At 67.0% G+C, this 57,671-nt stretch carries 55 protein-coding genes and 2 pseudogenes (1 of these 57 running past the window's edge); 14 read left to right on the top strand and 43 right to left on the bottom strand.

Annotation, left to right across the window (positions count from 1 at the left end):
- Positions 1-319, top strand: the 3' end of a protein-coding gene (locus BST27_RS03030; protein ID WP_069420401.1) for a TetR/AcrR family transcriptional regulator. The gene continues 329 nt to the left of window position 1, outside the view; only the last 319 of its 648 coding nucleotides appear in the window; the start codon falls outside the window, past its left edge; the stop codon is at positions 317-319.
- A 7-nt stretch (positions 320-326) separates the two neighbouring features.
- Here BST27_RS03030 and BST27_RS03025 read toward each other — a convergent pair whose 3' ends face one another.
- The 4 genes from BST27_RS03025 to dapB form a co-directional block, all read right to left on the bottom strand.
- Complete coding sequence (locus BST27_RS03025; RefSeq protein WP_139804986.1) at positions 327-1,493, bottom strand: adenylate/guanylate cyclase domain-containing protein; 1,167 nt, start codon at positions 1,491-1,493, stop codon at positions 327-329.
- Between the two features lie 165 nt (positions 1,494-1,658).
- A complete protein-coding gene (locus BST27_RS03020) occupies positions 1,659-2,114 on the bottom strand; it encodes a flavodoxin family protein (protein ID WP_069420367.1) in 456 nt (151 codons plus the stop codon).
- A complete protein-coding gene (locus BST27_RS03015) occupies positions 2,111-2,575 on the bottom strand; it encodes a hypothetical protein (protein ID WP_069420368.1) in 465 nt (154 codons plus the stop codon). Before BST27_RS03015 ends, BST27_RS03020 begins: the two co-directional genes overlap by 4 nt.
- The gene (gene dapB, locus BST27_RS03010; protein WP_069420369.1) at positions 2,572-3,309 is read right to left on the bottom strand and encodes a 4-hydroxy-tetrahydrodipicolinate reductase; all 738 of its coding nucleotides are present in this window, start codon (positions 3,307-3,309) and stop codon (positions 2,572-2,574) included. The genes BST27_RS03015 and dapB overlap by 4 nt, the downstream gene beginning before the upstream one ends.
- Positions 3,310-3,509: 200 nt before the next feature.
- On the opposite strand from dapB, the gene BST27_RS03005 reads away from it, so the two are divergent.
- Positions 3,510-3,959 (top strand): GNAT family N-acetyltransferase, encoded by a 450-nt coding sequence (locus tag BST27_RS03005; protein WP_079219727.1) that lies wholly within the window; start codon positions 3,510-3,512, stop codon positions 3,957-3,959.
- On the opposite strand, the gene BST27_RS03000 is transcribed toward BST27_RS03005, so the two are convergent.
- From BST27_RS03000 to aldR, 5 genes are read right to left on the bottom strand one after another with little or no spacing between them, the layout of a single operon-like run.
- Positions 3,946-5,022, bottom strand: coding sequence for a PDR/VanB family oxidoreductase (locus tag BST27_RS03000; protein ID WP_069420371.1), 1,077 nt, complete (start codon positions 5,020-5,022; stop codon positions 3,946-3,948). The two genes, BST27_RS03005 and BST27_RS03000, sit on opposite strands and share 14 nt — an antisense overlap.
- Positions 5,023-5,032: 10 nt before the next feature.
- Positions 5,033-6,025, bottom strand: a complete 993-nt coding sequence (locus BST27_RS02995) for an alpha/beta fold hydrolase (protein WP_069420372.1) — start codon at positions 6,023-6,025, stop codon at positions 5,033-5,035.
- A gap of 3 nt (positions 6,026-6,028) precedes the next feature.
- On the bottom strand, positions 6,029-6,991 hold the full coding sequence (locus BST27_RS02990; protein ID WP_232007336.1) for a metal-dependent hydrolase: 963 nt from the start codon (positions 6,989-6,991) through the stop codon (positions 6,029-6,031).
- Positions 6,992-7,047: 56 nt separating this feature from the next.
- Positions 7,048-7,521, bottom strand: coding sequence for an SRPBCC family protein (locus BST27_RS02985; RefSeq protein WP_069420373.1), 474 nt, complete (start codon positions 7,519-7,521; stop codon positions 7,048-7,050).
- Between the two features lie 20 nt (positions 7,522-7,541).
- A complete protein-coding gene (gene aldR, locus BST27_RS02980) occupies positions 7,542-8,057 on the bottom strand; it encodes an HTH-type transcriptional regulator AldR (RefSeq protein WP_069420374.1) in 516 nt (171 codons plus the stop codon).
- A gap of 67 nt (positions 8,058-8,124) precedes the next feature.
- Here aldR and ald point away from each other — a divergent pair, with 67 nt between their 5' ends.
- Positions 8,125-9,240, top strand: coding sequence for an alanine dehydrogenase (ald, locus tag BST27_RS02975; RefSeq protein WP_069420375.1), 1,116 nt, complete (start codon positions 8,125-8,127; stop codon positions 9,238-9,240).
- 23 nt (positions 9,241-9,263) lie between these two features.
- On the opposite strand, the gene BST27_RS02970 is transcribed toward ald, so the two are convergent.
- The 6 genes from BST27_RS02970 to BST27_RS02945 all read right to left on the bottom strand — a co-directional run bounded on the left by BST27_RS02970 (position 9,264) and on the right by BST27_RS02945 (position 16,057).
- A complete protein-coding gene (locus BST27_RS02970; protein WP_069420376.1) occupies positions 9,264-10,301 on the bottom strand; it encodes a nitronate monooxygenase in 1,038 nt (345 codons plus the stop codon).
- A 4-nt stretch (positions 10,302-10,305) separates the two neighbouring features.
- Positions 10,306-11,622 carry a M16 family metallopeptidase gene (locus BST27_RS02965; RefSeq protein ID WP_069420377.1) on the bottom strand — a complete coding sequence of 439 codons (1,317 nt, stop codon included), beginning with the start codon at positions 11,620-11,622 and terminating at the stop codon, positions 10,306-10,308.
- Positions 11,600-13,843, bottom strand: coding sequence for a polyribonucleotide nucleotidyltransferase (locus BST27_RS02960; protein ID WP_069420378.1), 2,244 nt, complete (start codon positions 13,841-13,843; stop codon positions 11,600-11,602). Before BST27_RS02960 ends, BST27_RS02965 begins: the two co-directional genes overlap by 23 nt.
- Before the next feature lie 285 nt (positions 13,844-14,128).
- The gene (gene lppU, locus BST27_RS02955; RefSeq protein ID WP_069420379.1) at positions 14,129-14,665 is read right to left on the bottom strand and encodes an LppU family putative lipoprotein; all 537 of its coding nucleotides are present in this window, start codon (positions 14,663-14,665) and stop codon (positions 14,129-14,131) included.
- Positions 14,666-14,675: 10 nt separating this feature from the next.
- On the bottom strand, positions 14,676-14,945 hold the full coding sequence (gene rpsO / locus BST27_RS02950; RefSeq protein WP_069420403.1) for a 30S ribosomal protein S15: 270 nt from the start codon (positions 14,943-14,945) through the stop codon (positions 14,676-14,678).
- A 137-nt stretch (positions 14,946-15,082) separates the two neighbouring features.
- Complete coding sequence (locus BST27_RS02945) at positions 15,083-16,057, bottom strand: bifunctional riboflavin kinase/FAD synthetase (RefSeq protein WP_069420380.1); 975 nt, start codon at positions 16,055-16,057, stop codon at positions 15,083-15,085.
- 118 nt (positions 16,058-16,175) lie between these two features.
- Between BST27_RS02945 and mntR the strand changes: the two genes are divergently transcribed.
- Positions 16,176-16,880, top strand: a complete 705-nt coding sequence (gene mntR / locus BST27_RS02940) for a manganese-binding transcriptional regulator MntR (RefSeq protein WP_069420381.1) — start codon at positions 16,176-16,178, stop codon at positions 16,878-16,880.
- Between the two features lie 26 nt (positions 16,881-16,906).
- Here mntR and BST27_RS32275 read toward each other — a convergent pair whose 3' ends face one another.
- The 6 genes from BST27_RS32275 to BST27_RS02910 all read right to left on the bottom strand — a co-directional run bounded on the left by BST27_RS32275 (position 16,907) and on the right by BST27_RS02910 (position 23,039).
- Positions 16,907-17,506: a PE-PGRS family protein gene (locus BST27_RS32275; RefSeq protein WP_170062262.1), complete on the bottom strand. Its 600-nt coding sequence runs from the start codon at positions 17,504-17,506 to the stop codon at positions 16,907-16,909.
- A gap of 501 nt (positions 17,507-18,007) precedes the next feature.
- The gene (locus BST27_RS02930; RefSeq protein WP_069420383.1) at positions 18,008-19,249 is read right to left on the bottom strand and encodes an acyl-CoA dehydrogenase family protein; all 1,242 of its coding nucleotides are present in this window, start codon (positions 19,247-19,249) and stop codon (positions 18,008-18,010) included.
- An 11-nt stretch (positions 19,250-19,260) separates the two neighbouring features.
- On the bottom strand, positions 19,261-20,463 hold the full coding sequence (locus BST27_RS02925; protein ID WP_139804984.1) for a lipid-transfer protein: 1,203 nt from the start codon (positions 20,461-20,463) through the stop codon (positions 19,261-19,263).
- A gap of 46 nt (positions 20,464-20,509) precedes the next feature.
- Positions 20,510-21,397: a tRNA pseudouridine(55) synthase TruB gene (truB, locus tag BST27_RS02920; RefSeq protein ID WP_069420384.1), complete on the bottom strand. Its 888-nt coding sequence runs from the start codon at positions 21,395-21,397 to the stop codon at positions 20,510-20,512.
- A complete protein-coding gene (gene pptT / locus BST27_RS02915) occupies positions 21,394-22,074 on the bottom strand; it encodes a 4'-phosphopantetheinyl transferase PptT (protein WP_069420385.1) in 681 nt (226 codons plus the stop codon). Before pptT ends, truB begins: the two co-directional genes overlap by 4 nt.
- Complete coding sequence (locus tag BST27_RS02910; protein ID WP_069420386.1) at positions 22,071-23,039, bottom strand: metallophosphoesterase family protein; 969 nt, start codon at positions 23,037-23,039, stop codon at positions 22,071-22,073. Before BST27_RS02910 ends, pptT begins: the two co-directional genes overlap by 4 nt.
- 125 nt (positions 23,040-23,164) lie before the next feature.
- Between BST27_RS02910 and BST27_RS02905 the strand changes: the two genes are divergently transcribed.
- Both BST27_RS02905 and BST27_RS02900 read left to right on the top strand, forming a co-directional pair.
- The gene (locus BST27_RS02905) at positions 23,165-23,749 is read left to right on the top strand and encodes a DUF3558 domain-containing protein (RefSeq protein ID WP_069420387.1); all 585 of its coding nucleotides are present in this window, start codon (positions 23,165-23,167) and stop codon (positions 23,747-23,749) included.
- A 61-nt stretch (positions 23,750-23,810) separates the two neighbouring features.
- Entirely contained in the window at positions 23,811-25,382 is a 1,572-nt protein-coding gene (locus tag BST27_RS02900; RefSeq protein ID WP_079220182.1) for a CocE/NonD family hydrolase, read from the top strand.
- 34 nt (positions 25,383-25,416) lie between these two features.
- Here BST27_RS02900 and BST27_RS02895 read toward each other — a convergent pair whose 3' ends face one another.
- Both BST27_RS02895 and BST27_RS02890 read right to left on the bottom strand, forming a co-directional pair.
- On the bottom strand, positions 25,417-25,962 hold the full coding sequence (locus BST27_RS02895; RefSeq protein WP_069420405.1) for a DUF1802 family protein: 546 nt from the start codon (positions 25,960-25,962) through the stop codon (positions 25,417-25,419).
- Between the two features lie 8 nt (positions 25,963-25,970).
- Positions 25,971-26,246, bottom strand: a complete 276-nt coding sequence (locus BST27_RS02890; protein WP_069420389.1) for a DUF2277 domain-containing protein — start codon at positions 26,244-26,246, stop codon at positions 25,971-25,973.
- A 68-nt stretch (positions 26,247-26,314) separates the two neighbouring features.
- On the opposite strand from BST27_RS02890, the gene BST27_RS02885 reads away from it, so the two are divergent.
- Positions 26,315-27,064 carry an enoyl-CoA hydratase gene (locus BST27_RS02885; protein ID WP_069420390.1) on the top strand — a complete coding sequence of 250 codons (750 nt, stop codon included), beginning with the start codon at positions 26,315-26,317 and terminating at the stop codon, positions 27,062-27,064.
- 123 nt (positions 27,065-27,187) lie between these two features.
- On the opposite strand, the gene BST27_RS02880 is transcribed toward BST27_RS02885, so the two are convergent.
- The 11 genes from BST27_RS02880 to rimP all read right to left on the bottom strand — a co-directional run bounded on the left by BST27_RS02880 (position 27,188) and on the right by rimP (position 39,202).
- A complete protein-coding gene (locus BST27_RS02880; RefSeq protein WP_069420391.1) occupies positions 27,188-28,276 on the bottom strand; it encodes an ABC transporter ATP-binding protein in 1,089 nt (362 codons plus the stop codon).
- Entirely contained in the window at positions 28,269-29,582 is a 1,314-nt protein-coding gene (locus BST27_RS02875; protein WP_069420392.1) for an ABC transporter substrate-binding protein, read from the bottom strand. Before BST27_RS02875 ends, BST27_RS02880 begins: the two co-directional genes overlap by 8 nt.
- A gap of 6 nt (positions 29,583-29,588) precedes the next feature.
- Positions 29,589-30,374 (bottom strand): carbohydrate ABC transporter permease, encoded by a 786-nt coding sequence (locus tag BST27_RS02870; RefSeq protein ID WP_079220185.1) that lies wholly within the window; start codon positions 30,372-30,374, stop codon positions 29,589-29,591.
- 56 nt (positions 30,375-30,430) lie between these two features.
- Positions 30,431-31,342, bottom strand: a complete 912-nt coding sequence (locus BST27_RS02865) for a carbohydrate ABC transporter permease (RefSeq protein WP_069420394.1) — start codon at positions 31,340-31,342, stop codon at positions 30,431-30,433.
- 36 nt (positions 31,343-31,378) lie between these two features.
- Positions 31,379-32,731 (bottom strand): MATE family efflux transporter, encoded by a 1,353-nt coding sequence (locus BST27_RS02860; protein ID WP_069420395.1) that lies wholly within the window; start codon positions 32,729-32,731, stop codon positions 31,379-31,381.
- Between the two features lie 6 nt (positions 32,732-32,737).
- Entirely contained in the window at positions 32,738-33,739 is a 1,002-nt protein-coding gene (locus BST27_RS02855; RefSeq protein WP_069420396.1) for a DHH family phosphoesterase, read from the bottom strand.
- Positions 33,714-34,211, bottom strand: a complete 498-nt coding sequence (rbfA, locus tag BST27_RS02850; RefSeq protein WP_069420397.1) for a 30S ribosome-binding factor RbfA — start codon at positions 34,209-34,211, stop codon at positions 33,714-33,716. Before rbfA ends, BST27_RS02855 begins: the two co-directional genes overlap by 26 nt.
- Before the next feature lie 81 nt (positions 34,212-34,292).
- On the bottom strand, positions 34,293-37,100 hold the full coding sequence (infB, locus tag BST27_RS02845) for a translation initiation factor IF-2 (protein ID WP_083148371.1): 2,808 nt from the start codon (positions 37,098-37,100) through the stop codon (positions 34,293-34,295).
- A 74-nt stretch (positions 37,101-37,174) separates the two neighbouring features.
- Positions 37,175-37,417 carry a YlxR family protein gene (locus tag BST27_RS02840; protein WP_308205984.1) on the bottom strand — a complete coding sequence of 81 codons (243 nt, stop codon included), beginning with the start codon at positions 37,415-37,417 and terminating at the stop codon, positions 37,175-37,177.
- Between the two features lie 211 nt (positions 37,418-37,628).
- On the bottom strand, positions 37,629-38,672 hold the full coding sequence (gene nusA / locus BST27_RS02835) for a transcription termination factor NusA (RefSeq protein WP_069417223.1): 1,044 nt from the start codon (positions 38,670-38,672) through the stop codon (positions 37,629-37,631).
- Positions 38,669-39,202: a ribosome maturation factor RimP gene (gene rimP / locus BST27_RS02830; protein WP_069417222.1), complete on the bottom strand. Its 534-nt coding sequence runs from the start codon at positions 39,200-39,202 to the stop codon at positions 38,669-38,671. The genes nusA and rimP overlap by 4 nt, the downstream gene beginning before the upstream one ends.
- 195 nt (positions 39,203-39,397) lie before the next feature.
- Between rimP and BST27_RS02825 the strand changes: the two genes are divergently transcribed.
- Both BST27_RS02825 and BST27_RS02820 read left to right on the top strand, forming a co-directional pair.
- A complete protein-coding gene (locus BST27_RS02825; protein WP_069417249.1) occupies positions 39,398-39,934 on the top strand; it encodes a hypothetical protein in 537 nt (178 codons plus the stop codon).
- Positions 39,931-40,431: a ferritin-like domain-containing protein gene (locus tag BST27_RS02820; protein ID WP_069417221.1), complete on the top strand. Its 501-nt coding sequence runs from the start codon at positions 39,931-39,933 to the stop codon at positions 40,429-40,431. The genes BST27_RS02825 and BST27_RS02820 overlap by 4 nt, the downstream gene beginning before the upstream one ends.
- A 62-nt stretch (positions 40,432-40,493) precedes the next feature.
- On the opposite strand, the gene BST27_RS02815 is transcribed toward BST27_RS02820, so the two are convergent.
- The 8 genes and pseudogenes from BST27_RS02815 to mqo all read right to left on the bottom strand — a co-directional run bounded on the left by BST27_RS02815 (position 40,494) and on the right by mqo (position 51,155).
- Positions 40,494-42,242, bottom strand: coding sequence for a proline--tRNA ligase (locus BST27_RS02815; protein WP_069417220.1), 1,749 nt, complete (start codon positions 42,240-42,242; stop codon positions 40,494-40,496).
- Between the two features lie 125 nt (positions 42,243-42,367).
- Positions 42,368-43,960, bottom strand: coding sequence for an MFS transporter (locus tag BST27_RS02810; protein WP_069417219.1), 1,593 nt, complete (start codon positions 43,958-43,960; stop codon positions 42,368-42,370).
- Positions 43,961-43,982: 22 nt separating this feature from the next.
- Positions 43,983-45,190 (bottom strand): annotated as a pseudogene (gene cobA, locus BST27_RS02805) (uroporphyrinogen-III C-methyltransferase).
- Complete coding sequence (locus BST27_RS02800) at positions 45,187-46,554, bottom strand: cobyrinic acid a,c-diamide synthase CobB (RefSeq protein ID WP_069417217.1); 1,368 nt, start codon at positions 46,552-46,554, stop codon at positions 45,187-45,189. Before BST27_RS02800 ends, cobA begins: the two are co-directional and overlap by 4 nt.
- A 100-nt stretch (positions 46,555-46,654) precedes the next feature.
- Positions 46,655-47,269, bottom strand: coding sequence for a cob(I)yrinic acid a,c-diamide adenosyltransferase (gene cobO / locus BST27_RS02795; protein WP_069417216.1), 615 nt, complete (start codon positions 47,267-47,269; stop codon positions 46,655-46,657).
- A gap of 17 nt (positions 47,270-47,286) precedes the next feature.
- The gene (locus tag BST27_RS02790) at positions 47,287-49,128 is read right to left on the bottom strand and encodes a magnesium chelatase subunit D family protein (protein ID WP_069417215.1); all 1,842 of its coding nucleotides are present in this window, start codon (positions 49,126-49,128) and stop codon (positions 47,287-47,289) included.
- On the bottom strand, positions 49,125-49,595 hold the full coding sequence (locus tag BST27_RS02785) for a GNAT family N-acetyltransferase (RefSeq protein WP_069417214.1): 471 nt from the start codon (positions 49,593-49,595) through the stop codon (positions 49,125-49,127). Before BST27_RS02785 ends, BST27_RS02790 begins: the two co-directional genes overlap by 4 nt.
- A 75-nt stretch (positions 49,596-49,670) precedes the next feature.
- Positions 49,671-51,155, bottom strand: a complete 1,485-nt coding sequence (mqo, locus tag BST27_RS02780; RefSeq protein WP_069417213.1) for a malate dehydrogenase (quinone) — start codon at positions 51,153-51,155, stop codon at positions 49,671-49,673.
- Positions 51,156-51,358: 203 nt separating this feature from the next.
- Between mqo and BST27_RS02775 the strand changes: the two genes are divergently transcribed.
- The 3 genes from BST27_RS02775 (at position 51,359) to mtr (ending at position 55,702) form a co-directional block, all read left to right on the top strand.
- Entirely contained in the window at positions 51,359-53,233 is a 1,875-nt protein-coding gene (locus tag BST27_RS02775) for a PE family protein (protein ID WP_083148369.1), read from the top strand.
- Between the two features lie 61 nt (positions 53,234-53,294).
- On the top strand, positions 53,295-54,314 hold the full coding sequence (locus BST27_RS02770; protein WP_069417248.1) for an alpha/beta hydrolase: 1,020 nt from the start codon (positions 53,295-53,297) through the stop codon (positions 54,312-54,314).
- An 11-nt stretch (positions 54,315-54,325) separates the two neighbouring features.
- Positions 54,326-55,702 carry a mycothione reductase gene (gene mtr / locus BST27_RS02765; protein WP_069417211.1) on the top strand — a complete coding sequence of 459 codons (1,377 nt, stop codon included), beginning with the start codon at positions 54,326-54,328 and terminating at the stop codon, positions 55,700-55,702.
- 9 nt (positions 55,703-55,711) lie between these two features.
- Here the strand turns inward: mtr and BST27_RS02760 are convergent, their stop codons facing one another.
- Positions 55,712-56,224 (bottom strand): Fur family transcriptional regulator, encoded by a 513-nt coding sequence (locus BST27_RS02760; protein ID WP_069417210.1) that lies wholly within the window; start codon positions 56,222-56,224, stop codon positions 55,712-55,714.
- 200 nt (positions 56,225-56,424) lie between these two features.
- On the opposite strand from BST27_RS02760, the gene nicT reads away from it, so the two are divergent.
- Positions 56,425-57,483: a Nickel transporter NicT gene (nicT, locus tag BST27_RS02755; RefSeq protein ID WP_276015361.1), complete on the top strand. Its 1,059-nt coding sequence runs from the start codon at positions 56,425-56,427 to the stop codon at positions 57,481-57,483.
- An 86-nt stretch (positions 57,484-57,569) separates the two neighbouring features.
- Positions 57,570-57,671 (top strand): annotated as a pseudogene (locus BST27_RS33455) (hydrogenase/urease maturation nickel metallochaperone HypA); the annotation flags it as partial.

The raw sequence follows: 57,671 nt of genomic DNA, 5'->3' as shown, positions 1-57,671 counted from the left end.
CGCAAGTTTCGTACGGGGACTACACGAGCGGGTGGCACCGCTGGTCCGAGTCATGCTGCAGGCCGGACTCGATGAAGTTCGGATGCGGCTGACCCGCGAGATGCACGCCAACTGTGCGTTGTTGGTGGCACGACTGGGGTCGGCAATGCGTACCGGCCTCACTGAAGCCCAAGCCGCCGACATCTTGGTCACCATCCAATCGCCGTACGTCTATTCGATGTTGATCGATGACGTGGGGTGGTCACCAGATCAGTACGAGCAATGGTTGGCCGACACACTGGCCCGCATGCTGTTGCGGCCGGAACTCTTGGCGGAATGATCAGGTCCTAGAGTTCGGCAACAGCGATCGAACCTGCATCACGGACTGCCTTTTCGTTGGTCGTGAGTTCCGCGATGGTTCGGTAAGTGAGCGTGTCCGGATCCACGGCCAGTGAATGCGCGTCTTGGACGCTGAGGCGCTCAATGGCGTCTTTGGAGGCAAGGACAACCCCGCCGTGGGCTGCATGCTCGATGCGTGCGGCTTCGTTCATCTCGTCTCCGAGTGCGGTGACTTCGAGCCGGCCACGCGTAGAGACCTGGCCGACCATGAGGGTGGCACCCCAATGCACGCCGACCTTGACGCGCATGCCGTCCCTCAATGCCGTTGCTCGGTCACGAATTTCGCGTGCCGCCTCAATCGCGCCGCGCGCCGCGATGCTGTCACCGCCGGCATCCTCAGCAAGAAACAATGCCGATGCGCCGTCCCCGGCGTGCTTGCCGAGAATTCCCGTGTGCGCGCCGACCACCGAATCGATCAGGTCGGTCAGCGCGCGGATGAGGTCGAAGTAGGCGCGTGACGACAGTCGTCGGGACAGTTCGCCAGATGCTTCGAGGTCGGCGAACAGGATCGCCGCTGCCCGACGGCATGGCTCGCGAAGGCGATCCATGCGCCGGTACATAGCGGTGTCGCCGCGATCCAGCCGCATGGCAAGGCTTTGCGGCAGGCTCGGGAGCGCCAGCATGAGAGTGCCGATGAAACGGCCATCGGCGTCGTGCAGCCTGATGTGTACGAGATTGGCCGGGCCGGGCCACGACTTGTCGAACGATGCCAGCTTCTCGAAATTCATGTCGATTCGATGCGCCAACGTCGGCGGCGCGGGCGTGAGCTCCCGGGCGCGCCGGGCGAGCCGGCCAAACACCTCGTCGAAGTCCGGGTCGGACGGCGGCACGTCGCGCACCATGTGCGGGCCGACCACCCGCCAATATCGACTGCCTGTTTCTCGGTCGGTTACCCAGTCCGGGTGGTGGTCCGCTCGGACGTTCAGTGACAACCCGTAGTGGTGGTGCATATCGGCCGGGTCCAGTCCCAGACCGAGCGCGTCCTCACTTGTGGTGTAGACAACGCGCCACTTGTGGTCGAGGATCTCGGCCGCGGCTCCCGCGTCCTCCAAAGCCTGTGCCAACCCCCGCAGCTCCGGCTGCTCGGGCAGCGGTAGCGGCGGCGTCTCGCCCACGAACCAACCGTACGACACAACGCCGCTGCTCGGGGATTCATGACGTGGCAATTTGGATCCACGCAGCGACTGAACAAAGCTGGTGGAGCCGTTCCGCCGGTAACCATGAACGCATCGTCCCCCCGTGGACGTCCGCCGCCGAATCGCTGGACAGCGACGTGTGGGTCACCCCATCAGCTGAGCGGCGACGGTCGCCCCGAGGTTCCAGCACGCTTCGACATCGGCCTTGCTGGGTTTGCCTGAGACCACGACGGTTTCGGCGGCCTGCACCCAGCCCAAGCCGGTCGTAATGGCGGCCAAGCCGCGCTCGGCCCCCTCGGTGCCCTCGTTGCCGTGCAGCCAGACGCCGAAGGGTCGGCCCCGAGTGGTGTCCAGCAGTTGGTAATAGGCGCAGTCAAAGGCGTGCTTGAGAGCCCCCGAGATGTAGCCCAGGTTCGCCGGGCTGCCCAGCAGGTAACCGTCGGCTTCCAGCATTTCGACCGGCGACACCGTGAGCGCGGGCCGGCGCACCACATCGACACCCTCGATCTCGGGATCCGTCGCCCCCGCCAGCACCGCCTCGAACAGCTCCTGACAATGCGGCGACGGCGTGTGGTGGACGATGAGCAACCGCTTGGTCACCGGCGGGCCTCCAACTGGACGGCGGTTTTCATGGCCTCCCGCGCCCGGCGCCGGTCGCCCGCGTAGTCGTATGCCCGCGCCAACCGGTACCAGCGGCGCCAATTGTCCGGGTCGCTTTCCAGTTCCGTGCGCACGCTGTCGAACAGCGCGTCCGCCGCGGCGCGCTCAAACCGTCCCGAACGCCGCCGCGGCAGCGCACTGACGTCGAGTTCCATCCCGTCTTCGGCGATCATGCGCGCCAGCTTCTGATGCGCGAATCCCGCGCGCAGGGTGGCGATCATGGCCCACAAACCGATGAACGGCATGATCAGCACCGCCAAGCCCAACCCGACGGCAGCGGCGCGATCTGAGCCGATCATCGCGATCGCCAGGCGGCCCAGCAGCACGAAATAGACCAGCAGCACAACGCAGAAGAAGGCGATGAACAGTTGGGTGCGCAGGGCGCTCGCGTTATTCGTCATTCCAAATCGAGCAGGGGCTCCAAGCCGACGGTGAGGCCGGGACGTTCTTTGACGTGACGCACGGCCAACAGCACACCGGGGACGAACGAGGTGCGGTCGAGGCTGTCGTGGCGAATGGTCAGCGTCTCCCCCTGGGTGCCGAACAAGACTTCCTGGTGCGCGACCAAGCCGGACAGCCGCACGGCGTGCACCGGGATGCCGTCGACGTCGGCGCCACGGGCTCCAGGCAGGCTGGTGCTGGTGGCGTCCGGGTTAGGCGGCAGGCCTTTTCGGGCCTCGGCGATCAGTTTCGCGGTACGCGTCGCCGTACCCGAAGGAGCGTCGGCCTTGTTCGGGTGATGCAGTTCGATGACTTCGGCCGAATCGAAGAAGCGTGCGGCCTGCTTGGCGAAGTGCATGGACAACACGGCGCCGATGGCGAAGTTCGGCGCAATCAGCACCGCGGTCTCGGGCTTCTGGGCCAGCCACGACTCCACCTGCCGCAGGCGCTCGGCGGTGAACCCGGTGGTGCCCACCACCGCGTGAATACCGTTCTCGATGAGGAACTCCAGATTGCCCATCACCACGTCGGGGTGGGTGAAGTCGATGACGACCTCGGTATTGCCGTCGGTGAGCAAGCTCAGCGGATCGCCCTCGTCCACCTCCGCGGACAGGGTCAGATCCTCGGCAGCCTCGACCGCCCGGACCATCGTCGACCCCACCTTGCCTTTGGCTCCCAGCACACCTACCCGCATGGGTGCAGCCTACTTCGCGGCCCGGAACGGACGGTCCGGCCGATACCCTTCTTCGGCCTTCCCGCCTCTTCGACACCGGCGCGCGCACCGGCCCCTAATCTGAATGACGTGAATGCGCGGCAGGCGGAGACGGTCACGTGAAGTCCAAAGACGTCACGATCCGTCAGGCCAAGCCGACCGAGTACGCCAAGGTCGCCGAGATGCACTACCCGTCGTGGCGGCTGTCCTGGACCGGCATCATCGCGCCGCATCACCTCGACCTGATCGGTCAGCCGCACCGCTGGGCCACCGAGTTCTATCCGCTGACCCTGCGACGCGACGGGTGGGCCATGTGGATCGCCGAGTACCGCGGCAGGTTGCTCGGCATGACCATGTTCGGCCCTGACCTCGCCGTTCCCCGCGACCTGCACATCGACGCGCTGTATGTCACCGAGCACAGCCAGCGGCACGGCATCGGCGGCCGCCTGCTCAACAAGGCGTTGCGCGTGAACCCTTCCGAGGACGTAATCCTGTGGTGCGCCGACAAGAACCAGAAGGCACGCAACTTCTACGAGAAGAAAGACTTCCAAGAGGACGGCCGCACCTTCGTGTGGCAGCCGCTGCCCGGGGTGGACGTTCCCCACGTGGGCTACCGACTCAAGCGTCGATAACCACCCGATCGCCCTTCGCCCGCGACACGCAGACGAGCATCTCGTCATCATCCTCAGCGGTACGTCCGCGGTGATCGACCTGTCCGGCAAGGACTCTGACCTTGCACGTGCCGCAGAAACCCTGCTGACAGGAGTGCGGCGTGGTCGGATCGCGGTCCAGCATGACGGCCAGCGCAGACCGGTTCGCCGGAACGGTGAGGACCTCCCCCGAACTCCCGAGTTCCAGCTCGAAGGGAATCCCGTCGACCACGGGCGGGGGACTGAACCGCTCGTAGTGCAGCGGCGCGTTGGCGTATTCGGTCCGCGCCGTGCGCACCGCCTCCAGCATCGCGGGCGGCCCGCAGACGTAGACGGCGGTCGTCGGTCCGGCGCCGGCCAGCAACTCGTCGATGGTGGCCAGGCGGCCGTGCTCGTCGTCGGCCCACACCGTTACCCGATCGGGGTCCACCGACAGCACCTCGTCCAGAAACGGCATGTACTCGCGGCTGCGGCCGACATATATTGCACGCCAAACGGATCCGCGTTGGGCGGCCACCCGGATCATGGGTAGCACCGGCGTCACCCCAATGCCGCCGATCACGAACAGCACATCGCGCTCGGCGCTGCCGAGGTAGAACGCGTTGCGCGGGCCTTCAAACACCAGGGTGTCACCGACGTCGAAAGCCTCGTGCATCTCTATCGAACCGCCGCCGCCGTCGGGAATGCGGCGGACGGCGATGCGGTAGTCGGTGCGCCGCCCGGGCGGACCGGACAGGGAGTATTGGCGCCGCCGACCCGAGGGCAACTGAACGTCGATGTGTCCGCCAGGCGTCCAGGACGGCAACAACCCGCCGTCCGGGTCTGCCAGCGTCAACGCAACCACGTCGGGGGCGACGAGTTCCCGCTTGATGACCGTGGCCCGGTGCGTCCGTCGCACCGGTGACACTCGCGACGGATTCCACCGCGAAGCCGAGGCCAATCCGCCCATCAGGACGCGCACGCCCCACAATGCGGTATAGAACCGGTCCCGTTCACGGCGGCCGTACAGGTCGGCGGGCCTGCTTTTCCAAATGCTTTCCGGCACAGCGAACTTCCTACCTGAACAGCAGAGCCAAGCGCGCCGGCAGACGACTCACCAGCGCAAGTCCGCCGCCCGCCGGACGGGAGTCGCCGCGGTCGATCGCTGCCCCGACTTCGCCACGGGCGACGGCCTCGATCCACTGGGCGGTGAGCTGGGCGACGACGTCGGGGTGCGAAGTCACCACCCAGTGCCCGCCCTGGATCGAAATCACCCTGCTGCGAAGCGAAATCGCGCTCTGCAGGCGCTGCAGCGGGGGCGAGATGAAGTAGTCCTGGCGCGGTGCGAGCACCTGGACGCTGACGTCAGTCTCCGGCAGTCGCGGCTCCGGTGACAACAGCGGCCCGGGCAGGTTTTCTCGGTAGAGGTTGAGCCCATTGACGAAGTCGCCGATGGAACGCGGCGGTGAAACCCGTCCGCCGCGCGAACTGGCACCGCCGATACGTTCAAGGGCCTCAACGACTTTCACCCCGATCCCGGAGCGGAAAGCCAACTCCGGCGCGACGGGAGACAGGAAGAAGGCGATATAGCTTGATCCCACAATCTGTTTGGCGACATTGGCCAGGGACCGCAGACCGCGTGCCGATCGCAGGAATCGGCCCGCGCCCTGCAGATGCGGTCCCGAAAGCGAAGTGAAGGAAGCGATCTTGCCGGCAAGCGACTCGTCGGTGACGGCTGCCCAGCCCTGCACGGACCCCCAGTCATGGGCGAGGAGATGGACTTGCCCGACGTGCAGACTCTCGATGACCGCGTCCACATCGGCGACCAACTGTGCCAGCCGGTACCCAGATCTGGTTGCTGGACAAGACGACTCGCCGGCGCCCCGGACGTCGTAGGCCACGAAGTTATAGCGGGCGGCAAGCTCGGCCGCCACCCCGTCCCAGATGTGGTGATTGTCGGGCCAACCGTGGATGGCCAGAATGGTGGGCCGCTGCGGATCGATGTCGGTGTATTGGTGGACGGCCAGCGCGACGCCGTCGGACGCCGTGATACGTGAAGTGCTGCTCATAGGTCAATGCGACGCCCGTGCTGCCGGCGAGACCGCCAGGTAGTCGACCGCCAACCCAACTCCGCCCAACTGCGACGGGTGAAAGCCCGGCTTGAAGTAGTGGAACATGACGCGCAACAGGCGCACCGGCCCGGGGACCAGCCCGCGACGCGCTGCGCTGAAGTAGTCGCGCCAGCGCGCTTTCGTTCCCGGCGGCAGGCACGGGTCCACCGAGTACATAAACCGCACCCCGCGAATCCACAGCAGCAACATCACCGGCCCCGCGGCCAGCTGGGTATGCACCTGTCGCAGGTACCCGGCCCGCAGATGCTTCATGGCGTCGAACGCGACGGCCTTGTGCTCGACTTCTTCGGCACCATGCCAGCGCAGCATGTCGAGCATCACCGGGTCGGTGCCGGCGGCATCCAGCGCCGGGGAATTCAGAATCCACTCCCCTAATACGGCGGTGTAGTGCTCGATGGCCGCAATCAACGACACCTGCTCCAGCAACCAGCCGTGCTGGCTTTTCCACGGGGTGAGCTTGCTGCGCCGCGGCTTGTCGCCCAGCAGTGTGCTGAAGAGCCACCGGACCTGGTCGGTGAACGGAGTCACGTCGATGCCCTGGGCTTCGAAGTGCGCGAGCACGCCGGAGTGGGCCTGCGAGTGCATGGCCTCCTGGCCGATGAACCCCTGCACGTCCAGCCGCAACTGGTCGTCCTTGATCAGGGGCAACGCCCTCTTGAAGACCTCGACGAAGAACTCCTCACCCGCCGGCAACAGCAGGTGCAAGACGTTGAGGACGTGGGTGGCCATCGGCTCGTTGGGCACATAGTGAAACGGCAGGCGCGCGAAGTCGAAGTGGACGTCGCGCGCCTCCAAAACGAGACGCTCGTGGTCTGACGCGGCCGCTTCCTCCGAATGCGGTCCCACTGCCCTGTCGTCAACGGTCGTCATCCAGGCCCCCTTGCCTCGGCACCACTGCCGCATGATGCGGTCAGTGTACCGAGGGACCCCCGGTATGCGATACCCGCGGTACTAGGTTTCTAGGCCCTTTCTTCGGCGCGCTGCTTGAGGCGCTGCAGGGTGGCCGCGATGTGCTCGGCATTGGCGCTCGCCCGGTCGGCCACCCCCGTGGCCAGGGGCGCCACCTTGCGAAACCAGCCGGGACGACGGTCCCAAGTGCTCTCGGTGACGCTGCAACCGCCCTCGGTGGCGACGATGTCGTATTGCCAGCGCGCCACCGGCAGCACGGCGTAACGCACGTCGAAGGCGAAGACACGGCCCGGTTCGGCGTCGGTGACGGTGCACTTGGTGGTCCAGCGCTTGTTGCCGTTCTTGTTGTGTCCGACAAAGACCGCCCCCGGACGAACGACCCCGCCGTTGTGGCCCTTGCGCCACTCCATCGACTCGGTCTCTTCGGCCAACGCCGCCAGCGTAGGCAAGTCTGTGATCAGGTCATACACGGCCTCGGGACTGGCGTCGACATGCACGGTGGCGGAGGCGGACGGCTGCGGCATTCGACGATCATAGCCAGCGCCTAGATGGGCGCCGCCCCTCGAAGATGCTCGAAAATCAGCGATGTTTGAGTACCGGCGACGTCGGCATCCGCGTTGAGGTTTTCGACGACGAACGAGCGCAGATCCTCGGTGTCGCGGGCGGCGACGTGCAGCAGGAAGTCGTCCGCGCCGGCTAGAAAGTAGACGTCCATGACCTGTCGCCGAGTGCGGATCTGCCGGATGAAATTGCGTATTTTCCCGCGGGCGTTGGAGTGCAGGTTGACCGAGATCATCGCCTGGAGTGGCAATCCCACGGCGACCGGGTCGATGTCGGTGTAGAAACCGCGGATCACGCCGAGCTCCACCAGCCGCTTGACCCGACCGTGGCAGGTCGACGGGGCGATACCGACCGCCTCCGCGAGCGCATTGTTGGTGATGCGCGCGTCGCCGTGCAGCACGGTCAAGATGCTGCGATCCACCGCGTCCAAATCGGCAGGCCGAAAATCCTTCGGCGAGTCGGGCAACCGCGGCACCTCTTCCGGTGCTTTGTCACTCATACGCTGACTTTACAGAATTATTGTCACTTTTATTGAAGATAAGTCGAACTTTCTTCAGAATATAGGGATGCGCGTCGGCATTCCGACCGAGATCAAAAACAGTGAATTCCGGGTGGCAATCACCCCGGCGGGTGTCGCCGCGCTGACCACCCGTGGCCACCAGGTGCTGGTTCAGGCCGGCGCGGGAGAAGGCTCCGCGATCAGCGATGCCGACTTCAAGGCGGCCGGGGCCGAGGTGATCGGCTCCGCCGAACAGGTGTGGGCGGGCGCGGATCTGCTGCTCAAGGTCAAAGAACCGTTGCCCGCCGAGTACGAGCTGCTGCGGCGCGGCCAGACCGTGTTCACTTACCTGCACCTGGCCGCCACCCTGCCCTGCACTGAGGCGTTGCTGAAGTCGGGAGCGACATCTATCGCCTACGAAACCGTGCAAACGGCCGACGGCGCGTTGCCGTTGCTGGCCCCGATGAGCGAGGTCGCCGGGCGGCTGTCCGCGCAGGCGGGGGCGTATCACCTGATGCGCACTCACGGTGGGCGCGGCGTGCTGATGGGTGGGGTGCCAGGTGTGGAACCAGCGAATGTCGTTGTGATCGGCGGCGGTATCGCCGGGTACAACGCCGCCCGGATCGCAAGCGGCATGGGAGCGGTCGTCACCATCTTCGACGTCAACATCAACCGTCTTCGCCAGCTCGACTCCGAGTTCGGCGTCGCTGTCCGGACCCGCTATTCGTCGGCGTACGACCTCGAGGGCGCCGTCGAGCACGCCGACCTGGTGATCGGCGCCGTCCTGATACCCGGCGGCAAGGCACCCAAACTGATCTCCAATTCCCTTGTCGCACAGATGAAGCGCGGCTCAGTGGTAGTGGACATCTCCATCGACCAAGGCGGCTGCTTCGAAGACTCGAGGCCGACCACCCACGACGACCCGACGTTCGTCGTCCACGACACGCAGTTCTACTGCGTGGCGAACATGCCCAGCGCAGTACCCAAGACCTCGACGCATGCCCTGACCAACGCGACCATCCCCTACGTGCTCAAGCTGGCGGATCTGGGGTGGCGGGCGGCCTGTCAATCGGATCCGGCTCTGGCCAAAGGACTTTCGACACACGATGGCGCGCTGCTGGCGCACCAGGTGGCGGTCGACCTCGGCCTGCCGTTCACCGAACCGGTCACCGTGCTGGACTGACCGGAGCCTGACCGGAACGGCGTCTACAGCGTGCGCGCGTCGGGATCCAACGAAGCGACGATGCCCTTCGCCGAACCGGCGCGGGCCTCTCGGTAAGCCGCACCCGCCCAGAGGTTGGTGCCGTGCGGGTCCTCCTGCTCGATTGCGGCCGCCCGTATCGGCTTCGTCATCTGGTTGATCTCCGGGTAACCCAGCGGAGCCACGTGGTCGAGCAAGCGAGTGAAGTTGTTGGCCAGACCGCGCGCGTAACGGCCGGAGAAGGCCCGAGTGACGACGGTGGAGTCAAACTCCGGGTTCTTCAACGCCACTCGGTGCGCCGAGTTGGTGCCGGCCTCGTCGGCAAGCAACAGCGCAGTGCCTACCTGGGCGGCGACCGCCCCCCTGCGCAGCGCCGCCGCAATGTCCTGTGGCGTCCCCAAGCCCCCGGCCGCGATCAGCGGAATATCTGGGTGGGCGTGGCCGATTCGGTCCAGCAGTTGATGCAAAGACTCGGAGTTGGGCTCCATATCGGGCGCGAACGTGCCGCGGTGTCCGCCGGCCGCCGGGCCTTGCACCACCAGGTTGTCGGCCCCGGCGGCGACGGCGATTCCCGCTTCATAGGCCGACGTCACGGTGATCGACACCAGCAGACCGAGCGCGCTCAACCGGCGAACGACATCCGGCGGCGGGGCACCGAAGGTGAAGGACACGATCTCCGGTCGGATATCGGCCACCACTTCAAGCTTGCGTTCCCATTCATCGTCGTCGCCATGAACGGGGTGGCCGATCTCGACGCGGTAATGCTCCGCCACTTCCTCAAGATCTTCGGCGTAGTACTCGAGCTGCACCCAGTCGGCAACACTTGGTTGCGGCACAAAGATATTCGCCCCGATGGGACCCGTCGTCGCCTTACGTGCGGCGGCAATGTTCTCAGCGAATTGATCCGCGGTCAGGTAGCCGGCGGCCACGAAGCCCAGGCCGCCGGCGTTGGACACCGCCGCAGCCAGCGCCGGGGTGCCCGGACCGCCCGCCATCGGCGCGCCCACGATGGGCACCGCGATGTCCCAGAAGCCCAGTACCATCGCGCTACCTTACCATTGCCCGAAGTTGTTGGGGCAGCGAACGTTTCGACCTATGCGGGCCGAGGACTGCGGCGCCGTAACTGTTGCCCAGCACTCGGCGCGCCACCGCGTTCACCTCCTCGACGGTGACCCGGTCAATTTGCTGCAGGGTGTGCTCGATGCTGTGATGCGTGCCGTAGTTCAGTTCGCTGCGACCCAGTCGGCTCATCCGCGAGCTGGAGTCCTCCAGCCCGAGCACCAACCCGCCCCGCAGCGAGCCCTTGGCGATCCGACACTCCGCCTCCGTGATCCCGTCGCGCGCCACCGATTCCAGCACCTGGGCGGTAACCCGCATGACTTCGTCGAATCGCTCCGGCAGACAGGCGGCATAAACCGACAACGCGCCGCTGTCGGCGAAGATGTCCAGCGCGGAATAGACCGAGTACGCCAACCCTCGGGCCTCGCGAACCTCTTGGAACAGCCGCGAACTCAGGCCACCGCCCAGTGCGGTGTGCAGCACCGACAGGGCCCAACGGTGCTCCCAGCGGCGTCCGGGGGTGCGCACGCCGAGCGACACGTGAGTTTGCTCGGCGTCCCGTTTGGCCAATGCCAAGCTGGGACGCCCGTTCACCCGGCCCGTCCCCTTGCGTGGTGCAGCCGGGCGACGGCCACGGACCAACCGCGGGCCGAAGTGCTCCCGAACCAACGCCACCACCTCGTCGTGGTCGACGTTGCCGGCCACGGCGATCACCATCCGCTCCGGCGTGTATCGCCGCACGTGGAAGGAGTGCAACTGCGCCCGCGTCATCGACGACACCGACTTCGCGCTGCCGATCACCGGCCGGCCCACCGGGTGGTCGCCGAACATCGCCGACAGGAACATGTCCGCAAGGGCGTCCTCGGGGTCGTCGTCGCGCATGGCGATCTCTTCGAGGACGACGTCGCGCTCCAACTCGACGTCATCGGGGGCACACCGGCCGTTGAGCACCACGTCGGCGACCAGATCGACGGCCAGCGCCAGATCGGTATCGAGCACGTGGGCGTAGTAGCAGGTGTGTTCCTTGGCGGTGAACGCGTTCAGTTCCCCGCCGACGGCGTCCATTGCCTGCGCGATGTCTACGGCGGTGCGGGTAGGGGTCGACTTGAACAGCAGATGCTCGAGGAAGTGCGCGGCTCCGGCCACCGTGGCGCCTTCGTCGCGCGACCCGACCCCCACCCAAACTCCGACCGAAGCCGACCGCACCGCAGGCAGGTGTTCGGTGACCACTCGCAGGCCGCCGGGGAGCGTGGTGCGGCGTAGCGCCCCGGCGCCCGCAGGCTTAGCTGCTGACGGTCGCGGCATCGGCCGACGCTGGGGCCGCGGCTTCTTCCTCGGCGACGAGGACGAGCGAGATCTTGCCCCGCTTGTCGATGTCAGCGATCTCCACCCGCAGCTTGTCGCCGACGTTGACGACGTCCTCGACCTTCGCGATCCGCTTGCCCTTGCCGAGTTTGGAGATGTGCACCAAACCGTCACGCCCGGGCAGCAGCGATACGAACGCACCGAAATCGGTTGTCTTGACCACGGTTCCGAGGAACCGCTCGCCCACCGTCGGCAACTGGGGGTTGGCGATGGCATTGATCTTGTCGATCGCGGCCTGCGCCGAGGGACCGTCGGTGGCGCCGACGAACACGGTGCCGTCGTCCTCGATGGAGATCTGGGCTCCGGTCTCCTCGGTGATGGCGTTGATGACCTTGCCCTTGGGCCCGATAACCTCGCCGATCTTGTCCACCGGGACCTTGATGGTGGTCACCCGAGGTGCGTACGGGCTCATCTCGTCCGGCCGGTCGATGGCCTCGGCCATGACTTCGAGGATGGTCAGACGCGCGTCCTTGGCCTGAGCGAGCGCACCGGCCAGCACCTGCGACGGAATCCCGTCGAGCTTGGTGTCCAACTGCAGCGCGGTGACGAAGTCTTTGGTGCCGGCGCATTTGAAGTCCATGTCGCCGAAGGCGTCTTCGGCGCCCAGGATGTCGGTCAGGGTCACGAAGCGACGCTCCGTGCCACCGCCTTCCAGCTCGACGTCGTCGGACACCAGCCCCATTGCGATGCCGGCCACCGGCGCCTTCAGCGGAACGCCGGCGTTCAGCAGCGCCAACGTGGACGCGCACACCGACCCCATCGAGGTCGAGCCGTTAGAGCCCAGGGCTTCGGACACCTGCCGAATCGCGTAGGGGAACTCCTCGACGCTCGGCAACACCGGAATCAGCGCCCGCTCGGCCAGCGCGCCGTGCCCAATCTCGCGCCGCTTGGGCGAACCGACCCGGCCGGTCTCACCCGTCGAGTACGGCGGGAAGTTGTAGTGGTGCATGTAACGCTTGGTGGTTTCCGGCCCCAGCGAATCGATCTGCTGGGCCATCTTCATCATGTCCAGCGTGGTGATGCCCAGGATCTGGGTCTCGCCACGCTCGAACAGTGCGCTGCCGTGGGCCCGCGGAACGATTGCGACCTCGGCGGACAGCGCACGAATGTCGGTGATGCCACGGCCGTCGATGCGGAAATGGTCGGTGAGGATGCGCTGGCGAACCAGCTTCTTGGTCAGCGAGCGGAACGCGGCACTGATCTCCTTTTCCCGGCCTTCGTAGGTGTCCGCGAGGCGTTCCAGCAGCTGGGCCTTGATCTCTGAGGTGCGCTGGTCCCGTTCGGCCTTGCCGCCGATGGTCAGCGCGGCGGACAGGTCGTCGGTGGCCACCGAGGCGACCGAGTAGTAGACGTCGTCGCCGTACTCGGGGAACACCGGGTACTCACCGGTCGGCTTGGCGGCCGCGTCGGCAAGCTCCTGCTGGGCGGTGCACAGCGCCCTGATGAACGGCTTGGCCGCCTCCAGACCCTCGGCGACCACTGCTTCGGTCGGCGCCTGAGCGCCGCCTTCGACCAGCTCGATGACGTTCTCGGTGGCCTCGGCCTCTACCATCATGATCGCCACGTCGTCGCCGACGATGCGACCGGCCACGACCATGTCGAACACGGCGCGCTCGATCTGCTCGACAGTCGGGAATGCGACCCAGGTGCCGTCGATGAGGGCGACCCGGACTCCGCCGATGGGCCCGGAGAACGGCAGACCGGCCAACTGGGTGGACGCCGACGCGGCGTTGATCGCCAGCACGTCGTAGAGGTCGTTGGGGTCCAGGCTCAGGATGGTCACCACGATCTGGATCTCGTTGCGCAGGCCGTCGACGAAAGACGGACGCAACGGACGGTCGATGAGCCGACAGGTCAGGATCGCGTCGGTGGAAGGCCGGCCTTCACGACGGAAGAACGAGCCGGGGATGCGCCCGGCGGCATACATCCGCTCCTCGACGTCGACCGTCAGCGGGAAGAAGTCGAAATGTTCCTTGGGGCTCTTGCTGGCGGTGGTCGCCGACAGCAGCATGTTTTCTTCGTCCAGGTAGGCGACCACGGACCCGGCGGCCTGCAATGCCAGGCGGCCGGTCTCGAAACGGACGGTGCGGGTGCCGAAGCTCCCATTGTCGATGGTGGCGGTTGATTCGAACACGCCTTCTTCAATTTCAGCTGCAGACATACGTCGGTGCGGCCTCTCTCGGTTATTCAGCTATTTCGCGTCGTCACACGCGAAAATGCTCCCGGAGGACCAGCGGAGTCCGAATTCGGCTACGGCCATCGATCGAAGCGGCCGACCTGCTCCAGATCCGGAGAGCCCGGCAGCCACTACCGAAGACCGCCCGATCAGACTGGGCTGCTCTCCTGCATATGCAGTGACCCGCTGGAACAGCGCACGCGGATCTGCGTGAGCCGCACCATTTGCTGGACCGTCAACGGTCCAGAACGCTCTTATGCTACACGGAAGTTAACGCCGCCCCGGTACCGCGGGCGCGCCGCTGATGTGTTCGACGCACACCACGAACCCCCGCTGGGGGTAGGCGTACCCGAGGCCGGTGGCGCACTGGTCGACGTTCACCGCGCCGTCAGGGTGCGTCAAGATCTGGGTGGCGCGCTGCCGGTTCGGCACCGACACGTCGTTGCACTCCACGCGAACCGGATCGAGGACGCGACCGGGATCGATGCTCATGCAGCCACTGACCACCCAGTCGACGTCGAGGCAGAGTGTCTTGCTGGAGCCGTCGACCGGGTTGATCGCCGTGTAGGAGGAGTCGACGTCCGCGGGGCAGTGCTCGCGGTCGTCGACCGATGCCACCACCCTGAAGTTTGACCCCGGGCTACCGCAGGCCGCCGTGTCGGCCCGCGGCGTATCCGGTGAACCGGTGAGCTTGATGCAGTCCCCGGCCTGGTAGCCGGCGACATCGGGCTGCGAGGAACACCCTGCCAGGATGCCTGCGGCGGCTAGTGCCGTTGCGCCTGGCAGCGCTGTCCCCAGGGCGCGCATGACGCGCAGGTCAGCGACGCAGCCCCAGACGCTCGATCAGCGAGCGGTAGCGCTCGACGTCGACCTGCGTGAGGTACTTGACTAGACGCTTGCGACGGCCGACCAGCAGCAGCAACCCGCGCCGCGAGTGGTGGTCGTGCTTGTGCACCTTGAGGTGCTCGGTCAGGTCGGCGATGCGCTTGGTCAGCAGCGCGATTTGCGCTTCCGGCGATCCGGTGTCGGTCTCATGCAGGCCGTAATTGCGCAGAATTTCTTTTTTCTGCTCGGCAGTCAACGCCACGAAAACATCTCCATCAATCGGTCCGCGATCCAGTGAATTCCTCGGCACGGCCGCCGCGAACCGCAGCACGCGCCGATATCGCTGGGCAGTTTAGCAGCGGCGGGGCCGCCATCCGAAACCCGCGCGAAACCCGCGCGTCAGCCCGCCGACAGCAAGGCGCGCGTGCGCTCGGTGTCTTTGCCGATCTCGGCGATCAGATCCTTCACCGAGTCAAACTTCCTCTGCCCACGAATGCGGGCAACGAAGTCCAGCGCCACATGCTGTCCGTAGAGGTCCGCAGAGGTGTCGAGCACGAACGCCTCGACGGTGCGGGTGCGCCCGGAGAAGGTCGGATTTGTCCCGACCGACACCGCGGCCTGGTAGCGCTCTCCGGGGACGACGGTGCCGGTGACCGGGCCGTGCCCGAGAACGGTGAACCAGGCGGCATAGACCCCGTCGGCCGGGATCGCCGAATACATCGGCGGCGCCACGTTGGCTGTCGGAAAACCCAACTCGGCCCCCCGACCGTAGCCCCGGACCACGACCCCCTCGACCCGATGCGGGCGCCCCAACGCCTCGGTTGCCGCAACCATGTCACCCGCGTCCACGCAGGACCGGATGTAGGTGGACGAGAACGTCACCGTCTCGTTGCTGTGATGCTCGGACAGCAGCGACATCGACTCCACCGCGAATCCGAACCGCTCGCCCGCCCGGCGCAGGGTGTCGACGTTGCCGGCCGCCTTCTTGCCGAACGTGAAGTTCTCTCCGACGACGACCTCCACCACGTGCAGGTGTTCGACCAGCAGCTCGTGGATGTAGCGCTCCGGGGTCAGCTTCATGAAATCCGTGGTGAACGGCATCACCAGGAACACGTCTATGCCCAGCTCTTCGACGAGCTCGGCGCGGCGGGTCAGCGTGGTCAGCTGCGCCGGGTGACTGCCCGGATACACAACTTCCATGGGGTGCGGGTCGAACGTCATCAGCACCGACGGCACGCCCCGGGCCCGGGCCGCTTTGACCGCGTGCGCGATCAACTCGGCGTGTCCACGATGCACACCGTCGAACACCCCGATGGTGAGTACACATCGACCCCAGTCCGTGGGGATCTCGTCCTGGCCGCGCCACCGCTGCACGAGCGCAAGCCTACGGCGCGAGCCCTCATGAAGCCCAAAAACACCCAGAAGCGCACGCGCCACACCTGGTCGAAGCTTGTTCAGCCAAGTTAGGTCTGGATTGCCTAAACTTTTGGTTGTGAGGGCTGACGACAAGCCTGGCGATCTCACCGCGGTTGCCCAGGACTACCTGAAGGTCATCTGGACGGCCCAGGAATGGTCCCCCGACGGGGCTCCGCAGCGAGTCAGCACCAAGATGCTGGCCGAGAAGATCGGGGTGTCGGCCAGCACGGCGTCGGAATCGATCCGCAAGCTCGCCGAGCAGGGTCTGGTCGACCACGAGAAGTACGGCGCGGTGACGTTGACCGAGTCCGGTCGGCGGGCCGCGCTGGCAATGGTTCGCCGCCACCGGCTACTGGAAACTTTCCTGGTCAACGAGCTCGGCTACAGCTGGGACGAAGTGCACGACGAGGCGGAGGTGCTCGAACACGCGGTGTCCGAACGCCTGGTGTCCCGCATCGACGCCAAGCTGGGTTACCCGCGCCGAGACCCGCACGGCGACCCGATTCCCGCTTCCGACGGGCAGGTGCCGAGTCCGCCGGCAAGGCAGTTGTGGGCCTGCGACGACGGCGACACCGCGACGGTGGCCCGCATCTCGGATGCGGACCCGGAGATGCTGCGGTACTTCGACAGCGTGGGGATCAACCTCGACTCGCAGCTGCGGGTGCTGACGCGGCGCGAATTCGCCGGGATGATCTCGGTGGCGATCAACTCCGGTGACGGCGCCGAAACCACCGTCGATTTGGGCAGCCCTGCCGCCCGGGCGATCTGGGTAGTCGCGTAAGTCTGGCGGTTGACGACGCCCGCCGGTCAGGGTGCGTTGATCCCGTTGATGCCGTCGTCGCCCAGCCACGAGCCCGGGCCGCCACTCCCAGCCCCACCGCCAGCGCCACCCCCGGTGCCGCCGTTGCCGCCGTTGCCCCCGTTGGCGATCAACAGCCCACCGGTACCGCCATACCCGCCGTAGCCCCCGAGTCCGCTGACCGAGGTGCCACCGGCGCCGGCGTTGCCTCCGTTACCTATCCCGAACAAAGTAGACAGGCCCGCCAGACCGCCTTGGCCGCCGTTGCCGGCGATTCCGCCCACGTTGTTTCCACCGATTCCGCCGGCGCCGCCGTTCCCCCACACCGCGGCCCCCGTGTTGCCAGAGCCGGCGTTCCCGCCTTTTTCGGTGCCGTAGCCGCCGTGCCCACCAGCCCCGCCAACGCCGGACACCAGTGCGGCCTTGCCGCCCAGCCCTCCTCGGCCGCCAGTGCCGTCGGCTCCCGTCGGGGCGGAACCGCCGTTCCCGCCGTCGCCGCCGCCAGGCTGGCAAGATCTGCCGCAGCCGCCCCAAATGACTCTGGTATTGCGATGACAAACGACATAACCTGCCTTCCTCCGGCGTGTCCGATAGCCCGAAAACGCCACCATTACAGCACATGGAGAGGCAAAGATACATAGGTTTCAACAATGATCTCATGACTTGTTTCAGCAGCTGTATATATGTGTGTGTTGTACACTGCACAGACCGTTGTTCTGGCAGACATATTAATTGGCAGTTCTGCCCTGACGTGGGGATAGCCGCACTTAGGTATTTCGGATTACGGACAATAAGCACCAACCGACGTTCCACCGGGTAGCCGAGACGGCGGAACAAACCGCGCCGCCCCCGATGCGTCATTTGCCGAGCAGCACAGCGCAACTGCAGAGCAGACACGGTTACCGGCCACAATGCAGTCGGCAACCGGACCAGGTACACAAAGTCACACGAAGGACAAACCGAACGCTCAAGCAAGTCCGATACAAAATGTAATGCCCAGACCGCCGGGGGTCATTGACAATCGGGTCTTATACCAAACTGCAGAAACAGTTTCAGGGCCCGTACTGCGACGCGCGCCGCGGCGAAAACGAAAGCGGCGACGACGGATGTCAATCCGAGAGCAGCCCCTTGGCGATGTGGGTCACCTGCACTTCGTTGCTGCCCGCGTAGATCATCAATGACTTCGCGTCGCGGGCAAGCTGTTCCACCCGGTACTCGGCCATGTAGCCGTTGCCGCCGAACAGCTGAACCGCCTCCATCGCAACCTCGGTGGCGGCCTCCGAGGAGTACAGCTTGATCGCCGACGCCTCGGCCAGCGTCGGCTGTTTACCGAGCTTCTGGCGCTCCAACATCTGAAAGACCATGTTCTGCACGTTGATTCGCGCGATCTCCATCTTGGCCAGCTTGAGCTGGATCAGTTGGAACTGGCCGATGTTCTTGCCCCACAGGATGCGGTTCTTGGCGTAATCCACGCACAACCGGTGGCATTCGTTGATGATGCCCAGTGCCATCAGCGCGACCCCGAGGCGTTCCACGGCGAAGTTGGCGCGGGCGCTGTCGCGGCCGTCACCTTCGCTGTGCTGTTCGCTCTCACCCAACAGCCGGTCCGGGGTCAGCCGCACGTTGTCGAAGAACAATTCGCCGGTGGGCGAGGACATCATGCCCATCTTCTTGAACGGCTTGCCCTGCGTCAGGCCCGGCATTCCGGAATCGAGTACGAACACCAGCACCGGACGGTTGCGCCGGTCCGCCACCGACGCGTCATCGAGCTTGGCGTAGACCACGAGGACGTCGGCGAAGGGGCCGTTGGTGATGAACGTCTTCTGCCCGTTGAGGATGTAGTCTTCGCCGTCGCGTTTGACGGTGGTCTTCATGCCGCCGAACGCATCCGACCCCGAGTCGGGCTCGGTGATCGCCCATGCCGCAATCTTTTCCAGCGTCATCAGCTGGGGCAGCCAGCGCTCTTTCTGGGCCAGCGTGCCGCGGCTCATGATGGTCGCGGCGCCCAGTCCGAGGCTCACCACCGCCGTGCTCAGCAGTCCGATGCTCACCCCGGACAGTTCGGAGATCAGCACCGCGGCCATCGACGCCTGGGCACCCAATCCGCCCGATCCGTTTGGCTTGTCCGGCTTTTCGCCTTTGGTGATGCCGGCTCGCTCCTTGTCCAACATCGACTTGACCGCTTCGGCGGCCATGACGTCGAGACCGAACTGGCTGAACAGCTTCCGCACGATCGGATACGGCGACAGCTCACCGGCTTCCAGGGCGTCGAGGTTCGGGCGGATCTCCTTGTCGATGAACTGACGGACGGCGTCGCGCACCATCAGGTCGGTGTCGGACCACTCGATCAAGGCGCTCTCCCCTACCGGTCGGCGCGCTGGTATGCGGTGACGACGGCCGCGCCACCCAGACCGATGTTGTGCTGCAGCGCCGCCGTCACGTTGTCGACCTGACGCTTGTCGGCGGTACCCCGCAACTGCCAGGTCAGCTCGGAGCACTGGGCCAGTCCGGTCGCGCCCAACGGGTGGCCCTTGGAGATCAGCCCACCCGAGGGGTTCACTACCCACTGCCCGCCGTAGGTGGTCTGGTTGTCGTCGACCAGCTTGGGCGCCTCACCCTCGCCGCACAGCCCGAGCGCCTCGTAAAGCAGCAGCTCGTTGGCGGAGAAGCAGTCGTGTAGCTCGATCACCTGGAAGTCCTCTGGCCCCAGCCCGGACTGTTGGTAAACCTGTTGTGCAGCTTGGACATTCATGTCATAACCGATGATGTTGCGGGCGCTGCCGTCGAAGGTGGAGGCGAAGTCGGTGGTCATCGCCTGGCCGACGATCTCCACCGCCTGCCCGGCCAGATCGTGTCGGGCCACATACTCCTCACTGGCCAGCACCACCGCGGCCGAGCCGTCCGAAGTGGGCGAGCACTGCAGCTTGGTGAGGGGGTCGGAAATCATCTTCGCGGCCAGGATGTCGTCGAGGGTGTACTCCTCCTGGAACTGGGCGTACGGGTTGTTCACCGAGTGCTTGTGGTTCTTGTAGCCGATCTTGGCGAAGTGTTCTGCGGTGGTGCCGTACTTTTTCATGTGTTCGCGACCGGCCGCCCCAAACATCCACGGCGCCACCGGGAAAGCGAACTCGTCGATCTCGGCCAATGCCTTCACGTGGTTGCCGAGCGGCGATTCGCGATCTTGGAAGCCGCCCTGCAACGATCCGGGCTGCATCTTCTCGAAGCCCAACGCCAACACGCAGTCGGCCAGTCCGCCGCGGATGGCCTGCGCGCCGAGGTACAAAGCGGTGGATCCGGTCGAGCAGTTGTTGTTGACGTTGACGATCGGGATGCCCGTCAGGCCCAGTTCGTAGAGGGCGCGCTGCCCGCTGGTGGAATCACCGGCGACGTAACCGACGTAGCCCTGTTCGATCTCGCTGTACTCGATACCGGCGTCCTGCAGCGCCTTGGTGCCGGACTCCTTGGCCATCTGCGGATAGTCCCAGCCTTCGCGCCGGCCTGGCTTTTCGAACTTCGTCATCCCGACCCCGACGACGAAAACCCTGTTGGACGATTTAGGCATCATTGCCTCCTTCAGCCAGCTGTGCGAAGCGATTCGCTCCCAGTGTGCATCACAGGGTCGCGGGCCGGATTACCACCACCGACTTGGTCCGCGAACCCTCATCACGCAGCAGCGCGATCGCACGGTCGCCGTCGCACGCCGCATAGATGCCGTCGATTCCGGCGGGCGCCAGGGGCCGGCCGTTGCGGGCGGCGTCTGCCTCCTCCGCGGTGAGGTCGCGGCGGGGGAAGATCAGCAGGCAGGCCTCGTCGAGGCTCAGACTCAACCGCGGCTCCAGCGCCAACTCCTCCAGCGTCAGCGCCTGGTCCAGGCCGAAACGGCCGACGCGGGTGCGGCGCAACGATGTCAGGTGACCACCCACCTCGAGCGCGGCGCCCAGATCCCGGGCCAGCGCCCGGATGTAGGTGCCAGACGAGCAGTCGACCTCGACATCGAGATCGACAACGTCGTCCGAGCGCCGAGCGGCCAGCACCTCGAAACGGTCGATACACACCGGTCGAGCCGCCAACTCCACCGATTGGCCCGCCCGCGCCAGCTGATACGCGCGCCGGCCCTCGACCTTGATCGCGCTGACCGCCGACGGCACCTGCAGGATGTCGCCCCGCAGCCCGGCGATGGCGGACTCGATCGCGTCGTCGGTGAGGTGTTCGGCGGAGACCGAGTGCAGCAGTTCGCCTTCGGCGTCCTCGGTGGAAGTGGTCTGCCCCAGGCGAATGGTGGCGGCGTATGACTTCGAGGTCGTCGTCAACAGACCGAGAATTTTGGTGGCCCGCTCGATTCCGACGACCAGCACACCGGTGGCCATCGGGTCCAGCGTGCCCGCGTGGCCCACCCGTCGGGTGGCAAAGATTCGCCGACACCGCCCGACCACGTCGTGACTGGTCATCCCGGCGGGCTTGTCGACGACGACGATCCCCGCCTTGTCGAGACCGGTCATAGCACGATCGCGGTGAGCACCAGCCCCCGCTCGACCGACCACCGGCCGGACAGCGCCTTGAGCGGCGGGCCGGACAGCGCCGACGGGTCGATCAGGATGTGCGAGACGAAACTGCCCGTGGTGGCACTGTCGGCGTCGAACGTGATGTGCGCGTCTTCGAACCCCAGCCACCTCTTGGTCAGCGGAAACCACGCCTTGTACGTTGCCTCTTTGGCGCAGAACAGGATTCGGTCCCAGTGCAGGCCCTCGGGCATGGCTAGCGGGATCTCGCTGCGCTCGATGGGCAAGCTGATGGAATTCAGCACACCGTGTGGCAGCACGTCGTGCGGCTCGGCGTCGATGCCCACCGACCGCACCTCGACGCTGCGCCCGACCACGGCGCCGCGGTAACCCGTGCAGTGTGTGAGGCTGCCGACGATGCCGTCGGGCCAGCACGGTTCGCCCTTGTCCCCCTTGAGAATCGGCACCGGGGGCACGCCGAGCTGACCCAGTGCCGCCCGGGCGCAGTGCCGGACGGTGATGAACTCGTTGCGCCGCTTGCTCACCGACTTGGCGATCAGCGGCTCCTCCTCGGGCAGCGGCGCCAATCCCGGTGGGTCGGAGTACAATTCGTCATAGGCAAGATCGTGAATCACCGTGCCCGGCAGCACCGATGACACGAGTTTGTTCGCCGTCACCGTGCCTGCCGCTGCCGCACTCGTTCCCGGAACGCCTCGGCCTGAGCCTTCATCTCCGGAGTGACCACGAAGTGACCGCCGAAGTCGTTGAGGTAGCCGGGCGCATACTGCGGGTCCGGCAACACCTGACGCAGCCAGCTGTACGGCTTGCGGCGGCGCCACTCCCGCGGGTAACCCACTGACACCTCTTCAAAGCGCACCCCGTCGTACCACGTGGTCCGCGGGATGTGTAGGTGTCCGTAGACCGAACAGACCGCGTTGTAGCGGGTGTGCCAATCGGCGGTCTTGGTGGTTCCGCACCACAGTGAGAATTCGGGATAGAACAACGCGTCGCAAGGTTCGCGAACCAGCGGAAAGTGATTCACCAGCACGGTCGGCTGCATCCAGTCCAGTTGCTCCAGCCGGGCGCGAGTCTTGGCCACCCGTTCGCGGCACCAGGCGTCGCGGGTCGGATAGGGCTCGGGTGACAGCAGGAACTCGTCGGTGGCCACCACGTTGCGCTCGCGGGCGATGGCCACTCCCTCGGCCTTGGTGGTCGCCCCCTGCGGCAGAAAGCTGTAGTCGTACAGCAGGAACATCGGCACGATGGTGGCTGGCCCACCCCGCTCGGTCCACACCGGAAAAGGGTGCTCGGGCGTGACCACGCCCATCTCGTCGCACATGTTGACCAGGTAGTCGTACCGGCTGCGGCCGAAAATCTGCATCGGGTCGCGGTTGGTGGTCCACAGTTCGTGGTTGCCCGGCACCCAAATCACCTTGGCGAACCGTCGGCGCAACAGGTCCAGCGCCCAGCGAATCTCATCGGTGCGTTCGCCGACGTCCCCGGCCACGATCAGCCAGTCGTCGGGCGAGGACGGGTGCAGCGACTCCGTGACGGGCTTGTTGCCCATGTGACCGGTGTGCAGGTCGGAGACGGCCCACAGCGTCGGCTGTCCTGCCCCGTCACGATCCTGCCTTGTGGTCACGAGTAACTAGCCTAGCGACCCGGCGCATTTCCGCCGATGAGCCAACAACGGCAGGAACCCCTGTGCCGACGCGGAAGCGACTTGTACACTCCCGGCAAAGAGAAAACCAGAAGGCAGGGGGTGCCGTGCTCACCAAGGTGCGTCTGGTTGGGGCGGTGGCCGCGCTGATCGTTGGGATCGTCGGCGGCACCGCGGGCTGGCAGGCGGTTCCTCCCGCTCCGACGGCCAGCGAAGGCGTGCAGCTGCGATCCACCGCCGCGCCGATGTCGACCACGATGAAGAGCCCGATCGTGGCCACCAGCGACCCGAGCCCGTTCGACCCGTGTAACGACATCCCCTTCGACGCCGTGCAACGGCTGGGACTGGCATTCACCCCGCCGATACCCGAAGAGGGGTTGCGCTGCCACTTCGACGCCGGCAACTACCAGATGGCCATCGAGCCCATCATCTGGCGCACATATGCCCAGTCACTTCCCCCGGACGCCATCGAGACCACGATCGCCGGCCACCGAGCCGCCCAGTACTGGGTCGTGAAACCCACCTACCACAACAGCTACTGGTACATCTCCTGCATGGTGACGTTCAAGACCAGCTACGGAGTGATTCAGCAGTCACTGTTCTATTCGACGGTCTACTCGGAACCCGATGTGGACTGCCCCTCCACCAACCTGCAGCGGGCAAACGAGCTGGTCCCGTACTACAAGTTCTAGGGACCCATAACCTCGAACCGTGACAAAGACGAGGAAGGCTCCGGCCGACGCGCTGGGCCGGATGCTGGGACTGCGGCCCGCGACCAACCGCTACACCGTGCGACACGTCCGCATTCCGATGCGCGACGGCATCCGGTTGGTGGCCGATCATTACGTTCCGCACGACGCGGCCGGGGGCCCAGCCGGCACCCTGCTGGTCCGCGGACCCTACGGGCGAAGCGTGCCGTTCTCACTGGCCTTCGCCCGGCTCTACGCCGCGCGGGGCTACCACGTCGTCCTGCAGAGTGTGCGCGGGACGTTCGGCTCCGAGGGCGAATTCGAGCCCATGGTCAACGAGGCCGCCGACGGCGCCGACACCGTGGCCTGGCTGCGGAAGCAGCCGTGGTTCACCGGGCGGTTCGCCACCGTGGGTCTGTCGTATCTGGGCTTCACCCAGTGGGCGCTGCTGCACGACCCGCCGCCGGAGTTGGCCGCGGCCGTCATCACCGCGGGCCCGCACGACTTTCGGGACTCGGTGTGGGGCACCGGCTCGTTCGCAAACGACTTCCTGGCCTGGAGCGACATGGTGGCCCGCCAGGAGGGTCCGATGCACCGCCGCGCGATAAACCAATTGACCGCCCCTCGCCGGGTGACGCGTGCGCTGCGGGCGTTGCCGCTGGGCGAGTCCGCCCGAGCGATGCTCGGCGACGGCGCACCGTGGTTCGAGTCCTGGGTCGAACACACCGAGGATGACGACCCGTTCTGGGATGCCGTGCGGTTCCCCGCCGCGCTGGACCGCGTCGACGTCCCGGTGCTGCTGCTCAGCGGTTGGCAGGACATCTTCGTCGGCCAGACGGTGCGCCAGTACTGGCACCTGCGCGACCGCGGAGTAAACGTCGCGCTCACCGTCGGTCCCTGGACGCACACCCAGATGCTCACCAAGGGGCTGGCGACCTGCGCCCGGGAGACCCTGGACTGGCTGGACGCGCACCTGGCCGGCGACTCCGCGCCGCGCCGTCCCAACACGGTCCGAGTCTTCGTCAACGGGCAGGGCTGGCACCACCTGCCCGACTGGCCCCCGGAGACCAGCGAACAAGCGCTGTACCTGCACCCGCACGGCCGCTTGGACGTCACCCCGCCGCCGTCGGGCGCGCCGCCGGCGACCTTTCGGGCCGACCCCGAGCACCCCACCCCCGTCATCGGCGGTCCGTTGCTGGCGCCGACGGGGGGCTACCGCAACGACACCCGACTGGCATCGCGAGACGACGTGCTCGCGTTCACCGGGGCCACGCTCACCCAGGACCTGACCGTCCACGGGCACCCCATCATCGAACTGGAGCATTCCGCCGACAATCCCAACGTTGACCTGTTCGTCCGGGTCAGCGAGGTCGACCCCAAGGGCAGGTCGCGCAACGTGACCGAGGCCTACCGGCGGCTGAGTGACGGGGCGAGGCCGGTCAAGGTGGAGCTCGATCCGATCGCCCACCGGTTCAAGGCGGGTTCACGCATCCGCGTACTCATCGCCGGCAGCTGGTTCCCCCGCTACGCGCCCAACCTGGGCACCGGAGAGCCGACGCTGACTGCTCGGCAGCTGAAGCCGGCCACCCATTCGGTGCATTTCGGCGAGTCCCGGCTGGTGCTGCCGGTGCACTAACCGCCAGCCGCGGCTCAGTACCGCGTCCGGCTGCTCAGCCGACGGCTTCGCGGACCCGGGCGGCGACGTCGTTCAGCGTCGCGTCGTCGTGCACCGGCGCAGCCAGCGTCGGCGTCAACGGGAGTTGCACCCAGCTGGTGCACCCGGCGTACTCGGGGCTGCGCGCCATGCGCACCGGCTCGGTCAGCGGAATGGCGGACACCACCAGCACGGCCAGTTTGTGTTTGGGCCGGAAGTCCAGCCGGTCGGCGCGCACCGATTCGGCGGTCCAGATATGCAGATCCTCTATTTCACCCAGGCCTTCGGGGCGGTTGACCGGCAGCGCCGCAACCACTTTCGCGGCGGCCCGGACCAGCAGTTGCTCGTCGGTGCTGTCGGCGGCCGCCGCGGGCAGCAGGTCTTGGTGCTCGGGCCGGACGCGATCGGCGTGGCTGTGCGCGACCGTCGGGAACAACAGGAACTCCCTCGCCGCGACCTCAAACCGCTTTTCACCGATACCGCCCTTGCGCAGCAGGATGGTTTGGCGCCCATCCAGCAGCGCGTGTACGGCCGCGCTCCACTCTTTGAGCGCGGGGGTCACGGCGGGAGTCACGGTGACTGAGCCCCGGCGAGGCGGGCGATGATCTCGGGGCGGCGCAACGGCGGGACGCTCTTGGGTGGCTGACGTCGTGGGGGCAGCGCGTCCAGCAGGCGGGCGGTGCTGGCGGTGACCTCGGCCACTGCGGCTTCGAACGCCTCGGCGTTGGCCGGTGAGGGACGGGTGATGCCGCTGACCTTGCGCACGTACTGACGTGCCGCCGCCGCGATCTCCTGGTCGGTGGCCGGGGGTTCCAGCCCGCGCAGTTCGGTGATGTTTCGGCACATGGTTCCCACGATAGGCGCGCGCCGAACCGCAGCCATGGAACGCACGGGCGACCCTCTACGGTGACTGTATGACCGACGACATCCTGCTGATCGACACCGAAGAGCGCGTGCGCACCCTGACCCTCAACCGTCCGCAGGCGCGCAATGCGCTGTCCGCGGCGCTGCGGAACAAGTTCTTCGCCGCTCTCGCCCAGGCAGAAACCGACGACGACGTCGACGTCGTCATCGTCACCGGCAGCGATCCGGCGTTTTGCGCCGGTCTGGATCTCAAAGAGCTGGGCCAACAACCGGCGCTGCCCGACATTTCGCCGCGCTGGCCGGAGCTGACCAAACCGGTGATCGGCGCCATCAACGGCGTCGCGGTCACCGGCGGGCTCGAGTTGGCGCTGTACTGCGACATTTTGATCGCCTCGGAGAACGCGCGCTTCGCCGACACCCACGCCCGGGTCGGCCTGCTGCCCACCTGGGGGCTCAGTGTGCGGCTGCCGCAGAAGGTGGGCGTCGGCCTGGCCCGACGGATGAGCATGACCGGCGATTACCTCTCCGCCGCCGACGCGCTGCGGGCGGGGCTGGTCACCGAAGTCGTGCCGCACGACCAACTGCTGCCCACCGCCCGGCGGGTCGCCGCGTCCATCGTCGGCAACAACCAGAACGCGGTTCGCGCATTGCTGGCGTCGTATCACCGCATCGACGAGTCGCAGACCGGCGCTGGGCTATGGCTCGAAGCGTCCGCGGCTCGGCAGTTTCAGACCAGCCCGGAGGACATCGCGGCCAACCGCGAGGCGGTGTTGCAACGCGGGCGTTCCCAGGTGCGTTAGCTGGGCGGGGCTGCGCTTCGCATGCGGGGCCGCAGGGTCTCCCCGCCGAACGTGGGCCATATGGCCCCACTACCAACACTTTTCGGACATACACCACACGTTCGGCGAACAAGCCCGTACTCGTCAGCCGATCCGCGTCTCGGTCGCGACGTCGAAGAAGCACAGCTCTTTCACGTGCGGCACGATCGACAACGTGTCACCCAGCTGCACCGACGTGCGACGATCGGTGCGGAACACGATGCGCTGCGCCCGTGGCGACCACCCGTTGCGCTCGACAGGCGTTGCATAGACGAAGGATTCGAACCCCAGCTCCTCCACCAGTTCCACGACGACGGTCAGCGCGCCCGGGGTGTCCGGCGAGGCGACGTCCCAGGATTCGGGCCGCACACCGAGCAGCACCCGTGGCTGGCCGGCGGCTTCACGCGGCACCGGTATCGCCAGATCGGGCGATTTAACCATCCCGTCGGCCACGACGGCCTCGATGAGGTTCATCGCCGGGGCGCCGATGAACGTCGCCACGAACGTGTTGACCGGGTCGTCGTAGAGTGCCCGCGGCGTGTCGATCTGTTGCAGCACACCGTCTTTGAGTACGGCGACCCGGTCCCCCATCGTCATGGCCTCCACTTGGTCGTGGGTGACGTAGACGGTGGTAGTGCCCAGGCGACGCTGCAAACCCGAAATCTGCGATCGGGTGCTCACCCGCAGTTTGGCGTCCAGGTTCGACAACGGTTCGTCCATGCAGAACACCTGGGGCCGCCGCACGATCGCACGCCCCATCGCCACGCGTTGCCGCTGGCCACCGGACAGCTTCGCAGGCTTACGGTCAAGCAGCTCAGTCAATTCCAGCATAGCGGCGACCTCTTCCACCCGGCGCCGCGTTTCGGCGCGCGACACACCGGCGTTGCGCAGCGCGAAGCCCATGTTGGCCGCCACCGTCATGTTCGGGTACAGCGCGTAGTTCTGGAACACCATCGCGACATCGCGGGCGCGCGGCGGCAGGTGCGTCACGTCCACATCCCCGATGGTGATGCGGCCGCTCTCAACGGTTTCCAGCCCGGCCAGCATGCGCAAGGTGGTCGACTTGCCGCAGCCGGACGGCCCGACCAGGACCAGGAATTCACCGTCGGCCACCTCCAGATCCAGGTTCTCAATCGCCGGGGTGTCCGCACCCGGGTAACGGTGGGTGACCGACGAATACTGCACGCTAGCCATGTCGGGGCAACTTTCGTTTGATCTGGCGGTCGTAGATGACGCTCAGCTGCTTTTCGATGTCGGTGAACGTCGCGGTCACGTCGGACCCTTCCAGCCCAATGGATTCCAGCCCCGCGCAGATGATGCGGTCCGCGCCGGGTAGGAACACGCGCGCGTAGTCCTGCGGCTTGGTGTGCGGAAGCTGGTCGAGCGCCACCCGAGCCCGGGGATGGTCGGCAAGGTATTTCTGCTCGCTCGGGTCCTGGACGGCGGACTTGCGCACCGGCAGATACCCGGTGCGCTGGCTGAAGTACGCAGTGTTCTGCGGGTTGGTGACGAACTCAATGAACCTGAGCGCATTCAGCTTTCGCTCCGGGGAGAGCTTGGTAGGTATGGCCAGCCCCGCCCCGCCGGTCGGGCACCCGGGCGCTCCCCCGGGCCCGGTGGGCAGCGGCGCAACACCGAAATCGACTCGGGCGGAATGGGTGATGCCGACCAGTGCGCCCGTCGACGCCAGGGTCGAGGCCTGAATGCCGGTAGCGAACTCGTTGGCGTTGTCGTTGGCGATCGCGGCATAACGCCTGCGATGGATGGAATCCCGATAAAAGTTTCCCGCCTCGATGGTTTTCGGATCGGTGAACTTCAGGGTCCACTTGTCGGAATAAGCGCCGCCGAATGCCCAGTTCGGCCCTTCGAAAACCCAGGAGATCCGGTCAGCGTTCGGCCAACCGTGTGCCCATCTTCCGGAGCCGACGACCTGCTGCAACCGCGGGCCCCATTCGTCGAATTCCTGCCAACTGCGCGGTCCGCGGTCGGGCAGGCCGGCCCGCGCCCAGTCGGACTTGTTGTAGTAGAAGAGCGGCGTTGAACGGGAATAAGGCAGGGCGTAGTGGCGGCCGTCGAAATCGTAGTCGGCCAGCAACGAGTCCACGTAATCCGCGGTGTCGACGCCGACTTGGCCAAAGAGGTCGTCGAGCGGGGCGATGACACCGCTGAGGGCGAAGTGGAACCACCAACGATCGTCCAGGACAACGACATCGGGTACGTCGGTGCCGATGAGCGACGCGTTGAACTTCTGCGCCACCTCGTCGTAGTCCGCGCCGGCGTCGATCAGCTTGACCTGCAGGCCGGGAAACTGGCTCTGGAACCGGGCGATGAGTTCCCGTTCCATCGGGGCGGATTGGCCGGGGTGGTTGGACCAGAACGTGATGGGACCCGATCCCGACTTCTCGCCGACGCTGCCGCCCATTCCGGCGCAGCCGGCGAGCACTCCGGGCACGGCCGCGCTCGCCAACGACAGGAAACTTCTGCGGTTCAAGTTGGTCATGGCGCGTCAGCCCTTGACCGCGCCGGAGGTGAGGCCCTTGATCATCTGCCGTTGCAGCGCAATGAAGATCAGCAGGATGGGCAGCATCGCCAGCAGCGTCACCGCCATCACCGGTCCCCAGTTCGTCACGCCCTCGGCTTGCTGCAGAAAGGTCAGGCCCACCGGCAGCGGTGCCACCGACTCGTCATCGGACATCAGGAACGGCCACAGGTATTCGTTCCATTCGTTGACCACGGTGATGACGCCGAAAGCGACCATGGTCGGGCCGGACATGGGCAACACGACCCGCAGCAATAGTTGCCACCACCGGGCGCCATCCATCCGGGCGGCCTCGATGACCTCGGAAGGCAGCGACAGAAAGTGGTTGCGCATCAAGAACGTTCCGAATGCAACGCCGGCCAGCGGCAGAATGATGCCCGGGAATGTGTTGCGCAGGCCGAGTTGAGAGATCAAGGCGTAGTTGGAGATCACGGTGATCTGGTTGGGCACCATGAGCGCTGCGATGATGACCAAGAACACCACGTTCTTGCCCGGGAAATCCACGAACACCAGGCCGAACGCGCTGAGCACCCCGAGCACGAACTTCACTGATGCCAGTGCGGTGGTGATGATCACCGAATTGCGCAGGTAGGTCCAGAACGGGATCTGCTCGGTGGCCGTCCGGTAATTCTGGGGATGCCAGTGTGGCGGCCACCAGGTCGTCGGCTGCGAATAGATGTCGGGTTGGTCCTTGAACGAGGTGAAGAAGACGAACAGCAGCGGTCCGGCGATCAACGCGACCACCAGCAACATCGCGGCATAGCCGAGCAGTCTTGCGGCGCTGCGACTTGCGTTCAATCGGGTGAGTTTCACAGCCGCTGCTCCCGATCCATGACCCGCACCTGGAAATACGTGACGGCCAGCAGGACTAGGAACATTATCGTGGCGATGGTGGCCCCATACCCGGCCCGGAAGTTTCTGAAGGTCTCCAAATACACCTGGTACACCATGGTCGTCGTGCCGGTGCCGAGTGGGCCCCCTCGGGTCATCACGTTGATCACGTCGAACACCTGCAGCGAGTTGATCAGTACGGTGATCGACAGGAAGAAGGTGGTGGGACGCAGCTGCGGCAGCAGCACCCGGCGGAAGATGCCCCATCGGCTGGCGCCGTCGATTTCCGCCGCCTCCAACAGGTCTCGGCGGACGCCCTGCAGCGCGGCCAGGTAGATGACAAAGGTGTAGCCCAGGTTTTTCCAGATGTAGGTGACGGTGACCATGAACATCGCCCAGTGCGGCCGCTGGTAGAAGTCGGGCACCCCAACGCCGACGCGGTGCAGCAGGTCTTGGATCAGGCCGAAATGCGGATCGAAGACAAACTGGGCCGCCAGGCCGACGGCCGCACCGGATATCACAAACGGGGCGAACACCGTCGAGCGCACCAGGTTTCGGCCGCGCAACGGTTGGTCGAGCAGCATGGCCAGCATCAGCCCCAGCACCATCGAGCCGATGACCGTTGCGCCCGTGAACACCACCGTGTTGAACACAATCTGCCGGGTGTCCGCACGGGTGAGCCACTCGGCGTAGTTGGACATCCCGATGAAGTCGGCGCCGGGATCGGAGATGTTCCAATCGAAGAACGACAGCCGGATGTTGTCCGCCAATGGGCGGTAGATGAACAGAATCAACAAAGCCACATTGGGTCCGACCAGGATGGTGAACAGCGCATAGTCCTGCCAGGACCGCTGCCGGGACCGTGGCGGCGTCCGGGCCAGCCTTGTCATGCGCGCAGTGTAACGGCGGGTTGGGCGCGCGGGGCGTTACGCCGCCCCGGTCACCGCCCACCGTCCCGACACCGTTCGCCATCCAACGAAGATCAGTCGCAACACGATGAATGTGCTCAGCCCGGCCCAGATACCGGCCAGTCCCCAGTCGAACGCCAGTGACAGCCAGATCAGCGGCAGAAAGCCGATCAGGGCGCTGGCGACGGTGGCGGTGCGCATGAACGCGGCATCGCCGGCCCCGAGCAGTACCCCGTCCAGCGCGAAAACGATGCCGGCGAAGGGCAGTTGGGCCACCATGAACCACCATGGCACCCCGATGGCAACCAGCACCGACCGGTCGTCGGTGAACAGGTCTGGCAGCACCTCCGCGCCCACCCCGAGCGCGACAGCCAGCAGCGCGGCCGCCAACAGCGAGAACACCGTCACCCGCCAAGTCACCCACTTCGCGTGTGCGACGTCGCCGGCACCCAGCGCCGCGCCCACCAACGCCTGCGCGGCAATGGCGAGCGAATCGAGAACCAGGGCAAGAAAACTCCACAGCTGTAGCACCACCTGGTGGGCCGCCAGTGCGGCAGCTCCGAACCTGGCGGCCACCGTCGCGGCCGAGATGAAGCAGGCCTGGAAAGCCATGGTCCGGACAAACAGGTCGCGGCCCATCACCACCTGGGCGCGGAGCACCGTGCGGTCCGGACGCAGCGGCACCCGTTCGGCCAGCAGCGCGCCTACGAACAACACCGCCGCCAGCCACTGACCGGTCGCGTTGGCCACCGCCGACCCGGCCAGGCCCCAGCGCGGCAACCCCAGCCAGCCGAACACCAGCAGCGGACACAGCACCGCCGAGAGGCTGAACCCCGCCACCACATACCGCAGCGGGCGCACCGTGTCCTGCACGCCACGCATCCAACCGTTACCCGCGAGCGAGACCAGGATTGCCGGCACACCCAGGATCGCGATCCGCAACCAGGGCAGCGCCGCGGCGCTGATCGCATGGCCCCCGGATTGACCGCCAGCGATCGCCGACACCAGCGGCACCGCTGCGGCCTCCACCACGACGATCACCAGCACACCGAGCGCCAAGGCCAGCCACGTCGCCTGCACGCCCTCGGCTACCGCGCCCGCGCGGTCGCCGGCCCCGAAGCGGCGCGCCGAGCGCGCCGTCGTGCCGTAGGACAAGAATGTCGCACCGGAACCGACAAAGTTCAGCAGCAGACTGCCGATAGCCAGACCGGCCAGCGAAACCGCCCCGAGGCGACCGACGACCGCGGTGTCGAACAGCAGATACAGCGGCTCGGCCGCCAACACACCCAGCGCGGGCAGCGCGAGCGCGGCGATCTGCCACCCACCGGCGGCCGGTCGCCCGGCGCCTGGCTCGGCTGGCCCTTCAGTCAAGGGCCGTCAGCCCAGAGCCGCGCACAGGGAGGCGACGACGTCTTCGATCAAACCGGAGGCCGAATAGCCGGCGGCCAGTCGGTGGCCACCGCCGCCGAACTTGGATGCGACGGCCGCCAGATCGATGTCGTTCTTACCGCGCATGGACACCGACCACCGTTGCGGGTCGACCTCTTTGAAGACGGCAGCCACCTCGGCTTCCCGGGTGGTGCGGACGATGTCGACGACGCTCTCGACCTCCTCGGGACGGGAGGCGACCCACTCCTGATTGGTGACGACGACATAGACCAGCCCGCGTCCGCCCACGGCGTCGGGCAGCAGCCGGGCCGTCCCCAGCACCCGGGACAGCATCGGCAACCACCCGAACGGGTGGGTGTCCATCAGCGACCGGCTGATGGCGGCGTTGTCCACGCCCATTTCAACCAGTTCAGCGGCCAGCCGGAGGGCGCGCGGGCTGGCCCAGCGGAACGATCCGGTGTCGGTGGTCAGCCCGGCGTAGATGCAGTGCGCGACGCGGGTGTCCATCGGCTGGCCCCACGCTTCGAGCACGTCGGCAACCATCATCGTGGTGGAATCGGCTTCCACGTCGACGAAGTTTGCGGTGCCGAACATGCTGTTGGAGGCGTGGTGATCGATGACCAGTACCTCCCGGCCCTCGGCGGCGACCAGATCAGCTAGGCTGCCCAGCCGCTTGACGCTCGGAGCGTCAACGGTGACAACCAAATCCACGTCGCGGCGCATCGACTCGGGGCTGACCAGCAGGTGGCAGCCGGGCAGCGAACGCAACGACTCCGGAAGCGTGGCCGGCGCGGCGAAGCTGACCTCAACCCTCTTGTTGCACTCCTCGAGCACCAACGCCAGCGCCAGACCCGCACCGATCGTGTCGGCGTCGGGATGGACATGGGAGATCACCGCGATCCGGTCGGCCGCGGCCAGTAGCTTCGCGGCGCCGACGGCGTCGACCCGGGCGGCCCGGGATGGTTCAGTCTTCGGGTCGGTCGTCGTCACCGGTGTCCTCGGGGTCAGCTGGTGCTCCTACAGATCCTTGCGGGCCCCCCGCCCGGTAAGGATCGGCCTCCCCCGCCGGCTTTGCTCCGACCCGCACTCGCGCCAGATCCTCGTCCGCGGCACGAGCCCGAGCCAACAACTCCTCCATCCGGAGCACGTTGTCGGAAGTGGTGTCCCGGGTGAAGGTCAGGGTGGGAGTAAAACGCACTCCCGTACCCGCACCCACCTTAGAACGAAGTACTCCCCTGGCGCGCTCCAGTGCTGCCGCGGCCGCATCGTAATCCGGCTCGTCGTCCAGCGTCGGGCCCATCACCGTGTAGTACACGGTCGCATCGTGCAGGTCGGCCGTCACCTTGGTGTCGACGATGGTCACCCCGGCCAGCCCCGGATCCTTGATCTCGTATTCGATCGCCGAAGCGACGATCGTGCTGATCCGCTTGGCCAGCCGACGTGCGCGGGCTGGGTCCGCCATTCGGATTCACCGCCTCTCCTCATGCTCGGTCCCCCTGATCCGCTACGCGGCTGGGGTGCCCCCACTATGTGGCGGCTGTGGTCAGGCGCGCTCCTTCTGCACCAGCTCGAAGGACTCGATGATGTCGCCTTCCTTGATGTCGGAGTACCCCAACGTCAAACCACACTCGAAGCCTTCGCGGACCTCGGTCACGTCGTCCTTCTCGCGGCGCAACGAGTTGATCGTGAGGTTCTCGGTGACCACGATGTTGTCCCGCAACAACCGGGCCTTGGCGTTGCGGCGCACCACACCGGAGGTGACCAGGCAACCCGCGATGATGCCGACCTTGGAGGACCGGAAGATCGCCCGGATCTCGGCGCGACCCAACTGGTTTTCCTCGTAGATCGGCTTGAGCATGCCGCGCAGGGCCTGCTCGATCTCGTCGATCGCTTGGTAGATCACCGAGTAGTAGCGGATCTCGACGCCTTCGCGGTTGGCCAGCTCCGTCGCCTTGCCTTCGGCGCGCACGTTGAAGCCGATGATGATCGCATCCGACGCCGAAGCCAGGTTGACGTTGGTTTCGGTGATGCCACCGACACCGCGGTCGATGACCCGCAGGGCCACCTCGTCGTCGACCTCGATACCCATCAGGGCCTCTTCCAGCGCCTCGACGGTACCGGCGTTGTCGCCCTTGAGGATCAGGTTCAGCTGACTGGTTTCCTTCAGCGCCGAGTCCAGGTCCTCCAGGCTGATCCGCTTGCGGCTACGGGCCGCCAGGGCGTTGCGCTTGCGGGCACTGCGCCGGTCGGCGATCTGGCGGGCGATCCGGTCTTCGTCGACGACCAGGAAGTTGTCACCCGCGCCGGGCACCGACGTGAAGCCGATGACCTGCACCGGCCGCGACGGCAACGCCGCCTCGATGTCCTCGCCGTGCTCGTCGACCATCCGGCGGACACGGCCGTAGGCGTCGCCGGCGACCACCGAGTCGCCCACGCGCAGCGTGCCGCGCTGGATCAGCACCGTCGCCACCGGGCCGCGGCCCCGGTCCAGGTGCGCCTCGATGGCCACACCCTGGGCCTCCATGTCGGGGTTGGCCCGCAGGTCCAGTGCGGCGTCGGCGGTCAGCAGCACCGCCTCGAGGAGCGCGTCGATGTTGGTGCCCTGCTTGGCGGAGATGTCGACGAACATCGTGTCGCCGCCGAATTCCTCGGCAATCAAGCCGTATTCGGTGAGCTGGCTGCGGATCTTGGCCGGGTCAGCGCCTTCCTTGTCAATCTTGTTGACCGCCACCACGATCGGCACGTCGGCGGCCTGCGCGTGGTTGATGGCCTCGACCGTCTGCGGCATCACACCGTCGTCGGCCGCGACCACCAGGATGGCGATGTCGGTGGCCTTGGCGCCGCGGGCACGCATGGCGGTGAACGCCTCGTGACCGGGGGTGTCGATGAACGTGATGAGACGTTCGGTGCCGTCGAGTTCGACGGCCACCTGGTAGGCGCCGATGTGCTGGGTGATGCCACCGGCCTCGCCCTCGCGGACGCTGGCCTTGCGGATGGTGTCCAGCAGGCGGGTCTTGCCGTGGTCGACGTGACCCATGACGGTGACCACCGGTGGACGGGTCTGCAGGTCTTCCTCGCCGCCCTCATCCTCGCCGTAGGTCAGGTCGAAGGACTCCAGCAGCTCGCGATCCTCGTCCTCGGGACTGACGACCTGAACGTTGTAGTTCATCTCGCTGCCGAGCAGCTCGAGCGTCTCGTCACCCACCGACTGGGTGGCCGTGACCATCTCACCGAGGTTGAACAGCGCCTGCACCAGCGCGGCCGGGTTGGCGTTGATCTTGTCGGCAAAGTCGCTCAGCGAAGCGCCGCGCGCCAGCCGGATCGTCTCGCCATTGCCGTGCGGCAACCGAACGCCGCCGACGACCGGCGCCTGCATGTTCTCGTACTCGGCGCGCTTTGCCCGCTTCGATTTGCGGCCACGACGCGGAGCGCCGCCGGGACGACCGAACGCGCCCGCCGCGCCGCCGCGCTGACCGGGACGACCACCGCCACCACCGGGGCCACCGCCGCCGGGACGACCGCGGAAGCCGCCGCCGCCACCGCCACCACCGGGCGCGGCTCCTACACCGCCGCCGCGGTAGTTACCGCCACCGCCGTCGCGACCGCCACCGGGACCACCGGGTCGGGCGCCACCGGGCCGGGGCGCGCCGGTACGCGGCGGGCGCGGTCCGCCTGCGGCGCCGCCCGGACGCGGGGGCATGCTGCCGGGCGAGGCACCACCCGGCCGGGGCGCACCAGGCCGGGGAGCTCCCGGGCGTGGGGCCTGCGGGTGCGGGCGCGGAATGGGCCGGTCGACCGGCTGAGCCGACGAGAACGGGTTGTTGCCGACGCGCGGCGTGCGAACGCCTGGCTTCGGGACCGGGGGGCCGGGCCGCGGTCCCGGCGTCGCACCGGGCTGCGGCGCCTGGGAACCGGGGGTAGGTCCGGGCGTCGGCGCCGCGGGCTTTCCGGGCGTTGGTTTGGCCGGCGGAGCCGGGGTCGGAGCCGCCGCGCTCGCCGCCGGGGCCGGCGGGGCCGCGGGCGCCGCGGGTCGCGGGGCGGCCGGCTTGGCCGGTGAGGGGGTTGGTGCGCCGTTGCCCGCGGCCTTTTCGATCGCCGTGTCGAGAGCTTGCTCGAGTGACTTGTCCGGGGCTTTGGCGGGCGCCTGGGCCGGCGGTGCCGGCGGGGCTGCCTTCGCGGCGGCAGCTTTCCCGCCGCCGAACGACTCGCGCAGCCGGCGGGCTACTGGCGCCTCCACCGTCGACGATGCTGATTTGACGAATTCGCCCTGCTCGCTCAGCCGGGCGAGGACTTCCTTGCTGGTGACACCGAGTTCCTTTGCCAACTCGTGTACGCGGGCCTTACCTGCCACTACATCTCCTGTCTATGAGGCGACAGCAGCGGGCCGCGCCTCGGGTTTAGCTATGACGCATGGTCATCGGGACTTCACGGTGTGCTCATGTTCGTTGCTACCTGTTCTTTTGGCCGGTGGCCGAGCTTGCTCACGTGCTCAACTACCGCGGATGTGTCCGGCGAACCGGTGATGCGCAGCGCTCTGGTGAAAGCTCGCCGCCGAATCGCTTGTTGTACGCACTGCTCCACGGGATGCAGCCAGGCACCCCGCCCGGGCAGTCTTCTGGCCGTGTCAACGATTACGGCGTACGTGCCGTTCCCGTTCGACTCCGCCACCACTCGAAGCAGTTCGACGGCCAGCTCTCGCTTCCGGCAGCCGACGCACGTCCGCACGGGTCCGTTGGGACTATCCGGGCGTCGGTGCGCCGAGACCGAAGGCTCGCGCTGGATCACGGCTAAGTCTAGCGTCACCCGGCCAATGGTCAGAACCACCCGACGGTGTTACGACGGCGCCTCTTTACTCCGGCGGAAATTCGAGCCGCGCGGGTCAGCGCTCGTGCGCCATCCCGCGGCTGGCGCCGTGCTCGGGATGACCCGCCGGATTCCCGGGCGAATCCCCGCGGATGTCGATCCGCCACCCGGTGAGCCGGGCCGCCAGCCTGGCGTTCTGGCCTTCCTTGCCGATGGCCAGCGACAGCTGGAAGTCGGGCACCACCACGCGGGCCGCCCGGGCCATCTGGTCGATGACCGAGACGGACACCACCTTGGCCGGCGACAAGGCGTTGGCGACGAAGCGGGCCGGGTCCTCGTCGTAGTCGATGATGTCGATCTTCTCGCCCGAGAGCTCGCTCATCACGTTGCGGACCCGCTGTCCCATCGGGCCGATGCAGGCCCCCTTCGCGTTCAACCCCGGGACGCGCGACACCACCGCGATCTTCGAGCGATGTCCGGCCTCCCGCGCCACGGCCACGATCTCCACCGAGCCGTCCGCGATCTCTGGAACCTCCAGCGAGAACAGCTTGCGAACCAGGTTGGGGTGGGTTCGCGACAGCGTGATCACCGGCTCGCGGGCACCGCGGGTCACCCCCACCACATAGCAGCGCAGCCGGTTGCCGTGTTCGTAGCTCTCGCCCGGCACCTGCTCCGCCGCCGGTATGACCCCCTCCGACGCCTTGGTCTCGGTGCCCATCCGCACCACGACCAGGCCGCGGGCGTTGGCCCGGCTGTCGCGCTGGATCACCCCCGCGACGATCTCGCCCTCGCGGGTGGAGAACTCGCCGTAGGTGCGCTCGTTCTCGGCATCGCGGAACCGCTGCAGCATCACCTGGCGTGCCGTGGTGGCGGCGATCCGACCGAAGCCCTCGGGGGTGTCGTCCCATTCGCTGATGAGATTGCCGTCTTCGTCGGTCTCCCGGGCGATCACCCGGACGACGCCGGATTTGCGGTCGATCTCGATGCGCGCGTCGTTCTGGTGTCCCTGCGTGTGCCGGTAGGCGGTGAGCAGCGCAGACTTGATGGTTTCGAGAAGTTCGTTGACCGAGATACCCCGGTCCACTTCGATCGCATGCAGCGCCGCCATGTCGATGTTCATGCTTCGGCCTCCGTCCCCGCGGCCTGCCCCACTCCCGCCATTTCCAGCTCGGCTTTCGGCGGCGGCGAAAACTCAACTTGTACGACAGCCTTGACGATCTGCGGCAACGGAATCTCCCGCAGCGTCAAGTCCCGCTTTTCCCGGATTACCAGTCCGACGGTGTCGCCGCGCACCTCGCCGACCCGTGCGGTCAGCTGCGATCCGTCGGACAGCACCACCTCGACCTTGCGTCCGCGCGCCCGTCGGAAGTGCTTTTCGCTGGTCAGCGGGCGGTCGACACCGGGCGAACTTACTTCGAGCACGTATGCGTCACCCCTGTCACCCAGGCCGTCCAGCAAGGCGGAGGCGGAGCGCGACAACTCGGCAATTGTGTCCAGGTCCAAAGCGGTGTCGCCGTCGGCGATCACCGCGATGCGCGGCGGGCGGGCGCGGGCGTCGATGACCACGTCTTCGATCTCATAGCCGGCGCGCGCGAACTCGTCGCTGAGCAGCTCGATCACCTGCGTCTGCGACGGTAGCCCGGTGGTCACGGCGAGCTCCTCATCTTGAGTTGTCCGGACATCTGACGTTTCGGAGGCATCCGGGAGAGCCAGGTATCCACGATACGCCAGGATTCAAAAATGACGTCGTGATCGTCGCGGGGCATCGCGAAGCCGTGCCCCCGGCGGGTGGTGACCAGTCGTGCCGACGGCGTTTGCGTGCGCTTCTGATGGCAGGATGTTGTGGTGCCCAGAGCCGTACCCGTCATCACCAGGCGGGGTGTGCTCGCCGGCGGTGCCGCTCTTGCCGCACTTGGTTTGGTATCCGCCTGCGACGAGACGCCCCCCAAGCCGCAGCCGGTCGAAGAGCTGCTCGGACCGCTGGACCAGGCCCGCCACGACAGCGCGCTGGCCTCGGCCGCGGCCGCCGCGATCGGCATGCCACCGCAGGTCGCCGCCGCGCTGTCGGTCGTGGCCAATCAACGTGCCGCTCATGCCCGTGCGCTGGCCACCGAGATAGCCAGGGCCGCGGGCAAGCTGGTCTCGTCGACGAGCGAGACGAGTAGCTCCAGCGCAAGCCCCAGTCCCACCGACCCGGCGGTGCCCCCGCCGCCCCCGCCGACGGTGTCCGACGTGATCGATTCCCTGCGCACGTCCGCGGAGAGCGCCAGTCGCCTGCTGGCCACCTCGTCCGGCTACCGGGCGGGGCTGCTGGCCTCCATCTCCGCCTCCTGCACGGCGTCGCAGTCGGTGGCCCTGGTGCCAGGAGGGCCGTCCATATGACCTCCTTCGAACCGACGCCGGGAGCCTCACCCAAGCGGTCTCCGGGAGGCAACACCACGGGCAAAGAGGCCGCAGCCGAGGCGCTGGCCGAAGCGCTGACCATCGAGCACGCCACCATTTACGGCTACGGCATCGTGTCCGCCTTGTCGCCGCCCAGCGTCAACGACCTGGTGGTGGAGGCGTTGAACCAGCACCGCCAGCGTCGCGACGACGTCATCTCCATGCTCACCGCCCGGAAGGCCGACGCACCAGTGGCCGCCGCCGGCTATCAGCTGCCGATGCTGGTGGCCAGCGCCGCGGACGCGGCGCGGTTGGCCGCGCGGATGGAGAACGACGGGGCGACGGCATGGCGGGCGGTGGTGGAGCACGCCGATACTGCCGACGACCGCGCTTTTGCCGCTACAGCCTTGACCGAGAGCGCCGTGATGGCGTCCCGCTGGAACAAGGTGCTGGGCGGCTGGCCCATCACCGCGCCATTTCCGGGCGGCAACGAATAATTTTGCGTTGATCCTGCGTCCTGGGCGGCGTTGTGCGAGTAGGCGTCGCCCTCAGCGCAGAGTCATTGCGCGAGTAGTCGCAGGATGTCGCTGACGAGCGATTCGCCGACGGCCAGGTCGGTCGTCTCGCCCGCGAAGCGGTTGCGCAGTTCGACGCGGCCGTCCGCCCAGCCGCGGCCCACCACGACGATCCACGGCATGCCGAGCAGTTCGGCGTCCTTGAACTTCACCCCCGGTGAGGCCTGACGATCGTCCAGCAGCACCTCGACACCCACTTTGGCCAGGTCGGCGGCCAGCTTTTCGGCACCCAGGCGAGCCTGGGGGTCTTTGTTGGCGATCACCAGGTGCAGGTCGAACGGCGAGATGGACGACGGCCAGCGCAGGCCCAGGTCGTCGTGCTGCTGCTCGGCGACGACGGCGACCAACCGCGAAACGCCGATGCCGTAGGAGCCCATGGTCAGCCGCACCGGCTTGCCGTCCTCGCCGAGTACGTCGGCGCTGAACGCATCGGTGTACTTGCGGCCGAGCTGGAAGATGTGCCCGATCTCGATGCCGCGCGCCATGGTCAGCGGTCCGGCACCGTCGGGCGACGGGTCTCCCTCGCGGACCTCGGCGGCCTCGATGGTCCCGTCGGCGGTGAAGTCGCGACCGGCCACCAGGCCGACCACGTGCTTACCCGGTTCGTCCGCCCCGGTGATCCAGCTGGTGCCGTCCCCCACCCGGGGATCGACCAGATAACGAACCTCGTTGTCCCGCAGTGCTTTCGGACCAATGTACCCCTTCACCAGGAAGGGGTACTTGGCGAAATCCTGGTCGTCGAGAAACGCGTACTCGGCCGGCTCGAGGGCCGCGCCGAGCCTCTTGTCGTCGATCTCGCGGTCTCCGGGCACGCCGATGGCCAGTAGTTCCCAGTCCTCGCCCGGCTGGCGGACCTTGAGCAGGACGTTCTTCAGGGTGTCCGCGGCGGTCACCGTGCGGCCCAGGTCCGCCTGGTTCGCCCAGTCCACCAGGGTGGCGATGGTCGGGGTGTCGCCGGTGTCGTGGACCACCGCCGGGGGCAGTCCGTCGATCGGTTGCGCCGGGGGCGCGGGGGTGACGACGGCTTCGACGTTGGCCGCATAGCCGGACTCCACGCACCGGACGAAGGTGTCCTCGCCGATCGGGCTCTCGGCGAGGAATTCTTCGGAGGCGCTACCCCCCATCGCGCCAGACACCGCGGACACGATGACGTAGCGGACCTGCAGGCGGTCGAAGATGCGTTGGTAGGCCTCGCGGTGAGCGTGGTAGGCGGCCTTCAGCCCGGCGGCGTCGGTATCGAAGGAGTATGAGTCCTTCATGACGAACTCGCGCGCCCGCAGAATGCCGGCCCGGGGCCGGGCTTCGTCGCGGTATTTGGTCTGGATTTGGTACAGCGTGAGCGGGAAATCCTTGTACGAGCTGTATTCGCCCTTGACGGTGAGCGTGAACAGCTCTTCGTGCGTCGGGCCCAGCAGGTAATCGTTGCCGCGGCGGTCCTGCAGCCGGAACACGCCGTCGCCGTACTCAGTCCAACGGTTGGTGGTCTCGTACGGCGCACGCGGCAGCAGCGCGGGAAAGAGGATCTCCTGGGCGCCGATGGCGTTCATCTCGTCGCGCACGATGCGTTCGATGTTGCGCAGCACCTTCAGGCCCAGCGGGAGCCAGCTGTACAGCCCGGGCGCGACGGGCCGGATGTAACCGGCCCGGATCAGCAGCTTGTGGCTGGGTACTTCGGCGTCTGCGGGATCGTCGCGCAGGGTGCGCAGGAACAACTCGGACATCCGGGTAATCACAGCGGGCCAGCCTACTGGTCGGAGTGGTGCGTCGAACGTCACGCCAGCGCACAGCTGGGCGTCCTATGCCGCGCCAGCGTGACGCTCGCGAGGAAATACGGACAGAGGCCAGGACTCGGCGAGGATTACAGCTCGCCGGCGTCGAGCGCTTCCTTGACCTCTTGCGCGTGCGCAACCTGCTCGGGCGTGTAGCCGATGAACAGCGCGGCAAAGCCGACGATGACGGCCGTACCGGCCACCCACAGCAGCCCGTAGGTGTAACCGTGGTCCAGCGCGCCGATCTGCAGGTCGTTCATGAACTTCACCGGGCCGGTAGTGCCGCCCAGGTACAGGGTGCGCGAGGTGATGACCGCCTGGATAACGGCCAACACCAGCGGCCCGCCCAGACTCTGCAGCATCAGCGCAATCGCCGACACGGGGCCGATCTGGTCGAAGCCGACGCCCGCGATGGCCGCGAGGGTCAGCGGCACGACCACCATCCCGATGCCGATGCCGCCCACGACGATCGGCAACACCAGGTTGGGGAAGTACGGCACACCGCGGTGCATGCACATCGAGCCGTAGATCATCGCGCCCAGCAGCAGCCAACCACCGCCGATCGTCAGCACCCGGGGTGAGAACCGGGACACCAGCTGCGAGGACACGCCCAGGCCGATTCCCATCGCGATCACGAACGGGATGAAGCCGATACCCGCGCGCAGCGCGCTGTAACCGAGGATGTCCTGCACGTACAGGCCGATGCAGACGGTCAGGCTGAACATGACGCCGCCGGCCAGCAGGATCGACGCGAAGGTGACCAAGCGGTTGCGGTCGCGGAACAGGTCGAAGGGCACAACCGGGTTCTCGGCAGTGCGCTCCACGATCGCGAAGGCGATGGCCGCGGCGATGGCCACCACACCCGAACCGATGGTGATCGTCGAAATCCAGCCCTTCTCCGGGCCCATCGAGAAGGCGAACACGGCGGCGGTGCAGGCCAGGGTGGCCAGCATGGCGCCCGCGGCGTCGAGCTTCATCCGCTCACGGTTGGTCTCCCGCAGCGCGGTGCGGGCCAGGTAGATCATCACCAACCCGATCGGCACGTTCACCAGGAACGCCAGTCGCCAGGAGACCTCGGTCAGGGCGCCGCCGACCACCAGGCCCATCACGGACCCAACGGCAGTCATCGCGGCGAACACCGCGGTGGCGGCGTTACGCGCCGGGCCCTTCGGGAAGGTGGTCGCGACCAGCGCCAAACCGGTAGGTGAGGCGATCGCGGATCCCACGCCCTGGGAAAGTCGCGCGATGACCATCGTCACTTCATCCCAGGCGACCGCGCACAACACCGAAGAAATGGTGAACAGTGCGACACCGACGATGAAGGTGCGCTTACGGCCGATGGTGTCACCCAACCGGCCGCCTAGCAGCATCAGCCCGCCGAAGGTCAAAACGTAGGCGGTGATCACCCAGCTACGGCCGGCGTCGGACAGACTCAGCTCGTCCTGAATCTTAGGAAGCGCGACGATGGCGACGGTGCTGTCCATCGTGGCCAGCAATTGCATTCCGCCGATCGCGATGACTGCGGCGATGAAGCGGCGCGAGGGCAGCCACGCCGGGTAGTACCTGCGAATACGCTCCGAGGCGCTCTCCGCCGAGCGAGTCGGGCGCGCGGTTGCCGACGGATCTTGCCGGTCGGAACTCCACTGTTGGGCAGCGCGCTCTGTGTCGTTGAGAGCCGTCATAGGAGGTTACCTTACAGTAATCTTAAGAATTGTTTAAAGCCCGAACGCCGCGACAGCCCCTATGACGATGATCGCGGGAGGTCGAATACCCTCCGCGCGGACCTTTTCTGGCGTGTCGGCGAGAGTTGCCCGCAACGTCTGCTGAGCCGGCGTCGTTCCGTGTTGAACCACAAGTACCGGCGTTTCCGCAGGTCGACCGCCTTTCAGCAGTGCGGCGACAAAAAGCTCGATGCGTTCGACCGCCATCAGCAAAACAATGGTGCCGCGCATTGCTGCTAAAGCGTCCCAATTCACTAACGATTCGGGATGATCGGGCGCCAGATGGCCGCTGACCACGACAAATTCGTGATTTGTGGCCCGATGAGTGACGGGAACACCGGCCAATGCGGGCACAGCTATGGCACTTGTCACACCTGGCACCACGGTCACCGGAATTCCGGCTTCGGCGCATGCCAATACTTCTTCATAACCGCGCGCGAATACGAACGGATCGCCCCCTTTTAGGCGGACGACGAATTTGCCGGCCCGCGCCCGTTCGATCATCACCTCGTTGATCGCCTCTTGGGCCATCGCCCGGCCATAGGGGATCTTGGCGGCGTCGATGACCTCTACATGCGGCGCCAGTTCGGCGAGCAGTTCGGGCGGTGCAAGACGGTCGGCGACCACGACGTCGGCCTGCGCGAGCAGTCGACGGCCGCGCACGGTGATCAACTCGGGATCGCCCGGTCCGCCACCGACCAGCGCCACCCCGCCGCGCTCGACGTCCTCGCTATCGGCGCTGATGAGGCCCTGTTGCAGGGCCTCGCGGATGGCGGATCGAATCGCCGCCGAGCGCCGGTGCTCCCCGCCGGCCAGCACTCCCACCGACAACCCGGCGTACCCGAACGTCGCCGGAGTGACCGCGCTGCCCTCCACCGCGGCGTCGGCACGCACACAGAAAATCCGGCGGCGATCGGCCTCGGCCACGATGGCGGCGTTCACCTGCGGATCGTCAGTGGCCGCGATCGCGTACCAGGCGCCGTCGAGGTCGCCGTCGCGGTACTCACGGACCGAGAGGGTGATGCCCTCCATCGCCTCGACAGCCCGGGTGGCACTGCGGGAGATGACGTGCACGTCCGCGCCGCTGGCGATGAGCAAAGGCAAGCGGCGCTGGGCGACCGAGCCACCGCCGACCACGACGACCTTCTTGCCTGCCAGCCGCAATCCGGCCAGATAGGGGTTCTCGGTCACCGGCCAAGCCTAGTAGCGGCGTGGGCTACGAACCGAGCCACGGCTTCCGGTGTCGCAGCCGGGTGAGTGTGCAGGTAGGCCGCGTGCACGCCGTTGTGGATCACGCCGTCGTGCACCGCAGCGTTGTCCCGGTACACCCAGGCCGGCTGGTAGCTGTCGTCGAACGTGACTTCGGTCCGGTGAAATTCGTGGCCGACCACCCGCTGGCCCGCTGAATACAGCGTCGAATCGGCGACGGCGACCGCGTCGCGATAGGCGAGCTTGAGCCGGGGGGTGAACCGTGCCGATGCGCGCAGCACCCCGCACATCGGGTGCCCGTCGAGGTCGGAAACCAGGTAAAGCAGCCCCGCGCATTCGGCGTGCACCGGCCCGCCGGCGGCGGCGAGGTCGCGGATCTGGTTGCGGACGACGTCGTTGGCGGACAACTCCGCGGCGAACTGCTCGGGGAATCCACCGGGCAACACCAGCGCGTCGGTTCCTTCCGGCAGCGTTTGGCTGAGCGGGTCGAACTCGACGACGTCGGCCCCGGCGGCGCGCAGCAACTCGGCATGTTCGGCGTATGCGAAGGTGAACGCCTTGCCGGCGGCCAGCGCGACGGTGGCGTGCGCTCCGGCTGTGTCTCCGACGGCGGTCCCCGGGTCCCAGGCCCGACCGGGCGACCCGATGGCAGCTGAGGAGATGACGGCGGTCAGATCGACATGCCGGGTGACCAGAGCCGTCATCGCCTGGACCGCCTGCTGGGCGCGGCGGCCGTATTCGACGGCGGTAACCAGTCCCAGGTGCCTCGAAGGGACTTCCATCTCGGCGGTGCGCGGAATGGCGCCGAGCACCGGGACACCGGTCTGTTCGCACGCCTGCCGCAGGACCTCCTCGTGCCTGGGCGATCCCACCCGGTTGAGGATGACGCCGGCGATTCTGGTCGCGCTGTCGAACGTCGAAAAGCCGTGCAACAGAGCGGCAATGCTGTGGCTCTGGCCGCGGGCGTCGACCACCAGGATGACCGGGGCGCCCAGCAGGGCGGCGACGTGCGCGGTGGACCCCGTCGCCGGCGTCGTCGCCATCGGGTCGATGCGCCCGTCGAAAAGCCCCATCACCCCTTCGATGACCGCGACGTCGGCGCCCTCGGTGCCGTGCGCGTACAGCGGCCGTATCAGCTGCTCCCCCACCAGGTTCGGGTCGAGATTGCGCCCGGGTCGTCCCGCGGCCAACCTGTGGTAGCCGGGGTCGATGTAGTCCGGGCCAACCTTGAACGGCGCGACCCGGCGGCCAGCCTGGCGCAGCGCCCCAATGAGACCCGTTGCCACCGTGGTCTTTCCGCTGCCCGAGGCGGGTGCGGCGATCACCACGGCGGGGGTGGGCGTCATTGCGCTGCCTTGAGCCGCGAGCGCGAGCGCGCGCAAAATGCCAGCCGCAACGGCGTGTCGGTGTGCAGACACGCGCCCTCGCGGGGACCAACGGGCGTGCCTACCACTCGATGCCCTTCTGCCCCTTGCGGCCCGCGTCCATCGGGTGCTTGACCTTGGTCATCTCCGTCACCAGGTCTGCGGCCTCGACCAGTCGCGCGGGGGCGTCGCGCCCGGTGATCACCACGTGTTGGTGCCCGGGCCGGGACAGCAGCGTCTCGACCACATCGTCGAGGTCCACCCACGCCCATTTCAGCGGGTAGGTGAACTCGTCGAGCACGTAGAAGTCGTGGCGTTGCGCTGCCAGCCGCCCCTTGATCTCGGCCCAGCCGTCGGCAGCGGCCGCCGCGTGATCCTCCTCGTTCCCGGCCTTGCGGACCCATGACCAGCCCGCGCCCATCTTGTGCCACTCCACGGGTGCCCCGATACCGCGCTCTTCGTGCAGTTGCCCCAGCCGGCGAAACGCGGCCTCCTCGCCCACTTTCCATTTCGCGCTCTTGACGAACTGGAATACCGCGACCTTGAGTCCGGCGTTCCACGCCCGCAGGGCCATTCCGAACGCCGCCGTCGACTTGCCCTTGCCCGCACCGGTGTGTACCGCAAACACCGGAGTATTGCGCCGCGCCCGAGTGGTCAGGCCGTCATCGGGTACCGCAACCGGATTACCTTGTGGCATCAGCGCTTACCTTCGGGTCAGGCAACATCGCGTACCGCACGCGTCAGATGGTCGGCGTGCAACTGTTCCAGCCGGATCAGCGGCGCACCGAGTTGGCGGGCGAGCTGCCCCGCCAACCCTAGCCGCACGTACGAAGTTTCGCAGTCCACCACCACCGCCGCGGCACCTTCGGCGACCAGCCGGGCAGCCGCAATGCGGCTGCGCTGCAACGGGTCCGGTCCAGCCGTGGCCCGACCGTCGGTGAGCACCACCACCAGGGGACGACGGGCTTGGTCGCGCACTTTCTCGCGAATGATGAGCTCCCGCGCCGCCAACAGGCCTTCGGCCAGGGGGGTCTTGCCGCCGGTGTCGAACCGGGCCAGTCGCCGACTCGCGATGTGCGCCGAGGAGGTAGGCGGCAACAGGACTTTCGCCCCCTGTTGCCGGAAGGTGATCACCGCGACCTTGTCACGACGCTGGTAGGCGTCGCGCAACAGGGACATCGTGGCACCGCTTACCGCAGCCATGCGGTCCCGCGCGGCCATCGATCCGGAGGCGTCGACGACGAAGATCACCAGATTGCCTTCGCGTCCCTCCCGGATAGCGCGGCGGATGTCGTCCGGATGCAGCCGCAATTGCCCGGGGCTGGTGGTGTTTTCGGCGGCGGAGAGCACGGTGGCGAACAGGTGCAGGCCGTGCGCGGCGGGATCGCCGACTTCGGCCGCCGCGACCACGCTGCCGGATGCGTTGCGGGCCCTCGACCGTCGCCCGGGTGCGCCCTCGCCGACCCCGGGAACGGTCAGGGTCCGGGTCCGGAACACTTTCGCCGGTGGCGCACTGGGCGCGGTCTGCGGTTTGGGTGAGGAGGAATGTGAATTGCTCTGGGGTGCTGCGTTTTCGGCGGACTGGCCGCCGCCGGGCGGATCGGGTTCCGGCTCCGGGTCGCGCTGCGACTCCGCTCCCGCTTGCGCCAGCGCCTCGTCCAACTGGTCGCGGTCGATGCCGTGATCGTCGAAGGGATCGCGCCGACGCCGATGCGGCAACGCCAATTCCGCCGCCACTCGGATGTCCTGTTCTTCAACGGTATGCGCACCGCGCCAGGCGGCGTGCGCGGCAGCGGTTCGCGCCACCACCAGATCGGCACGCATGCCGTCGACGTCGAAGGCCGCGCACAATGCCGCGATGCGGCGTAGCTCGTTGTCCGGCAACACCACACGGTCGACCAAAGCCCGCGCATCGGCGATGCGGCGGGACAGCTCGGCGTCGGCCTCGGCATAACGCTGCGCGAATGCGTCCGGGTCCGCCTCGTAGGCCATCCGCTGCCGAATGACCTCGACCCGGACGTCGACATCCCGCGACGCACGCACGTCGACCGTGAGCCCGAACCGGTCCAGCAGCTGCGGGCGGAGTTCGCCCTCTTCGGGGTTCATCGTGCCGATCAGCACGAACCGGGATTCGTGCGAATGGGAAATGCCGTCGCGTTCGATGGTGACCCGGCCCATCGCCGCGGCGTCGAGCAAGATGTCGACCAGGTGGTCGTGCAGCAGGTTGACCTCGTCGACGTAGAGCACGCCGCCGTGAGCGCGCGCCAGAAGTCCGGGCGAAAAGGCGTGTTCGCCGTCGCGCAGCACCCGCTGCAGATCCAGCGAACCGACCACCCGGTCTTCGGTTGCGCCCAGTGGCATCTCGACCAGACCGGGGCCGCTTCCCTCGGTGGCGGCCGACAGCAGCGCGGCCAACCCCCGCACGGCGGTCGATTTCGCGGTGCCCTTCTCACCGCGGATCAGCGCTCCCCCAATTTCCGGGCGGACGGCGCACAGCAGCAATGCCAGCCGCAGTTGGTCGTGCCCGACGATCGCGCTGAACGGGTAAGGCTTCACCGTTGGCCCGCCTGCCCGGAGCCGCGCCGCAGCATTGGCACATGAGGAATGCCGTCGTCGAGGTAATCCTCACCGTCGCGGACGAATCCGTGCTTGGCGTACATGTCCATCAGATACTTCTGCGCGTCGATGCGGCAGGGGTAATCGCCGACCTCGGCCAGCGCGGCGCGCAGCAGCCTGGTGGCGTGGCCCTGACCGCGGGCGCTCCGCTTGGTACACACCCGACCGATGCGAAAAACCTTCTCTCCCCCTGCATGTTCCTCCATCAACCGCAACGTGCAGACCACTTCTTCGTCCGGCGTCTCGAGCCAGAAGTGCCGTGTCTCGGCCAGCAGGTCACGACCGTCGAGTTCGGGATACGCGCAGGCCTGCTCGACGACGAAGACCTCGACGCGCAACTTGAGGATCTCGTAAAGTATCCGCGCGTCAAGGTCTTTCGACCAAACCCGGCGCAATGCTTCGCTCATCGGCGCCACTCCTCCTCATCGCTGCGCTCTGCATCGTCGTCGGCGCGACTCATCGGCGCCACTCCTCCTCATACTTCATGCCGCCTCCTCCAGTCGCAGTGCCTTGCTGGTCCACGACCGCAGCTCGGCGTACAGAGCCGGCTCGTCGGAGAGCTTGAGGCCCAGTGACGGCACCATTTCTTTCAGTGTGGGCAGCCAGGACTGATACCGGTGGGTGAAACACCGCTGCAAGACGTCCAGCATGATCGGCACGGCGGTCGAGGCACCCGGTGAGCCGCCGAGCAGGCCGATGATGCTGCCGTCGGAAGCACCAACCAGAGTGGTGCTGAACTCCAGCACCCCGCCGTGGCGCCGGTCCCGCCGGATGACCTGCACCCGCTGGCCGGCCACCGTCAATTCCCAGTCCGAATCCACTGCGCTGGGCGCGAATTCGCGCAGCGCTTGTATCCGATCGGGTTCGGATTGCAGCACTTGGCCAATCAGGTAGTTGAGTAAGGTCAGCTCGGTGATCCCGACACCGACCATGGACACCACGTTGTTCGGTTTTACCGAGCGCGCCAGATCACTGAAATGCCCGTGTTTCAAGAATTTTGGCGACCAGCCGGCGTAGGGCCCGAACACCAGCCACGACTTGCCGTTGACGAACCTCAGATCCAGGTGCAAAGCACCCAGCGGCGGCGCTCCGGGGGACGGAACGCCATACACCTTAGCCCGGTGCGCAGCCGTCAGCGTCGGGTTGGCGGTGCGCAGGAACTTACCGGCTATCGGGAACCCGGCGAAGCCTTTGACCTCGCTGATCCCCGACTTCTGCAACAGCGGCAACGCTTCCCCACCGGCCCCGACAAATACGAATTTTGCTTTCAGCGCCAGATTTTCGCCGGTACGGCGGTTTCGGACGGACAGCAGCCAGCCGCCGTCGGACTGACGAGTCAGGTTGCGGACCTCATGACCAAACAGCGCGATCATGCCGTTTCGTACGCAGTAGCCGATGAGTTGTCGGGACAGCTCTCCAAAGTCCACGTCGGTGCCATCCGGCGCCCAGTTGAGGGCGACGGGCTCGGCGAAGTCGCGTTTAGCGGCCATGAACGGCAGCCGGCGGGCGAATTCCTCAGGGTCGTCGATCAATTCGGCGTCGGCGAACAGTGGGTTGCGGGCCAACGCCTCCCGGCGCCGGCGCAGATAGGAAACGTGCTCGGCGCCACGAACGAAACTCACGTGCGGAACCGGGTTGAGAAAGCCGCGCACGTCGGTCAGGATCCGGTTTTCCGCGGCGTACGCCCAGAACTGACGGGTGACCTGAAACTCTTCGTTGATCCGCACCGCTTTGCTGATATCGATCGAGCCGTCCGGTCCCTGCGGCGTGTAATTCATTTCGCACAACCCCGCGTGGCCGGTGCCGGCGTTGTTCCACGGGCTGCTGCTCTCGGCGCCGACGGCGTCCAGCCTTTCGACCAGCGTGATCGACCAACCCGGCTCCAACCGCCGCAGCAACGCGCCCAGCGTGGCGCTCATGATGCCCGCGCCCACCAGGACGACATCAGTTCTGGCTGGCTCTGACACCTGATCGTTGGCCCTTCTTTCGGTGTGCTCAGGTTATCCCGACCGGTATGGGCACAACGACATATGCCTGGTCGTATACCTAGTCCAGGGGCCGAAAACGCTGCATACGCTGCCGGGACGGGCTACGCTCCGCACAATCCCGACGCTGACTGGCCTGTGACGATCGGGTCTGCTCGAACATCAGCTGCTTCGGGAGGCAACCGATGTCATATCTCATCGCTGCGCCGGCGGTGGTCTCCGCAGCGGCCACGCAGTTGGCCGGAATAGGTTCGGCGATCAACGCCGCAAATGCGTCGGCGGCGGCCCCGACCATCAGCATCCTGACCGCCGCCGAGGACGAGGTGTCGGCCGCCGCCGCGGCGCTTTTCGGCACCTACGCTCGGCAGTATCAGGCGCTCGGCACCCAAGTGGCCGCGTTTCACGACCAGTTTGTCCGCGCTCTGGCCGCAGGTGGCGGCGCGTATGCCGCGGCCGAGGCCGCCAACGCATCCCCGTTGCAGTTCTTGGAGCAGGGTGTGCTCGGCGTGATCAACGCGCCCACCCAGGCATTGATGGGTCGCCCGCTGATCGGCAACGGCACCAACGGGTCGGCGCCAGGAGAAGCCGGCGGGGCAGGCGGGCTGCTGTACGGCAACGGCGGCGCCGGTGCAGCCGGCGGGCCCGGCCAGGCCGGTGGCAACGGCGGCAGCGCGGGGTTCCTCGGCAACGGCGGAGCCGGCGGGGCCGGGGGCGCCGGTGCAGTCGGTGGTAACGGCGGCAGCGGTGGGCTGCTTTACGGCAACGGCGGGGCCGGCGGACACGGCGGGGTCGGGGCAGCCGGCATCAACGGCGGCGCCGGCGGGCGCGGGGGCAGCGGCGGCAGCGCAAACCTGTTCGGCGCCGGCGGCAACGGCGGGCAAGGCGGCGCCGGCGCCACCGGCACCACCGGCAACCCCACCCCCGCCGGCACAGCCCCCAATGGGAACCCCGGCATGGATGCCACCGGGGGTTCGGACCCCGTCATCGCCGGTGACGGCGGCAACGGCAGCAACGGCGTCGCGTTGCAGAACGGCGGTAACGGTGGGAACGGCGGCAATGCGACGCCCTCGGGTTCTGCGGTCACCAAGGCCGGTCACGGCGGCAACGGGGGCGCCGCCGGAGCCGGCGCCAACGGAGGCTCGGGCGGTGATGGCGGGAGCGCCACTTCGAACAACAACGCCTACGGGGGTCATGGCGGTACCGGGGCTGATGGTGGGACACCCGGCGGTGCGGGCGGCGACGGGGGTAACGGGGGCAACGCCATTGCCCAGGGAGAAATCGCTCCGGGGGGCAACGGTGGCGCCGGCGGCAACGGCATGAGCAGCAACGTGTCCGGCGGCACCGGCGGCACCGGCGGCAGTGGGGGTGACGGCGGCCGTGGCGGGTTGCTGGTCGGCTCCGGTGGTGCCGGCGGGTCAGGCGGCGCCGGTGGTACCGGGGGCGCAGGCGCCCCCGGAGGGTCCGGCGGCATCGGCGGCACCGGCGGATCTGGTATCGCGTACGACCCCGAAGGGACTGCAAGGGGGGGCCATGGCGGCAATGGCGGTGACGGCGGAAACGCCGCCACCGGCGGTGCCGGCGGCACCGGGGGCCACGGCGGCAATGGAGGTGCCGGGGGGCTGTTGATCGGCGACGGCGGCAACGGTGGTGCCGCCGGCACCGCCGGCGCGGGCGGCGCGGGCGGCAACGGTGGTGCGGGCCGCTCCGGTGGCACCGGTGGCGACGCTACTGCCCCGTTTACTGGATTTGGGGTTCTCGGCGGCAACGGCGGCGACGGCGGCGACGGCGGCATCGGCGGTACCGGCGGAGACGGCGGCGCACCGGGCGCCCTCGGTGGCGTGGGCGGGAAAGGAGGGTGGCTGATCGGCCACGCAGGTGCGGGCGGTGCAGGCGGTGCGGGCGGTGCGGGTGGCGCCGGCGGCGCGGGTGGTGCGGGCGGTGCCGGCGGCGCGGGCGGCAAGGGCTTCCTCGTCGCCGGCGAGGTGGAGCCAGGCGAGGACGGCACCCCCGGCTTCAATGGCGCCCCGGGGGCCGACGGCATGCCCGGCGCGCCCGGTTAGCCACGGTCTCGCCGACACCACGTTTTAAGCTGGCCCCGTGACCGTCGGGGCGACTGGCTGGGTGCCCGATGTCCTGCCCGGCTACTGGCAACACACGATTCCGCTCGGGCACGATCCCGACGGCGAGGGCGACATCGTCGCGACCCTGATCCGCCGCGGGGACGCGACCGCTGCGGCTCGCGCGGTCCTGGCGGTACACGGCTACACCGATTACTTCTTCCACACCGAACTGGCCGACCACTTCGCCGAGCGCGGCTTCGCGTTCTACGCGCTGGATCTGCGCAAGTGCGGCAGATCCCGCCAACCGGACCAGACCCCGCACTTCACCACCAACCTGGCCAACTACGACGCCGAGTTGAATCAGGCGCTGGCCATCATCGGCGAACAGAACCCGGACGCCAAGGTCCTGATGTACGGCCATTCCGCGGGCGGGCTGATCGTGGCGTTGTGGCTGGACAGGTTGCGCCGACAGGGCTCCAGCGCAGCTGCCGACGTCGACGCCCTGGTGCTCAACAGCCCGTTCCTGGACCTGCACGGACCGGCGGTGCTGCGCTTTCGCGTGACTTCGGCGACGATCGCCGCAATATCGCGCGTGCGTTCCAAGAGCGTGGCCCGCGCACCGACACCGGGCGGCTATGGCACCACCCTGCACCGCGATTACTACGGCGAATTCGACTACAACCTGCAGTGGAAGCCGGTGGGCGGATTCCCGATCACCTTCGGCTGGCTCAATGCCGTGCGACGCGGCCATGCCCGCCTGCATCGCGGGCTCGACGTCGGCGTGCCCAACCTGATTCTGCGTTCGGACCACACCGTGCCCGAAAACGCAGACCCGGACGAACTACAACGCGGTGACGCGGTCCTCGACGTCACCCAGATCGCACGTTGGGCCGGCTGTATCGGAAACCACTCGACCATCATCCCGGTGAAAGACGCCAAACATGACGTCTTCCTGTCGCTCCCGGAGCCGCGCCAGACAGCCTTTCGCCACCTGGACCGCTGGCTGGACGATCACCTCAGCGGCGACACCTCGGCAGCCGGATCGGCGTCCGCATCAACTGCACCGCAAGAAGAAGGGTGAACGGACCTCGGATGGAAACCTACGATATCGCCATCATCGGAACAGGTTCCGGCAACAGCATTCTCGACGATCGATACGCGGACAAGCGGGTGGCGATCTGCGAACAGGGCACCTTCGGTGGCACCTGTCTCAACGTGGGGTGCATCCCGACCAAGATGTTCGTCTACGCCTCCGACGTCGCCGAGACGATCCGGCATTCGGCCCGGTACGGTATCGACGCGCATATCGACGGGATCCGCTGGGACGACATCGTCTCGCGCGTCTTCGGTCGCATCGACCCGATTGCGGTCAGTGGCGAACAGTATCGAAACGCCTCCCCGAACGTCGATGTGTACAGGGACCACACCCGGTTTGGCCCGGTGCAGCCCGACGGGCGTTATCTGTTGCGCACCGACGGAGGTGAAGAATTCACCGCGGAGCAGGTGGTGATCGCCACCGGCTCATCGCCGAGGATTCCCCCGGCCATCGCCAAATGCGGGGTCACCTACCACACCAGCGACACCATTATGCGGATCCCCGAGCTGCCCGAGCATATGGTGATCGCCGGAAGTGGTTTTGTGGCGGCGGAATTCGCGCACGTGTTCTCCTCGCTGGGGGTGCGGGTCACCATCGTGATGCGCGGCGGCACGCTGCTGCGCCAATACGACCACACCATCTGCGAACGGTTCAGCCGGATCGCGGCCACCAAGTGGGAGCTGCGCACCCAAGTCAACATCGTGGGTAGCAAGGACTGTGACTCTGGCGTCAGGTTGATCCTGGACGACGGCTCCACCATCGATGCTGATCTGCTGCTGGTGGCCACCGGACGCGACGCCAACATCGACCTGGACGCCGAGCAGGCCGGCGTCGAGATTCGCCACGGCCAAGTGGTGGTGGACGAGTATCAGCGAACCTCGGCCCGTGGGGTTTTTGCGCTGGGCGACGTGTCGTCGCCGTATCAGCTCAAACACGTGGCCAACCACGAAGCGCGGGTGGTTCAGCACAATCTGCTGCGCGACTGGGACGACACCGAGTCGATGGTGGTCACCGACCACCGCTTCGTACCGTCGGCGGTGTTCACCGACCCGCAGCTGGCGACCGTCGGTTTGACCGAAAATCAAGCGCTGGCACAGGGATTCGATATCTTGGTGAAGGTCCAGGACTATGGCGACGTGGCCTACGGCTGGGCCTTGGAAGACACCACCGGGATCGTCAAGCTTGTCGCGGAGCGCGGCACCGGCCGCCTGCTGGGTGCACACATCATGGGCCCCCAGGCGTCCTCGATCATCCAGCCGTTGATCCAGGCGATGAGCTTTGGGCTGACCGTCCCGGAAATGGCCCGCGGCCAGTACTGGATCCATCCGGCGCTGGCGGAAGTGGTCGAGAACGCGCTGCTGGGCTTGCGCTGAGCGTGGATGTCAGCGCCGCCGCGTAGCGCGCGGACCGGTCGAGTCAGCCAAGTCCGCCACGGTGTCTTGGCACCGCGGGCACAGGCCGCGCAGCGTTAGGCCAGCCTGCTCCGACAGTGCGAACGAGCTGCCTGCCATCGCATGTTGCAGCGCCGAGCTCAGCTGACGCGCGGGCACCTCGATGATCGCGCCACATTGGGTGCACACCGCGTGGTGATGCGGGGCGGTCGCGAGCCCGTAGGTCGTGATACCGCCGTCGAGTGTCAGTGCATGCAGCACACCCTGGTCGACCAGGGTGGTGACCGTGCGGTAGATCGTGGCGAGGTCCGGCGGCCGGGCGCCGCCGGGGAGGGAGGAGACGAGGCGATGCCGGATATCGGCAACCGACAGGTGCCCGTTGACCGGTTCGAGTACCGCCAGCACCTGGATCCGCGACGCCATGCGCCGCAGCCCGCGAGCACGCAGCAGTTCGCCCATCCGCTCGGTGACCGCCGGCTCCAGTCCCGGCAGCGCAGTCGTCACGTATCCAGTGTCGCGCCAGGAGCCCCGGATTACCAATGCCCCCGTGCCCCTTTATGCAGTTCCTGCAAGCAATTTGCATCTGGCGTGGGCCCGAACCTACAGTCGGGACTGTTGCCCCTGCCGATGCAAAGAGGACCGACGTGGCCAGTGGAGCCCTCGAGTTGCGGTCGTCCCGGTGGCTGAAGTTGCGTAGCGCGTTGATGCCAGCGGAGTGGTGGCGCCTGGGCACGATGCTCGCGATTATCGTCGCGCTGCACATCGTCGGCTGGGTCACGTTGGTCCTGTTGGTCGAGCCAGGACAATTTTTTTTGGGCGGCAAAGCCTTTGGAGTCGGGGTGGGGATGACCGCCTACACCCTGGGCATGCGCCACGCGTTCGACGCAGACCACATCGCCGCGATCGACAACACCACCCGCAAGCTGATGAGCGACGGGCAGCGCCCCCTCGCCGTGGGGTTCTTCTTTTCGCTCGGCCACGCTTCGGTGGTTTTCGGGCTCGCGGCGTTACTCGTCGCTGGGCTCAAGGCCGTCGTCGGGCCGGTCTCAGACGACTCCTCCGCGCTACACCGCTACACCGGACTCATCGGCACCGGCGTGTCCGGGGTCTTTCTGTACCTGATCGCCATTCTCAACATCACCGTGTTGGTCGGCATCCTGCGGGTCTTCGCGCGGTTGCGCCGGGGCGACTACGACGAAACGGAACTCGAGCGACAACTGGACAACCGCGGGCTGATCAACCGGTTCCTCGGCCCCATCACCAAGTCGATCACCAAGTCTTGGCACATGTACCCGGTCGGGATCCTGTTTGGGCTCGGCTTCGACACCGCAACCGAGATCGCGCTCCTGGTCCTCGCCGGCACCAGCGCGGCTGCGGGACTGCCCTGGTACGCCATCCTGTGTCTGCCCGTCTTGTTCGCGGCGGGCATGTGCCTGTTGGACACGATCGACGGCTCGTTCATGAACTTCGCTTACGGATGGGCGTTTTCGAACCCGGTCCGCAAGATCTACTACAACCTCACCATCACCGGACTGTCGGTGGCCGTCGCGCTACTGATCGGCACCGTCGAACTGCTTGGGCTCGTCGCCGAAGAGTTCGGCTGGCGCGGTCCGTTCTGGACCTGGATCAGCGGCGTCAACCTCAACCTCGTCGGCTATCTGGTTGTCGGCATGTTCGTGGCCACCTGGGTGGTCGCCGTGCTGGTCTGGCGCTACGGCCGCATCGAACAAAGGTGGGCTCCGGCCCCGAGCACCCCTGGCTGACGCCGTAACCCCGGCCGCCCGTGGCTGCACCGACGATCGACGGTGTAGAACAGTGCCCATGGGCTTCCGTCCGTTCAGGCCCAGCCATGCATGAGTTGTCCCTGTGTGAAGCGATCGCCGGTGTGGTCAAGGCACACGCCGACGGCCGTCACGTTGACGTGGTCCGGGTGCGGGTCGGCGCCCTCCGA

Source organism: Mycobacterium intermedium (assembly GCF_002086275.1).
GTDB classification, from domain to species: Bacteria; Actinomycetota; Actinomycetes; order Mycobacteriales; family Mycobacteriaceae; genus Mycobacterium; species Mycobacterium intermedium.
The sequence above is the reverse complement of the archived record's forward strand: the minus strand, read 5'-3'. Positions and strand labels throughout refer to the sequence as shown.

What these genes read in the sequence shown, in the direction of transcription:
- BST27_RS02820 (WP_069417221.1), top strand. Translation starts at nt 39,931, where the DNA reads ATGACCTCCTTCGAACCGACGCCGGGAGCCTCACCCAAGCGGTCTCCG.
- BST27_RS02800 (WP_069417217.1), bottom strand. Translation starts at nt 46,554, where the DNA reads ATGACGCCCACCCCCGCCGTGGTGATCGCCGCACCCGCCTCGGGCAGC.
- BST27_RS02900 (WP_079220182.1), top strand. Translation starts at nt 23,811, where the DNA reads ATGCTGGGACTGCGGCCCGCGACCAACCGCTACACCGTGCGACACGTC.
- BST27_RS03005 (WP_079219727.1), top strand. Translation starts at nt 3,510, where the DNA reads ATGCACTACCCGTCGTGGCGGCTGTCCTGGACCGGCATCATCGCGCCG.
- lppU (WP_069420379.1), bottom strand. Translation starts at nt 14,665, where the DNA reads ATGCGCGCCCTGGGGACAGCGCTGCCAGGCGCAACGGCACTAGCCGCC.
- BST27_RS02865 (WP_069420394.1), bottom strand. Translation starts at nt 31,342, where the DNA reads ATGACAAGGCTGGCCCGGACGCCGCCACGGTCCCGGCAGCGGTCCTGG.
- truB (WP_069420384.1), bottom strand. Translation starts at nt 21,397, where the DNA reads ATGACCGGTCTCGACAAGGCGGGGATCGTCGTCGTCGACAAGCCCGCC.
- aldR (WP_069420374.1), bottom strand. Translation starts at nt 8,057, where the DNA reads ATGAGTGACAAAGCACCGGAAGAGGTGCCGCGGTTGCCCGACTCGCCG.
- BST27_RS02925 (WP_139804984.1), bottom strand. Translation starts at nt 20,463, where the DNA reads ATGATGCCTAAATCGTCCAACAGGGTTTTCGTCGTCGGGGTCGGGATG.
- nusA (WP_069417223.1), bottom strand. Translation starts at nt 38,672, where the DNA reads ATGAACATCGACATGGCGGCGCTGCATGCGATCGAAGTGGACCGGGGT.
- dapB (WP_069420369.1), bottom strand. Translation starts at nt 3,309, where the DNA reads ATGCGGGTAGGTGTGCTGGGAGCCAAAGGCAAGGTGGGGTCGACGATG.
- BST27_RS02775 (WP_083148369.1), top strand. Translation starts at nt 51,359, where the DNA reads ATGTCATATCTCATCGCTGCGCCGGCGGTGGTCTCCGCAGCGGCCACG.
- BST27_RS02870 (WP_079220185.1), bottom strand. Translation starts at nt 30,374, where the DNA reads ATGTTGCTGGTGGTCGCGTTGATCGCCGGACCGCTGCTGTTCGTCTTC.
- BST27_RS02985 (WP_069420373.1), bottom strand. Translation starts at nt 7,521, where the DNA reads ATGCCGCAGCCGTCCGCCTCCGCCACCGTGCATGTCGACGCCAGTCCC.
- BST27_RS02875 (WP_069420392.1), bottom strand. Translation starts at nt 29,582, where the DNA reads ATGACCAACTTGAACCGCAGAAGTTTCCTGTCGTTGGCGAGCGCGGCC.
- nicT (WP_276015361.1), top strand. Translation starts at nt 56,425, where the DNA reads ATGCCAGCGGAGTGGTGGCGCCTGGGCACGATGCTCGCGATTATCGTC.
- BST27_RS02880 (WP_069420391.1), bottom strand. Translation starts at nt 28,276, where the DNA reads ATGGCTAGCGTGCAGTATTCGTCGGTCACCCACCGTTACCCGGGTGCG.
- BST27_RS02810 (WP_069417219.1), bottom strand. Translation starts at nt 43,960, where the DNA reads ATGACGGCTCTCAACGACACAGAGCGCGCTGCCCAACAGTGGAGTTCC.
- BST27_RS02965 (WP_069420377.1), bottom strand. Translation starts at nt 11,622, where the DNA reads ATGCCGCGACCGTCAGCAGCTAAGCCTGCGGGCGCCGGGGCGCTACGC.
- BST27_RS03015 (WP_069420368.1), bottom strand. Translation starts at nt 2,575, where the DNA reads ATGACGAATAACGCGAGCGCCCTGCGCACCCAACTGTTCATCGCCTTC.
- ald (WP_069420375.1), top strand. Translation starts at nt 8,125, where the DNA reads ATGCGCGTCGGCATTCCGACCGAGATCAAAAACAGTGAATTCCGGGTG.
- BST27_RS02885 (WP_069420390.1), top strand. Translation starts at nt 26,315, where the DNA reads ATGACCGACGACATCCTGCTGATCGACACCGAAGAGCGCGTGCGCACC.
- rbfA (WP_069420397.1), bottom strand. Translation starts at nt 34,211, where the DNA reads ATGGCGGACCCAGCCCGCGCACGTCGGCTGGCCAAGCGGATCAGCACG.
- BST27_RS02990 (WP_232007336.1), bottom strand. Translation starts at nt 6,991, where the DNA reads ATGCGGCAGTGGTGCCGAGGCAAGGGGGCCTGGATGACGACCGTTGAC.
- BST27_RS02995 (WP_069420372.1), bottom strand. Translation starts at nt 6,025, where the DNA reads ATGAGCAGCACTTCACGTATCACGGCGTCCGACGGCGTCGCGCTGGCC.
- mtr (WP_069417211.1), top strand. Translation starts at nt 54,326, where the DNA reads ATGGAAACCTACGATATCGCCATCATCGGAACAGGTTCCGGCAACAGC.
- cobO (WP_069417216.1), bottom strand. Translation starts at nt 47,269, where the DNA reads ATGCCACAAGGTAATCCGGTTGCGGTACCCGATGACGGCCTGACCACT.
- BST27_RS02960 (WP_069420378.1), bottom strand. Translation starts at nt 13,843, where the DNA reads ATGTCTGCAGCTGAAATTGAAGAAGGCGTGTTCGAATCAACCGCCACC.
- BST27_RS02890 (WP_069420389.1), bottom strand. Translation starts at nt 26,246, where the DNA reads ATGTGCCGAAACATCACCGAACTGCGCGGGCTGGAACCCCCGGCCACC.
- BST27_RS02970 (WP_069420376.1), bottom strand. Translation starts at nt 10,301, where the DNA reads ATGGTACTGGGCTTCTGGGACATCGCGGTGCCCATCGTGGGCGCGCCG.
- BST27_RS02785 (WP_069417214.1), bottom strand. Translation starts at nt 49,595, where the DNA reads ATGAGCGAAGCATTGCGCCGGGTTTGGTCGAAAGACCTTGACGCGCGG.